The sequence below is a fragment of the Streptomyces lavendofoliae genome, from assembly GCF_014649735.1.
Lineage (GTDB): Bacteria > Actinomycetota > Actinomycetes > Streptomycetales > Streptomycetaceae > Streptomyces > Streptomyces lavendofoliae.
Window position 1 is genome coordinate 1 of the sequence record NZ_BMTP01000012.1, and the last position, 57671, is coordinate 57671.

General features: G+C 74.0%; 44 protein-coding genes and 1 pseudogene (1 of these 45 running past the window's edge). 20 read left to right on the forward strand and 25 right to left on the reverse strand.

Annotation, left to right across the window (positions count from 1 at the left end):
• Positions 1-369: 369 nt before the first annotated feature.
• A complete protein-coding gene (locus IE109_RS21755; protein ID WP_189552707.1) occupies positions 370-819 on the forward strand; it encodes a PTS sugar transporter subunit IIA in 450 nt (149 codons plus the stop codon).
• 83 nt (positions 820-902) lie between these two features.
• Entirely contained in the window at positions 903-2573 is a 1671-nt protein-coding gene (gene ptsP / locus IE109_RS21760) for a phosphoenolpyruvate--protein phosphotransferase (protein WP_189552708.1), read from the forward strand.
• A 70-nt stretch (positions 2574-2643) separates the two neighbouring features.
• Here the strand turns inward: ptsP and IE109_RS21765 are convergent, their stop codons facing one another.
• A complete protein-coding gene (locus tag IE109_RS21765; RefSeq protein WP_189552709.1) occupies positions 2644-3537 on the reverse strand; it encodes a DUF8829 domain-containing protein in 894 nt (297 codons plus the stop codon).
• A gap of 215 nt (positions 3538-3752) precedes the next feature.
• Between IE109_RS21765 and IE109_RS33300 the strand changes: the two genes are divergently transcribed.
• Positions 3753-4109: a hypothetical protein gene (locus IE109_RS33300; protein ID WP_229891414.1), complete on the forward strand. Its 357-nt coding sequence runs from the start codon at positions 3753-3755 to the stop codon at positions 4107-4109.
• Position 4110: 1 nt separating this feature from the next.
• Here IE109_RS33300 and IE109_RS21775 read toward each other — a convergent pair whose 3' ends face one another.
• Positions 4111-4683 carry a GNAT family N-acetyltransferase gene (locus tag IE109_RS21775; RefSeq protein ID WP_189552710.1) on the reverse strand — a complete coding sequence of 191 codons (573 nt, stop codon included), beginning with the start codon at positions 4681-4683 and terminating at the stop codon, positions 4111-4113.
• Complete coding sequence (locus tag IE109_RS21780) at positions 4680-6665, reverse strand: acetoacetate--CoA ligase (protein WP_189552711.1); 1986 nt, start codon at positions 6663-6665, stop codon at positions 4680-4682. The genes IE109_RS21775 and IE109_RS21780 overlap by 4 nt, the downstream gene beginning before the upstream one ends.
• A gap of 223 nt (positions 6666-6888) precedes the next feature.
• Between IE109_RS21780 and IE109_RS21785 the strand changes: the two genes are divergently transcribed.
• On the forward strand, positions 6889-9258 hold the full coding sequence (locus IE109_RS21785; protein ID WP_189552712.1) for a glycoside hydrolase family 31 protein: 2370 nt from the start codon (positions 6889-6891) through the stop codon (positions 9256-9258).
• 243 nt (positions 9259-9501) lie between these two features.
• Here IE109_RS21785 and IE109_RS21790 read toward each other — a convergent pair whose 3' ends face one another.
• Positions 9502-10050, reverse strand: a complete 549-nt coding sequence (locus tag IE109_RS21790; RefSeq protein ID WP_189552713.1) for an NUDIX domain-containing protein — start codon at positions 10048-10050, stop codon at positions 9502-9504.
• Here IE109_RS21790 and IE109_RS21795 point away from each other — a divergent pair.
• Complete coding sequence (locus IE109_RS21795; RefSeq protein ID WP_189552714.1) at positions 10049-10936, forward strand: M15 family metallopeptidase; 888 nt, start codon at positions 10049-10051, stop codon at positions 10934-10936. The genes IE109_RS21790 and IE109_RS21795 overlap by 2 nt on opposite strands.
• 122 nt (positions 10937-11058) lie before the next feature.
• On the opposite strand, the gene IE109_RS21800 is transcribed toward IE109_RS21795, so the two are convergent.
• Genes IE109_RS21800 through IE109_RS21815 form a run of 4 tightly spaced genes read right to left on the reverse strand, consistent with a single transcriptional unit; the run spans position 11059 to position 15229 of the window.
• The gene (locus IE109_RS21800) at positions 11059-11670 is read right to left on the reverse strand and encodes a GTP-binding protein (protein ID WP_189552715.1); all 612 of its coding nucleotides are present in this window, start codon (positions 11668-11670) and stop codon (positions 11059-11061) included.
• On the reverse strand, positions 11651-12070 hold the full coding sequence (locus IE109_RS21805) for a DUF742 domain-containing protein (RefSeq protein ID WP_189552716.1): 420 nt from the start codon (positions 12068-12070) through the stop codon (positions 11651-11653). Before IE109_RS21805 ends, IE109_RS21800 begins: the two co-directional genes overlap by 20 nt.
• Positions 12071-12080: 10 nt before the next feature.
• Entirely contained in the window at positions 12081-12530 is a 450-nt protein-coding gene (locus tag IE109_RS21810; protein ID WP_189552717.1) for a roadblock/LC7 domain-containing protein, read from the reverse strand.
• Positions 12527-15229, reverse strand: coding sequence for a nitrate- and nitrite sensing domain-containing protein (locus IE109_RS21815; protein ID WP_189552718.1), 2703 nt, complete (start codon positions 15227-15229; stop codon positions 12527-12529). Before IE109_RS21815 ends, IE109_RS21810 begins: the two co-directional genes overlap by 4 nt.
• 372 nt (positions 15230-15601) lie before the next feature.
• On the opposite strand from IE109_RS21815, the gene IE109_RS21820 reads away from it, so the two are divergent.
• Positions 15602-16099, forward strand: a complete 498-nt coding sequence (locus IE109_RS21820) for a hypothetical protein (protein ID WP_229891417.1) — start codon at positions 15602-15604, stop codon at positions 16097-16099.
• 238 nt (positions 16100-16337) lie between these two features.
• Here IE109_RS21820 and IE109_RS21825 read toward each other — a convergent pair whose 3' ends face one another.
• The 4 genes from IE109_RS21825 to IE109_RS21840 all read right to left on the reverse strand — a co-directional run bounded on the left by IE109_RS21825 (position 16338) and on the right by IE109_RS21840 (position 24716).
• Entirely contained in the window at positions 16338-21050 is a 4713-nt protein-coding gene (locus IE109_RS21825; protein ID WP_189552719.1) for a coiled-coil domain-containing protein, read from the reverse strand.
• Positions 21051-21130: 80 nt separating this feature from the next.
• Positions 21131-22057: a hypothetical protein gene (locus IE109_RS21830; protein ID WP_189552720.1), complete on the reverse strand. Its 927-nt coding sequence runs from the start codon at positions 22055-22057 to the stop codon at positions 21131-21133.
• A 307-nt stretch (positions 22058-22364) separates the two neighbouring features.
• On the reverse strand, positions 22365-23891 hold the full coding sequence (locus IE109_RS21835) for a hypothetical protein (protein ID WP_189552721.1): 1527 nt from the start codon (positions 23889-23891) through the stop codon (positions 22365-22367).
• Between the two features lie 105 nt (positions 23892-23996).
• Positions 23997-24716 carry a GntR family transcriptional regulator gene (locus tag IE109_RS21840; protein WP_229891419.1) on the reverse strand — a complete coding sequence of 240 codons (720 nt, stop codon included), beginning with the start codon at positions 24714-24716 and terminating at the stop codon, positions 23997-23999.
• 229 nt (positions 24717-24945) lie between these two features.
• Between IE109_RS21840 and IE109_RS21845 the strand changes: the two genes are divergently transcribed.
• Genes IE109_RS21845 through IE109_RS21860 form a run of 4 tightly spaced genes read left to right on the forward strand, consistent with a single transcriptional unit; the run spans position 24946 to position 28497 of the window.
• Positions 24946-26226, forward strand: a complete 1281-nt coding sequence (locus IE109_RS21845; RefSeq protein WP_189552723.1) for an MFS transporter — start codon at positions 24946-24948, stop codon at positions 26224-26226.
• Between the two features lie 23 nt (positions 26227-26249).
• Positions 26250-27014, forward strand: a complete 765-nt coding sequence (locus IE109_RS21850) for a LamB/YcsF family protein (RefSeq protein ID WP_189552724.1) — start codon at positions 26250-26252, stop codon at positions 27012-27014.
• Positions 27011-27637 (forward strand): 5-oxoprolinase subunit B family protein, encoded by a 627-nt coding sequence (locus IE109_RS21855; protein WP_189552725.1) that lies wholly within the window; start codon positions 27011-27013, stop codon positions 27635-27637. The genes IE109_RS21850 and IE109_RS21855 overlap by 4 nt, the downstream gene beginning before the upstream one ends.
• Positions 27634-28497: a 5-oxoprolinase subunit C family protein gene (locus IE109_RS21860; RefSeq protein ID WP_189552726.1), complete on the forward strand. Its 864-nt coding sequence runs from the start codon at positions 27634-27636 to the stop codon at positions 28495-28497. The genes IE109_RS21855 and IE109_RS21860 overlap by 4 nt, the downstream gene beginning before the upstream one ends.
• Here the strand turns inward: IE109_RS21860 and IE109_RS21865 are convergent.
• The 3 genes from IE109_RS21865 to IE109_RS21875 all read right to left on the reverse strand — a co-directional run bounded on the left by IE109_RS21865 (position 28481) and on the right by IE109_RS21875 (position 34349).
• Positions 28481-32143 (reverse strand): hydantoinase B/oxoprolinase family protein, encoded by a 3663-nt coding sequence (locus IE109_RS21865; RefSeq protein ID WP_189552727.1) that lies wholly within the window; start codon positions 32141-32143, stop codon positions 28481-28483. The genes IE109_RS21860 and IE109_RS21865 overlap by 17 nt on opposite strands.
• Positions 32144-32288: 145 nt before the next feature.
• A complete protein-coding gene (locus tag IE109_RS21870) occupies positions 32289-33707 on the reverse strand; it encodes a HEAT repeat domain-containing protein (RefSeq protein WP_189552728.1) in 1419 nt (472 codons plus the stop codon).
• Positions 33708-33956: 249 nt separating this feature from the next.
• Entirely contained in the window at positions 33957-34349 is a 393-nt protein-coding gene (locus IE109_RS21875) for an ankyrin repeat domain-containing protein (RefSeq protein ID WP_189552729.1), read from the reverse strand.
• Between the two features lie 338 nt (positions 34350-34687).
• On the opposite strand from IE109_RS21875, the gene IE109_RS21880 reads away from it, so the two are divergent.
• Positions 34688-34882: a hypothetical protein gene (locus IE109_RS21880; RefSeq protein ID WP_017949565.1), complete on the forward strand. Its 195-nt coding sequence runs from the start codon at positions 34688-34690 to the stop codon at positions 34880-34882.
• Between the two features lie 42 nt (positions 34883-34924).
• Positions 34925-36733, forward strand: a complete 1809-nt coding sequence (locus IE109_RS21885; RefSeq protein ID WP_373297750.1) for an ATP-binding protein — start codon at positions 34925-34927, stop codon at positions 36731-36733.
• A gap of 64 nt (positions 36734-36797) precedes the next feature.
• On the opposite strand, the gene IE109_RS21890 is transcribed toward IE109_RS21885, so the two are convergent.
• Positions 36798-38300 carry an SCO1417 family PLP biosynthesis transcription factor gene (locus IE109_RS21890; RefSeq protein ID WP_189552730.1) on the reverse strand — a complete coding sequence of 501 codons (1503 nt, stop codon included), beginning with the start codon at positions 38298-38300 and terminating at the stop codon, positions 36798-36800.
• Between the two features lie 104 nt (positions 38301-38404).
• Between IE109_RS21890 and yczE the strand changes: the two genes are divergently transcribed.
• The 4 genes from yczE (at position 38405) to IE109_RS21910 (ending at position 41947) form a co-directional block, all read left to right on the forward strand.
• Positions 38405-39148: a membrane protein YczE gene (yczE, locus tag IE109_RS21895; RefSeq protein ID WP_229891421.1), complete on the forward strand. Its 744-nt coding sequence runs from the start codon at positions 38405-38407 to the stop codon at positions 39146-39148.
• Positions 39145-39912: a glycerophosphodiester phosphodiesterase family protein gene (locus IE109_RS21900; RefSeq protein ID WP_189552731.1), complete on the forward strand. Its 768-nt coding sequence runs from the start codon at positions 39145-39147 to the stop codon at positions 39910-39912. The genes yczE and IE109_RS21900 overlap by 4 nt, the downstream gene beginning before the upstream one ends.
• Positions 39913-39958: 46 nt before the next feature.
• Positions 39959-41317, forward strand: a complete 1359-nt coding sequence (locus IE109_RS21905; protein ID WP_189552732.1) for an MFS transporter — start codon at positions 39959-39961, stop codon at positions 41315-41317.
• 255 nt (positions 41318-41572) lie between these two features.
• The gene (locus IE109_RS21910; protein WP_026278069.1) at positions 41573-41947 is read left to right on the forward strand and encodes an RNA polymerase-binding protein RbpA; all 375 of its coding nucleotides are present in this window, start codon (positions 41573-41575) and stop codon (positions 41945-41947) included.
• Between the two features lie 134 nt (positions 41948-42081).
• Here IE109_RS21910 and fxsA read toward each other — a convergent pair whose 3' ends face one another.
• From fxsA to IE109_RS21930, 4 genes and pseudogenes are all read right to left on the reverse strand, one after another.
• Positions 42082-42678: an FxsA family membrane protein gene (gene fxsA / locus IE109_RS21915; protein WP_189552733.1), complete on the reverse strand. Its 597-nt coding sequence runs from the start codon at positions 42676-42678 to the stop codon at positions 42082-42084.
• Positions 42679-43199: 521 nt separating this feature from the next.
• Positions 43200-43964: pseudogene (locus IE109_RS21920) on the reverse strand (polyprenol monophosphomannose synthase); the annotation flags it as partial.
• A 673-nt stretch (positions 43965-44637) separates the two neighbouring features.
• On the reverse strand, positions 44638-46263 hold the full coding sequence (locus tag IE109_RS21925; protein WP_189552734.1) for an amidohydrolase: 1626 nt from the start codon (positions 46261-46263) through the stop codon (positions 44638-44640).
• A gap of 22 nt (positions 46264-46285) precedes the next feature.
• Positions 46286-46726 (reverse strand): Lrp/AsnC family transcriptional regulator, encoded by a 441-nt coding sequence (locus tag IE109_RS21930; RefSeq protein WP_189552735.1) that lies wholly within the window; start codon positions 46724-46726, stop codon positions 46286-46288.
• A 204-nt stretch (positions 46727-46930) separates the two neighbouring features.
• On the opposite strand from IE109_RS21930, the gene IE109_RS21935 reads away from it, so the two are divergent.
• Entirely contained in the window at positions 46931-47329 is a 399-nt protein-coding gene (locus IE109_RS21935; RefSeq protein WP_189552736.1) for a hypothetical protein, read from the forward strand.
• 301 nt (positions 47330-47630) lie between these two features.
• On the opposite strand, the gene IE109_RS21940 is transcribed toward IE109_RS21935, so the two are convergent.
• Entirely contained in the window at positions 47631-48803 is a 1173-nt protein-coding gene (locus tag IE109_RS21940; protein ID WP_189552737.1) for an acyl-CoA dehydrogenase family protein, read from the reverse strand.
• A gap of 324 nt (positions 48804-49127) precedes the next feature.
• Between IE109_RS21940 and IE109_RS21945 the strand changes: the two genes are divergently transcribed.
• On the forward strand, positions 49128-50411 hold the full coding sequence (locus IE109_RS21945) for a glycoside hydrolase family 18 protein (RefSeq protein WP_229891424.1): 1284 nt from the start codon (positions 49128-49130) through the stop codon (positions 50409-50411).
• A 61-nt stretch (positions 50412-50472) separates the two neighbouring features.
• On the opposite strand, the gene IE109_RS21950 is transcribed toward IE109_RS21945, so the two are convergent.
• Positions 50473-50619 (reverse strand): SCO1431 family membrane protein, encoded by a 147-nt coding sequence (locus IE109_RS21950; RefSeq protein ID WP_189552739.1) that lies wholly within the window; start codon positions 50617-50619, stop codon positions 50473-50475.
• Positions 50620-50734: 115 nt separating this feature from the next.
• A complete protein-coding gene (locus tag IE109_RS21955; protein WP_189552740.1) occupies positions 50735-52153 on the reverse strand; it encodes a C39 family peptidase in 1419 nt (472 codons plus the stop codon).
• Positions 52154-52313: 160 nt separating this feature from the next.
• Between IE109_RS21955 and IE109_RS21960 the strand changes: the two genes are divergently transcribed.
• Positions 52314-52955: a uridine kinase family protein gene (locus IE109_RS21960; RefSeq protein WP_189552741.1), complete on the forward strand. Its 642-nt coding sequence runs from the start codon at positions 52314-52316 to the stop codon at positions 52953-52955.
• Positions 52956-53327: 372 nt separating this feature from the next.
• Positions 53328-55289, forward strand: coding sequence for an AAA family ATPase (locus IE109_RS21965; RefSeq protein ID WP_189552742.1), 1962 nt, complete (start codon positions 53328-53330; stop codon positions 55287-55289).
• Positions 55290-55352: 63 nt separating this feature from the next.
• Here the strand turns inward: IE109_RS21965 and IE109_RS21970 are convergent, their stop codons facing one another.
• Positions 55353-56567, reverse strand: coding sequence for a hemolysin family protein (locus IE109_RS21970; RefSeq protein ID WP_229891426.1), 1215 nt, complete (start codon positions 56565-56567; stop codon positions 55353-55355).
• Positions 56564-57671: the 3' portion of a hemolysin family protein gene (locus IE109_RS21975; protein ID WP_189552743.1), read on the reverse strand. The gene runs 329 nt beyond the window's last position; only the last 1108 of its 1437 coding nucleotides appear in the window; its start codon lies off the right edge, out of view; the stop codon is at positions 56564-56566. Before IE109_RS21975 ends, IE109_RS21970 begins: the two co-directional genes overlap by 4 nt.

Below are 57671 nucleotides of genomic sequence, written 5' to 3' on the forward strand. Positions count from 1 at the left end.
GCCACCCGCTGGAGCGGGCTGCCGGGCCGTTCTTCGCTTTCGCGCTTTCCCTTTCCGGCGGCTCCGACTCTATCAGCCTTTTTCCGACCCCCTGACCACCTCACGGACACACAGAGGTGTAGACCAGTTAGGATCCGGCTTGAGAGTCACTGCCGGCCTCCGACTCAGAGTTGCGTCGTGGCCAAGCAGGGGTACGACCCTACCGCCCGTTGGCAGTTGAGGCAAATCGCTTCCGGCGGTCCCTAGGCCCGCCAACCTGGACCTATCGGGCGGAACCCGGACTTCTCATGACATACGCTTCGGATCAGTACGCCGTCCAGGACAGGCAGTGACGGCGCCACAGAATCTCCACCCCCTGGGAGGCCCCCCATGACCACCGTGACGTCGCCGCTCGAGGGCCGCGCCATCGGACTCGCCGCCGTGCCCGACCCGGTCTTCTCCGGGGCCATGGTCGGCCCGGGCACCGCCATCGACCCCGTGCGTGAGCCGTCCACGGCGGTGGCGCCCGTGGACGGCATCGTCGTGTCCCTTCACCCGCACGCCTTCGTGGTCGTGGACGGCGAGGGGCACGGGGTGCTCACGCACCTGGGCATCGACACCGTGCAGCTCAACGGCGAGGGCTTCGAGCTGCTCGTGAACAAGGGGGACACCGTGACGCGCGGGCAGGCCGTCGTGCGCTGGAACCCCGCCGCCGTAGAAGCGGCCGGCAAGTCGCCGATCTGCCCGATCGTGGCCCTGGAGGCCACCGCCGACTCCCTGAGCGACGTCGTCGACACGGGCGACGTGAAGGACGGCGACTCCCTCTTCTCCTGGCAGTGATGCCACGGCCGTCGTGACGGGCGGCAGCGGGTCGGGACATTCAACGTGGCGGTCCGGCCGCCACTCAATCGGAGACAGGTGTAATGGAGACAACGCTGCGGGGCGTCGGCGTGAGCCACGGTGTGGCGATCGGCGAGGTCCGCCACATGGGCACGGCGGTTCTCGAGCCGCCGGCGAAGCAGATCCCGGCCGAGGAGGCGGAGCGCGAACAGGGGCGTGCCCGCCAGGCCGTCGAGGCCGTGGCGGCCGACCTGGTCGCGCGCGGCAATCTGGCCGGTGGCGAGGCCCAGGCCGTGCTCGAGGCGCAGGCCATGATGGCCCAGGACCCCGAACTGATGGCCGACGTCGAGCGTCGAATCGCCGTGGGGAGCACGGCCGAGCGGGCCGTGTACGACGCGTTCGCCGCCTATCGGGCCCTGCTGGCCGGTGCCGGGGAGTACCTGGCGGGGCGGGTCGCCGACCTGGACGACGTGCGGAACCGGATCGTGGCGCGGCTGCTGGGTGTGCCGATGCCGGGTGTTCCGGACAGTGACGAGCCTTACGTGCTGATCGCTCGGGATCTGGCTCCGGCCGACACGGCGCTGCTGGACCCGGCGCTGGTGCTCGGTTTCGTGACCGAGGAGGGCGGGCCGACCAGCCACAGCGCGATCCTGGCGCGGGCGCTGGGGGTGCCCGCGGTGGTGGCGCTGCCGGGGGCCGGTGAGCTGGCCGAGGGCACGGTGATCGCGGTCGACGGCAGCACGGGCGAGATCTTCGTGGAGCCGGGCGACGAGAAGCGGGCGGAGCTGGAGCGGGCGGCCGCGGCGCGCAAGGCCGCGCTGTCGGCGGCGACCGGTCCGGGTGCCACGTCGGACGGGCACAAGGTGCCGCTGCTGGCGAACGTCGGCGGGCCGGGCGACGTGGCGGCGGCCGTGGAGGCCGGGGCCGAGGGTGTGGGTCTGTTCCGGACCGAGTTCCTGTTCCTGGACGACAGCAAGCAGGCGCCGTCGGAGGCCAAGCAGGTCGAGGCGTACCGCAAGGTGCTGGAGGCGTTCCCCGAGGGCCGGGTCGTCGTGCGGGTGCTGGACGCGGGTGCGGACAAGCCGCTGGACTTCCTGACGCCGGCGGACGAGCCGAATCCGGCACTGGGTGTGCGAGGTCTGCGGACGCTGCTGGACCACCCGGAGGTCTTGCGGACGCAGTTGTCGGCGCTGGCCAAGGCGGCCGAGGGGCTGCCGGTGTATCTCGAGGTCATGGCGCCGATGGTGGCGGACCGCGCGGACGCCAGGGCTTTCGCGGACGCCTGTCGCCGGGCGGGGCTCCAGGCGAAGTTCGGTGCGATGGTGGAGATCCCTTCGGCGGCGCTGCGGGCGCGTTCGATCCTCCAGGAGGTGGAGTTCCTGTCGCTGGGTACGAACGATCTGGCGCAGTACACCTTCGCCGCCGATCGGCAGGTGGGCGCGGTGTCCCGGTTGCAGGACCCGTGGCAGCCGGCGCTGCTCGACCTGGTGGCGCTCGCGGCCGAGGCGGCCAGGGCCGAGGGCAAGAGCTGTGGTGTGTGCGGTGAGGCCGCCGCGGATCCGCTGCTCGCGTGTGTGCTGACGGGACTGGGGGTCACCTCCCTGTCGATGGGTGCCGCGTCGATTCCGTATGTGCGGGCGACACTGGCCAAGTACACGCTGGCGCAGTGCGAGCGGGCGGCGGCGGCCGCGCGGGCGACGGACTCGGCGGAGGAGGCGCGGCTCGCGGCGCAGGCGGTGCTGTCCGGGGAGTAGTTCCCGGGTGCGAGGTCGTGGAGGGGCTTTCCCGCCGGTGGGCGGGGAAGCCCCTTCTCGTCGTCCGGGGTCAGTGGTGGGTGGGCCAGGGGTCGTCGGGGGTGATGTCGAAGCCGGCGCGGTAGTCGACGCCGGGTTCGGGCGGGAGGGGTTCTCCGGTGTCGGCGTCGGTGCAGTAGGCGTTGAACACCTCGGCCTCGGTGAGCGGGACGAGCCGGCCTCGGTCGAGGCGCCAGCCGTGCACGCGGTCGGGTGTGGCGGGGGTGGTGGTGCGCAGGACGAGGCCCCCGGGGCTTTCGAGGGCGATTCCCGCCGCGAGGACGGTGACGAACTCGGCCGCTTCGGTGGTGTCGAGCACGGCGGGGCCGGTGGGGGGCCGGTCGGTGTGGAGGACTGCGAGGAGCTGTTCGTCGGCGGGGATGCTGCAAACGAGGTGGTGGGTACCGGGTCCGGCTGCGTCGAGCAGCCGGGTCAGTGTGTGGGTGGCATGGTCGAAGGCGGCGCGGCCGATGTCCTGGCCGCAGTCGGCGCACTCGCCGATGTCGGTGAGGAGCATGGTGGCGTATTCCCAGGTGGCCTGCCGGACCGCGCGGTGGACGAGGGTCGGGACGAGCCGGTCGATGGGCTGGCCGGTGTAGGCGACGCAGGCGCCGGTGGCGGCGATCTCGGCGGTGTAGCGGCTGCGGCTGGCCGGGGTGTCGGGGTCGAGTCCCGTCTCGGCGCAGTAGACGGCGTAGTCCTCGGGGTCGAAGAGGGCGACGGTGGTGTGGCCGCCTTCGCCGACGAGGGCCTTGAGGAGCTCTTCCACCTGGTGGAGGTAGGTCTCGTGGTCGTCGAAGGTGAAGCTGCGGTAGCGGCGGCGCATCGCGGTGAAGTCCTGGTCGTCGGCGAGGATGCCGACGGTGCTCGGCACTTCTCGGCGCAGTGCGCGCCGCATGGTCGCCGCGGTCCTGTCGTGTGCCATGAATCCCCCTTGTTCATCGGTGCTCACTCACAGTAATCGGAGGCACTGACAGCGGGGTGATGGTCTGCCCGTGGGCGGACCAGGCGGTGCTGCGTGCGGAGGGTGCGGGCGAAGGTGGCGCCAGGGCGTCCGGCCGAGGAGGCCCGCGGTGGTGACGGCGGTGCCCAGCTGACACAGGAGCGGGCGGGTGTCCAAGCACGTGGCATCGACCTGTGGTGGGGGCTGCGGAAGACGCGACGACGCCGGCCCGGCACGACGTGACGCGGCGGCGTGGGGAGCTGATCGCGGAGCCGGCGCGCCACGGCATCCCGGAGCCCGGGGAGAGCGGGCCGAACGTGTGGGTGCCGGTGCGCGACGGGTCGGCGGTGGTGAACGGACTGCGGTCGGCCGGCTGGTGGTTGGCGGCCGGGGGCCGGTTCCGGATCGCGGCGCCCACGGGCGTACGGATCACCGGGGCACCGCCGGCCGACGCGGCGGAGCCGGCCGACGGGGCGGAGCCGGCCGACGGGGCGGAGCCGGCCTCGGACTCCGGCGCCGCGCCGGGCGGGTCCGAGGCCGTGTACGGCGGGTGAGTCAGAGGCTTTCGAAGGGATGCGCCCGGGCGAACTCCGGGGCGGTCATCCCCAGGAGCACCAGGTCGTGGTGGCGGCCCGCGAAGTACTCGTGGTCACGCAGCCTGCCCTCCTCGACGAAGCCGAGCCCCCGGTGCAGGGCGAGCGAGGCGTCGTTGAACGCGTAGATGCCCGCCTCGCACTTGTGGTAGCGCCGCTCGCCGAACATGAAGCGCAGCAGCAGGATCACCGCGTCGGTGGCGTAACCGCGCCGCTGGTGCTCGTGGCCGATGCCGACGCCGTAGCGGAAGCGGCCGGCGCGGGGGTCGGTCGCGTGGGTGGAGAGGGATCCGACCGGCTCGCCGGTGTCCAGGGCCTCGATGGCGAGCCGGAAGTCGTCGCCGGCCGGCGGGGCCACGGACTGCTCGGCCGCCCACGCGTGGTACTGCTCGGCGGAGCGTGGCGGGTGGAGGACGTCGAGGGAGCGCTGGTGCCGGCTGTGGGCGTCGAAGTCCATGAACGCCTGCCAGTCCTCCGGCTCGATGCCTCTGAGCCGTACCCGCCTGCCGGTCCAGAAGGAGCCGGGGGCGCTCATCGGATCTTCCGGGCCCGCTCGTGGGCGAGGCGCTCGTAGAACCGGAGCAGGTCGAGGTTGTCGACGGAGCCCGGGTTGACGGCCTTGGACAGGTCGGTGCCCTGGAGCAGGCGTTTGACCGGGACCTCGATGCGCTTGCCGGTGAGGGTGTGCGGGACGCCGGGGACCTCGATGATCTCGTCCGGGACGTGGCGGGGGGAGAGCTCCTCCCGGATGGTCCGCTTGATGCGGGCGACCAGGTCGTCGTCCAGGGCGGCGCCTTCGGCGAGGTGCACGAAGAGCGGCATCCAGTAGCCGCCGTCCGGCTCCTCCAGGCCGATGACCAGGGATTCGCGGATCTCCGGGAGCCGTTCGACCGCCTCGTAGATGTCGGCGCTCCCCATACGGACGCCCTGCCGGTTCAGGGTGGAGTCGGAGCGGCCGTGGATGACGACGGAGCCCCGGTCGGTGAGGGTGATCCAGTCGCCGTGGCGCCATACGCCCGGGTACATGTCGAAGTAGCTGTCGTGGTACCGGCTGCCGTCGGGGTCGTTCCAGAACCGGACCGGCATGGAGGGCATGGGGTTGGTGACGACCAGCTCCCCGACCTCTCCGGTGACGGGCTCGCCCTGCGGGTCCCAGGCCTGGAGGTCGGTGCCCAGGCAGGGGGCCTGGAGTTCGCCGATGTGCACGGGGAGGGTGGGCACGGCGCCGGCGAAGCAGCTGCACACGTCCGTGCCGCCGCTGACGGAGGCGATCCACAGGTCGTCGCGGACCTCGTCGTGGAGCCAGCGGAAGCCGTCCGGCGGGAGCGGTGAGCCGGTGGTGGCGACGCAGGTGATCCGGGACAGGTCGTGGTCGCGGGAGGGGTGGACCCCGGCCTTGCGGCAGGCCATGACGTACGCGGCGGAGGTGCCGTACAGGGTGGCGCCGGTGATCTCGGCGACGCGCCACTGGGCGCCGGTGTCGGGGTGGCCGGGGCTGCCGTCGTACACCACCACCGTGGTGCCGGTGAGCAGGCCGGAGACGAGGAAGTTCCACATCATCCAGCCGGTGGAGGTGTACCAGAAGAAGCGGTCCTCGGGGCCCAGGTCGCAGTGGAGTCCCAGTTGCTTGAAGTGCTCCAGGAGGATGCCGCCCTGGGACTGGACGATCGCCTTGGGCAGGCCGGTCGTACCGGAGGAGTACAGGACCCACAGGGGGTGGTCGAAGCGGACGGGCTCGAAGACCGGTTCGGTGTCCCCGGCGGTGAGGTCGGACCATTCGAGGGAGCCTTCCGGCGCCTCGGTGCCGAGGAGCGGGATGTGCACGACCGCCCGCAGGGAGGGCAGTTCGCGGCGGAGTTCGGCGACGGTGTCGCGGCGGTCGTGCTCCTTGCCGCCGTAGCGGTAGCCGTCGACGGTGAACAGCACGACCGGCTCGACCTGCTGGAACCGGTCGAGGACGCTGCGGGCGCCGAAGTCGGGGGCGCAGGAGGTCCACACGGCGCCCACGGCGGCGGTGGCGAGGAGCGCGGTGACGGCCTGCGGGATGTTCGGCAGGTAGCCGCTGACGCGGTCGCCGGGGCGTACGCCGAGGGCGCGCAGCTCGGCGGCGAGGGCGCCCACCTGGCGGCGCAGCTCGGCCCAGCTGACGGGCGTCACCTCCTGCGTCTCGTCCACGTGCAGCAGGGCGGGCGCGTCGGGCCGGTCGGCGGCGGCGCGCAGCGCGTGCTCGGCGTAGTTGAGGGTGGCCCCGGGGAACCACTGGGCGCCCGGCATGGAGCGGTCGCCGAGGACGCGCTCGTACGGCGTGGAGAACCGGATGTCGAACCACTCGGCGACCGCCTGCCAGAAGGTGTCGAGGTGGTCGACCGACCAGCGGTGCAGTGCGGCGTAGCCGCCGTCGGCGGGCGCGCCGTGCCGCTCGGCCGCCCAGGACTGGAAGCGGGTCACCCCCGCCGAGTCGATGCGGTCCTGGCCGGGCTGCCAGAGCGGCTCGGAGTGGGCGTGCTCTGTGGTCATGGGGCTGCTCCCTGGCTGTACGTCCCTGTACGCGGGTCTGCGTGGGTCGCGCGCACGTGCGGGGGTGTGCGCGTGACGCGGCTGACAGGACGATGCCATGTGATCGTTGTTCGCACCAGGGTCCCCCGCCCATGGTCGGCGGGATGAATATGTGGTCCCACCACGGGTGAACGGCAGTTGAACGGGGCCTGGGGGCCATGACGCGGGTGGCAGGGTGAGCGGCATGGACGGTCGTGATCTGGTGCGCTCGGTGAGGATCTTCAGCACGGTGCGCGGGCTGCGGGCGGCGCGGTCGGCGTGGCGGCAGCGGCGGGCGGACGCCGTCGGGCTGCGGCCGCGGGGGACGGAGCGGGCCCGGGTGCCGGGGCCCGCGGAGGGGGCCGAGCCGTTGCCGGGGGGCGGCGTCGTCCGCTTCGCCCGGGCGCGGTTGCGGGTGTGCGTGGGCAGCGGCGGCACGGTGTTCTGGGGGTGGGACGGAGCGGAGCCGCTGCCGTCGTACGCGCTGGCGGGCCGGCCGCCGGAGCCGGATCCTCGGGCGGAGCTGGAGCCCGACAAGGGCGGCGGCTGGCGGGTGGTGTCGGAGCGGGTGACGATCGCCGTGTCGCGCAACGGCGCCGTGGAGGTGCGTACGCCCGGCGGGGTGGTGCTGCGGCGGGATCTGCCGCCCCGCTGGTGGGAGCCGGTCACCGGGGGGCCCGCGCGGTGGGTGCAGCGGACGGAGGTGCCGGCCGACGCGCGGTTCTTCGGGCTGGGTGGACGGGCGGCCGGCCCTCGGCTGCGCGGCGGTACCTACCGGCTGTGGAACACCGACCCGCGCGGCGGCTTCGCCCCCGGCGACGACCCGCTCTACATCACCATGCCGGTCCAGCTGGTGGTCTCCGACGCGGGGACGCACCTGGCTTTCCACGACAACACGTGGGACGGCCTGGTGACGCTGCGCGAGGGCGAGGAGGGCGCGGGCTCGGGGCACGACCGGCCGGGCGCGAGCGAGGTGCGGATGAGCGGCGGGCCACTGCGCTGCTGGGTGGTCGTCGGCAGCCCCGCGCGCGTGCTGCACGGCTGGACGGTGCTGACCGGCGCGCCCGCGCTCCCGCCGTCGTGGGCGCTGGGGCCGCAGCACGCCCGGTGGGGGTTCGGCAGCGAGGCGGAGGTGCGGCGGGTGGTGGCCGGGTACCGGGAGCGGGACCTGCCGCTTTCGGCACTGCACCTGGACATCGACCACTACGACCGCCACCAGGTGTTCACCGTGGACCGGGAGCGGTTCCCGGACCTGCCCGGGCTCGCGCGGGACCTGCGCGAGGAGGGGGTGCGGCTGGTGTCGATCGTCGATCCGGGGGTGAAGGCGGAGCGGGGGAACGGGGTGTACGACGGCGGCGCCGCCGTCGGGCCCTCCGGGGCGTACGTGCGTGACGCGCGGGGCGCCGAGGTGCGCGGCGTGGTGTGGCCGGGCGAGTGCGTGTACCCGGACTTCACGGACCCGGCTGTACGGGAGTGGTGGGGCGGGTTGTACGAGGAGCGGCTCGCGCAGGGGTTCTCCGGGGTGTGGCACGACATGAACGAGCCGGTGTCCTTCACGCCGTTCGGCGACATGACGCTGCCGCGTTCGGCACGGCACGCGCTGGAGGGCCGGGGCGGTGACCACCGGGAGGCCCACAACGTGTACGGGCTGGCGATGGCACGGGCCGGGTACGAGGGGCTGCGCCGGCTGCGTCCGGACGAGCGGCCCTTCCTGTTCTCGCGCTCCGGGTGGGCCGGGATGCAGCGGTACGGCGGCACCTGGTCGGGCGACCTCTCCACCGGGTGGCCGGGGCTGCGGGCCTCGCTGTCGCTGGTGCTGGGGCTGGGGCTGTGCGGGGTGCCGTACTCCGGGCCGGACGTGGGCGGGTTCGACGGGAGCCCGTCACCGGAACTGTTCCTGCGGTGGTTCCAGCTGGGTGCGTGGCTGCCGCTGTTCCGCACGCACGCGGCGATCGACGCGGGGCGCCGCGAGCCGTGGGAGTTCGGCCCGGAGGTGCTGGAGTACGCCCGGGCGGCGCTGGCGGAGCGGGAGCGGCTGCGGCCCTACTTCATGACGCTCGCGCGTTTGGCGCGGCTCACGGGCGCCCCCTACGCACGGCCGGTGTGGTGGGGCTGTCCGGAGGAGCGGGCGCTGCGCGACTGCGAGGACGCCTTCCTGCTGGGGGACGCGCTGCTGGTGGCGCCCGTGCTGGAGCGCGGGACGGACCGGCGGGCGGTGCGGCTGCCGCGCGGGCGCTGGTACGACACGGCGACGGGGCAGGTGTACGAGGGACCCGGGCAGGTCCTGGTGGACGCGCCGCTGTCGCGGATCCCGGTGCTCGCCCGCGCGGGTGCGGTGCTCCCGGTGCGGGGCGCGGACGGCGCGGACGAGCTGGAGGTGTGGGCCCCGGCCGTGGGGCGCACCGGTGGCGGGCTGGTGGTGCGGGACGCCGGGGACGGCTGGGCGGAGGCGGGGGTCGAGCGGTACGCGTCCCGGCGGGTGGACGGCCGGGTCGTGGTGGAGCGGGTCACGGAGGACGGCGCGGTGGAGGTCGTGGAGCGGGTGCGGGTGCGGGGGGCGGCGGGTCAGGTGTAGCGGGTGGGTGAGTGAGTGGCGCCCCGTGCGGTGAGGTGGGGTGGGGTGCATGAGGTCGGTGCGGTGGGCGGGGCCGGTGCGGTGGGATGGGGTGGATGCGGTGGGCGGGGCCGGTGCGGTGGGATGGGCGCAGGCACGGTTGGAGCGGTTGCCTACGCGGTGGGGAGGGAGCGGCGGGGTCGGGGGTTCGCCGCCGGCGAGGTCGGTCAGTGGGCTGCCGGCACGGTCGGTGGTAGCGGGTCGTCAGGTGTAGCGGCCCGCGAACCAGTTGGCGACGGCCGTCGTGTGGAGGGGGAAGGCCAGCTCCGCCGGGGCGCGCAGCAGGTGGTACCCGGCCGTCTCGTCGGTGGCGGCGGAGGGCGGGAGGCCGGCCGCGGGGCGTTCGGGCAGGAGGCCGAAGACCAGCAGGTGCCCGGCGGGCGAGCTCATCGCGTCGGCCAGGGCCACGTCGGCGGCGGCGGCCTCGATGCCGGTCTCCTCCCCGAGCTCGCGGACCACCGCGTACCGCCAGTCCTCGGCGTGGTCGATGAAGCCGCCGGGCAGGGCGACGCCGCCGCGCTGCGGTTCGATGGTGCGGGTGATGACGACGAGGCCCGTGCCGTGTGCGTCGGTCACGGGAAGCAGTGCCACGGCGACGGGCAGCGGGTTGCGGTGGGCGACGGCGCCGCAGGCCGGGCAGACGCGGGGCCAGCCGGAACCGGCCGGGTGAGGAGCGCCGCATCTCGTGCAATGGGTGGCCTTCACGGGGAGGGACTGTACCGGCTCGGTCCGCACCTGGTAGACGGTGTGCATGACAGGACGTGCATCCGTGCTCTTTGTGGCCCCCGTGGGTTTCGCGGCCACTGTTTCCCGGGCCCTGGTGGCGGCCGCCACCGCGTTCCTCCTCGTGTCGGCGGCCCCGGCGCCTGCCGCCGCGCGGGCCACGCCCGAGCCGAAGGCCCCGAAGGAGTTCGTGGCCCTCCGCTCCGTCGACCCGACGATCATCCAGGAGATGCGCTACACGACGGAGCACAACTTCGTCGGCCGGCCGGTGGACGGCTACCGGCAGCCGGTGTGCCTCCTGACCCGGCCGGCCGCGCTGGCGTTGCACCGGGCGCAGGTGAAGCTGTCGCGGCGGGGCTATTCGCTGAAGGTGTACGACTGTTACCGGCCGCAGCGGGCCGTGGACCACTTCGTGCGGTGGGCGAAGGACCTGCGGGACGAGAGGATGAAGGCGGAGTTCTATCCGCTGGTGGCCAAGTCCCGGCTCTTCGAGGACGGATACATCGCCGAGAGGTCGGGGCACAGCCGGGGCTCCACGGTGGACGTGACGGTCGTCAGGCTTCCGGCGACACCGACCCGTCCCTATGAGCCGGGTGAGCGGCTGGTGCCCTGCTACGCCCCGCAGGGCGAGCGCTTCCCCGACAACTCCGTGGACATGGGGACGGGTTTCGACTGCTTCGACACCCTCTCTCACACGGACGACCCGCGTGTGCGGGGGGTGCGGCGGGCGAACCGGCAACTGCTGAAGGGCGCGCTCGGCGGGGAGGGGTTCGTCAACCTCCCCGAGGAGTGGTGGCACTTCACGTACAAGCCGGAGCTGTTTCCCGACACGTACTTCGATTTCCCGGTCTCCAGGCGGTCGGTGGCCGGGCACGAGGGGATGTACCCCGGATGCCGGGGACGCGGTGGCTCGTGACCGCCCAGGGAGCGGGATGGCGCGCCGCGTACGTGGTGTCGGTCCGCGGGCTCGGACGTCACGGGCCGGCCCGGTACGTCGCAAGGGCGCACCTCGCCCGGTGGGGAGCGGGCCGGGGCGGATCAGGTGGTGACGGGTTCGCGGGTGCGGGCGGCGAGGGTCAGCGCGTGTTCGACCACGGCGACGAGCACCGCCTTGACCGACTCCCGTTCCCGCGCGTCGCACAGCATCAGCGGCACCTCCGGGTCGAGGTCCAGTGCCGTCCTCACCGTCTCGGCGGGGAAGCGTGCCGTCCCCTCGAAGCAGTTGACGGCCACGGCGAAGGGGATACCCCGTCGCTCGAAGTAGTCGATCGCGGCGAAACTGTCCTCCAGGCGGCGGGTGTCGCACAGCACCACCGCCCCCAGGGCGCCCTGCGCCAGCTCGTCCCACAGGAACCAGAAGCGGTCCTGGCCCGGCGTACCGAACAGGTACAGCACCAGGTCCTCGCGGACCGTGATGCGTCCGAAGTCCATGGCGACGGTGGTGGTGGACTTGGTCTCGATGCCGTGCAGGTCGTCGACCGGCCGGCCGGCCTCGGTGAGGGTCTCCTCGGTGCGCAGCGGCCGGATCTCGCTGACCGCGCCCACCAGGGTGGTCTTGCCCACTCCGAAGCCGCCCGCGACCAGGATCTTCAGCGTCACCGGCTCGACCGGTCGCTTCCTGCGGCCGGTGCTAGAGCGCCCGAAGACCATTGATCACCTCACGGAGGATGCTGACGTCCGGCAGCTCGGCCGGCGGTACGGGACGGGTTACGTGGACGAGTTCGTCCTCGACGAGGTCGCCGACCAGGACGCGGACCACCCCGACGGGGAGGTCCAGTCCGGAGGCCAGTTCGGCGATCGACCGGGGTAGGTCGCTGCACCTTTCGACGATCTCGACGTGTTCGGGCGACAGGGTCTGGTCGCGGCCGGGGTCGTCCGCCGCGGGTTCGGGGACGACCACCGCGATCAGGTCGAGGCGGTGGCGGGTGGCGCTGCTGGTGCGGCCGCGTGTCATGGCGTACGGGCGGACCACCGGGCCCGCGTCGTCGTCGAACCAGTGGTGCGGCTCATGGCGGTCCCGGCGTCTGTGCGGCCCTGCTGCGTCACTCATCGCATCCCCCTCACCCTCCGGAGTGCAGTCCGGTCCGAGGTGCCGTCGCGAGGTGGACCCCGACCCGCTTGACCATCAGCGTCATCTCGTACGCGACGAGCCCGACGTCCGAGTCGGCGTCCGCGAGCACGGCGAGGCAGCTGCCGTCACCAGCGGCCGTGACGAAGAGGAAGGCGTCCTCGAGCTCGACCACGGTCTGGCGCACCCGGCCGGCGTCGAAGTGGCGGCCGACGCCCTTCGCCAGGCTGTGGAACCCGGAGGCCACGGCCGCCATGTGCTCGCTGTCCTCGCGACTGAGGTCCTTGGAGGCCCCGGTGGCGAGGCCGTCGCTGGAGAGCACCAGTGCCTTGCGGATCGAGCCGACCCGGTCGACCAACTCGTCCAGGAGCCAGTTGAGTTCGCCGGTCGAACCGGTCGAACCGGTCGAGTCGGGTGCTGCTGCGGCGTTCGGTGCGGTCATCGACCGTCTCCCTCGGGTGTCGTTCCTCGTGCTGTATCGCCGTGGCCGGCGGGCGGATGGCTCTCGGCGTTGTGCCTGCGCCCTCGCTGCCAGCCTCGTTGCATCGCCGCCATACGGCTGCGTACTTCTTCCGCTTCGCGTTCGGTGGCGCCTTCCGAGTCGCGACCGGTGTCCTTGTCCTCCGTGGAGGCGCGCCGGGCGGCCTCCCTGAGCTGGGGCGCGAGGCTCGCCTGGCGTACGCGCCGGGGGAGACCGCGGAGCAGCAGGGTGGCGTCGTCGCCGGAGGTGGTGTTCTCGCCCCGCGTCCGGGGCGCGGTCTGCCCGGGTGCGGGCCGCGTGGGAACCGCTTCGGCGGGGGCGCCGGGCGCAGGGTGCGAGCGGCCCCGCTCGTCCAGGCGCCGGCCGCGGTGTGCGACGAGGGTGGGTGGCTTGCGGCGCGGGAGCGGGACGAGACCGTCCGTCGTTCCCTCGGGACCGGTCTGGTCGGTGGCCTGCTGGTGCTGCTCGTGGTCGGCGTGGCCGCCGGCCACGGGGCGCAGCGGCGGACGGGCGCGGAACAGCCCGCCGCCCTCGCCCTCCGTCGCCTCCAGGTCGCCGAGCCGGTCGTCGAGGTCGGTGAGGCCGGCGAGCCGGTCATCGAGTCCGAGCGCCCCCACCGGGGCCTCCAGCTCGACCGGCCCGTCGAGAACGGACGGGCCGGTGGCGGAGGACGGGCCGGAGGACCTCTTGGAGAGCGCCGCACGCCGGTGCGGGGCGTCCTTGCCGCCCTTGCGGTCGAGACGGAATCCGGCGCCCTGCGTCTCGGGCGCGTCGGTGAGCAGCGCGGCCGGCAGGAACACGACCGCGGTGGTCCCTCCGTACGGGGAGGGCTGGAGCGAGACCCGTACGTTCTGGCGCTGGGCGAGGCGGCTGATGACGAAGAGGCCGAGCCGGTCGGTGTCGGAGAGCTCGAACTCGGGGGTCTCGGCGAGCCGCAGGTTCGCGTCGAGCAGGGCTTCGGGGGTCATGCCGAGGCCGCGGTCGTCGATTTCGAGGGTGAAGCCGTTGGCGACCCGCTCGCCGTGGACGTGGACGGCGGTGTGCGGCGGGGAGAACACGGTGGCGTTCTCCAGGAGTTCGGCGATCAGGTGGGTGAGGTCGGCGACCGCCGGGCCGCCGACGCCGATGCGCGGCAGACGCCGTACCTCGATGCGCTCGTAGTCCTCGACCTCCGCGACCGCGGCCCGGACGACGTCCATCAGCTGGACCGGCTTGCGCCACTGCCGGGAGGGCGCGGCGCCGGAGAGGATGACCAGGCCCTCGGCGTGGCGCCGCATGCGGGTGGTCAGGTGGTCCAGGCGGAACAGGTCGGCGAGTTCCTCGGTGTCCTCGGTGCGCCGCTCCATGGTGTCGAGGAGGGTGAGCTGGCGGTGGAGGAGCACCTGGTTGCGCCGGGCGAGGTTGACGAACACCTCGGAGACGCCGCGCCGCATGTCCGCCTGTTTGACGGCGGCCTCCACGGCGGCCCGCTGGAGGGTGTTGAGGGCCTGGCCGACCTGGCCGACCTCGTCCTTCTCGTACTCCAGGTGGGGCACTTCGGTTTCGACGTCGACGTGTTCACCTGCGGCGAGGCGGCGCATCACGCTGGGCAGCCGTACGCCGGAGACCTCCTGGGCCTCCTTGCGCAGCCGCCGCAGGTCGCGGACGAGGCCCCGTCCGACGCGTACGGAGACCACGACCGAGACCAGCAGGGCGAGGAAGCCGAGCACGCCGGCGACGCCCGCCTTGAGCAGGACGCTGTGGGCGACGGGCTCGACGCGGTCCTGGTAGCGGTTGCCGGCTTCGGTGTTCTCACGGGCCAGTTCGTCGAGGACCGGGGTCGCCAGTCCCTCCCAGCGCGCGGCCTCGATCGTGCGGGGCCCTTCGGTGACGCCGGCGGTGAGCAGCGCGTCCTCGGCGTCGCGCAGCGGTTCGGTCTCGGGGCCGCGCCAGTACGCCTGGAAGATCTCCCGTTCGGAGCTGGGCAGCAGCTCCAGGTTGACCTCGTACAGCAGCTCGCGGTGGGCGGCGAGGTCGGAGATGGCGCGGAGTTCCTGGGTGGTGATCCTGTTGCTGATGAGTGAGGAGACGACCAGGGCGTCCTCGCGGGACAGCATCTCGCGGGCGCGTACGACGCCGGTCAGGGCGCGGCCCTGCTTGTCCATCTCCACGTTCTCCACGGCGTGGAGGTTGGTGAGGAAGCTGTAGCAGGGGTCCACGAGGCGGTTGTAGAAGCCCAAGGCCTGGAGGCGGCCCACGGCGCGACTGTCGACGGAGCGGCGCAGTGCGGTGAGGTCGTCGAGCGCTTCGAGGAGCGAGTCGAGCCTGCCTGACGCCTGCGTGCTCAGGGCGTCGACGACCCCGGGGTCCTTGGCGCTGGCGCGGATCCGGGAGATGGCCCGGTCGGTCGCGGTGCGGTCGCGGCGGAGCACGGGAAGGGCCTCGGCGGAGCGCGGGTCGGCGAGGTAGATCAGCGTCTGGCGGCGTTCCCGCTGGATGACGTTGATGGTCTCCTCAAGGGGGTGCGCGACCCGCTCGACTATGTGGCCGACGTCGAGGAGTTGGCCGGCCTCGCGACCCGTGATGTAGGTGGCGAATCCCCAGAGGCCGGTGAGGGACAGGAGCGGCACCAGGAGCAACGCCACGATCTTCCTGCGGATCGACTTCCCGCGAAAGCGCATGGCCTCCCCCACTCGCACCCGCCTGTCGTCCGGCGTGGGTGTACACATCAACGCAGCAATAAACGGCGTGAGCCTACTACTGCATCACGGACAACTCGAAGGGACGTCCGGGCGATTTTCAGCCGCAGCTTGTCGCGCAGATCATGAGTTGTCCTGCTATTCGACGCGTTGACGATCGGTGCTGTGGTGGATGACACCTGGCTGGGCGTCACTTCTGTTTCATGGGCGGATGGCTGGAATTGTGTGTTCCGGGGGAATCTTCCCCGGCCACCGATCGTCCTTTCGTACGGGGAGGCGCGTTCCGTCTGCGTAAAGCGGCTCAAGGCGGGCAGCCACCCAAGAGACGGTCGGGCGTGGGGAGTGGCGGTTCGGATGGAGACGGCGGCACGGAGCGAATTGTGGGTGGAGGAGCCGGTGGGGAGGCGGCGGCTTCCCGATCCGGTGCGTACGGCGGCGGTGCGTGCGGTGCTGATCACGGCGTTGACGCTGATCCAGGCGGTGATCGCGTTCTTCTGCACGCTGACGGCTTCCTGGCTGGCCTTCCCGATGGTGCTCAGCAGCGTGGCCAGTACGGTGGTCGCGACCTGGTCGGTCCTGGACGTCTGGGTGACCCGCCAGGTGTGGAACCAGCGCCACGGCGTGGTGTCGACGCCCAGCAGTACGGCGCGCCGACTGCGCCGGGAACGCCGCCGGGCCGAGCGGGCCGCGCGTGCGCAGGCCCGTGAGGCGACGCGTGCGCAGACCCGGGGGACGCGCCGCGGGGAGAGCCGTGGGACGGCGCGCATACCGGGGCCGCAGGGCGGGCGAGAACCGGCTGTCGCGGGCCTGATCCGGCACGTCCCGGACCGGCGGCGGCCCGGGACGGCCTGATCCGGCACGTCCCGGACCGGCGACGGCCCGGGACGGCCTGGCTCCGGCGCGGGCCGGTACTGGTGCGGGTCGGTCCCGAACGGGGGTCGACTTCCGTGCGGGCCGGCCACCGTTCGGGCCGGCCACCGTTCGGGCCGGTCCCGACACGCGCCCGGCCGGTGCGGGCCGGTTCCGACACGCGCCCGGCCGGTGCGGGCCGGTCCGGTACCGGTTCGGCGCGGGCCGGTTCCGCTGCGGGTCAGTCGCTCATCGCCGGTTCCGGGGCCGGGCCGTGCTTGAACATGCGGGTGGCGGTGATCTCCCCGTGCACGGCCGTCTCCCCCTCGGCGGCCGGCTGCGGCAGGCCGGGGCGCAGGTGCTCCTCCACGCTGATGTACTTCAGGCCCGCCCGGAGGTCCGCGTCGTTGCGCAGGCGGATGACCAAGGGGAACTCGGCGAGAGCGGTCGTGTCGAACAGGCCCGTGGTGTAGAGCAGCTGGACGCCGAGCGCGTCGGACACCGCGCGCTGCAGCTCCAGCAGGTACGTGGCGTTGGCGCGGCCGATCGGGTTGTCGAGGAACAGCGTGCCGGCGTGCCGGTGCTTGTCGCGGCCCCGGTCGTTGCTCCGCAGGGCGGCCATCGTGCAGTACAGGGCGATGGCGGCGGTGAGCAGCTGGCCGCCGGAGAAGACGTCGCCCATCTGCCCGACCGGAACCCGCTCGGCCCGCAGCACCGCGTCGGGCTTGAGGATCTCCACCGCCACGCCCTTGGGCTCCAGGGCGGCCTGGACACCGTGCAGCAGCAGGGACATGCCGTCCCGGCGCATGTCGGAGTTCTTCTTGACGGCCGCCCGGGTGGCCTCGTCGATCACCTCGCCGAGCCGCTCGACCAGCGTCGCCTGGTCGGGCTCCTCGAACCGGATCCGGAGGAACTCCTGTCCGGACCACTCGCCGAGGCCCTCGGGGAGCCGGGACAGCCGCTGCGCCGAACGGAGCGTGGCGAGCGCGGACTCCACGAGCCCGCGCAGCCGGTCGACGATCGAGTCGCGGTTGCGCTCCAGCTGGGCCAGCTCGTCGGTGAGGACCCGCAGGCGGGGCGCGAAGGCATCGGCCCACTTGGCGGCGTGCTCGGGCAGGGCCGAGGCCGGCAGTTCCCGGATCTGCTGCCGGGCGGGGGTGCGGACCTGTTCGTAGCGGGTGGAGTTGGCGTGCCGGACGAGGACGTCGCAGGTCTCGCGCACGGCGGCGTCGGCCGCCGACAGGTCGGCGGCGCAGCCGCGCAGGGAGCGCCGGGCCTCGGCGGCGGACCGGCGTGCCTCCTCCAGGCCGTCCGGGTACGGCTCGGGGCTCTCCTGGTCCTCGTCGGCCTGCTCCCGGAGCAGGTCGCGCAGCAGGGCGGCCGTCTCGTCGAACCCGCTCGCGGCGTCCTCGGCGGCCCGGTGGGCCTGGAGGAGCCGGGCGTGGGTGGCGCGGGCGGTCTCCAGCGCGTCGGTGCGGACGGCCAGTTCGGTCGTGGCGGTACGGAGGAGGGACTGGGCGTGGTCGGCGTCGGTGGGCACCAGGTCCTCGGGCAGCACGGTGTGCGCCTCGCCATCGGCGGGGGCCAGGCGCTCGGCCTCGCCGCGCAGCCGGCCGAGCTTCTCGCTGGCCTCCGACGCCCGGGTCTCGAGCATCTGGACCAGTGCCTCGGCACGGGCGGCGGCGGCCAGGCGCGACGGGCCGTCGGCGCCGTCCGGGCTCTCCAGCAGCTGGGCGGCCCGGGTGCGGACCTTGTTGGTGAGGCGGTCCAGCTCGGCGAGGGCGGCGCTCTCGTCGCTCTCGGCACGGGCCTGTTCGGCGCGCAGGTCGGCACCGACGCCGACCTTCTCGTACAGCTGGGAGGCCGCGCGGTACGCCTCGCGGAGGGCCGCCAGCGGTACCCGGGGAGCGTCGGCGTCCTCTTCCGGGAGGTGCTCCGGGGCGCCGGCGATCTCGGCGCGTTCGGCCCGCAGGGCGCGGGCGGTGCGGTGGGCGTCGTCGGCGGCGCGCTGGGCCGCGCGGCGGTCCTCGTCGGCGGCGCGGGCCCGCTCCAGGCAGGTCTGGGCGCGGGCCTCGTACTCGGCGGCCTCGTCGGCCAGTTCCCGGAGCCGGGTCTGCCAGCCGGCCCGTTCGCGCAGCCGGTACGCGAGGCCGGCGAGGGCGTCGGCGACCCGGCGGGCCCGCTGCGCGGCCTCCTGCCGCTCGTCGCGTACGCGGGCGGTGTCGGCGGCGGCCTCGTCGGCCTCCGCCCGCGCGGTGCGGGCCTCGGCGAGTGCCGCCTCGGCGGCTTCGGCGGCCACACGCGCGGCGCCGGCGGCTTCCGCGAGTTCGGTGAGCATGCCGGGCGGGCAGTCGGCGCGCCACGAGCCGATGCGGGCGGCCAGCGAGCGGTCGCCGGTGAGGCGCGCGGCGAGGGCGCGGATCTCCTCGTCGCGGGCGGCGGCGCGGGCGCGCAGTGCCTGGCGTTCCTCGTCGGCGGCGTTCTCGTCGTGCATGGCCGGGTTCGGCGGGACGAGGAAGACGTCGGTGTCCGTGTCCGTGCCGGCCGGAGCCGGTACGGGTGCGAGGAGCGCGGCGGCGGTGCCCACGGCCACGGCCGAGCGGGGCAGCAGGGCGGCGCCGGCCAGGGCCTCGCGGGCCCGGGCGTACGAGACGGGGTCGGTGATCACTACACCGTCGACCAGCTCCGGCCGGGCGGCCAGCACGGCGGCGTGGTCGGCGGGGTCGACCGCCTGCGCGAGATAGCGCCAGCCGGGGAGGGCGGGGATGCCCTGCTCGCCGAGGTACTCGACGGTGGCGAGGACGTCGGGGCCGGGCGGCAGCAGGCCGCCGTCACCGAGGGCGCCGAGGATGCGGGAGTCGTCGGCCGCGGCGGTGCGCAGCTCGAAGAGTTTGCGCTCGGCGGAGGCGATGCCCTGGTCGAGGAGGTCGCGCAGGTCGTCGGCGTACCGGTCGAACTCCTCCACCGTGAGGGGGCCGGAGCCGGTACGTGAGGGGGCCGGCGCGGAGCCGGTGCCGGTGTCGGTGCCCTGGCGGGGCCCGGGAACCACCGGCCCGGCCGCGGCTCCCGGCCCGGTGGCGGAGGGTTCCGCGGTGGAGGGCCCGTTGGTGGAGGGCAGGCTCAGCAGCTCGGCGAGGCGTTCCTCGGCCGCGATGGACTCGGCGGCGCGGTGCTCGGCCCGGTAGGCGTTCTCCGCGGCCCGGGCGGCGTCCGCGGCGCGCGCGGCGGCCAGTTCGGCGCGGGACTCCGAGGCGGCGGCCTCGCGGGCGCGGTCGGCCGCGGCGCGGGCGGCGTCACGGGCCGTGTCCCAGGCGGCGACGGTGGTCTTCTCGGCGTCGCTGGCGGCGAGCGCGGCGCGGGCGGGGTCGGCGTCCGGGGCGGTGTCGTCGAGCCATCCGGCCCGTACGGCTTCGGCGGTCTCCTGCTCCACCTCGGCGAGGCGCTGCCGGAGGTGGCCGGCCTCGCTGCGGGCGCGCTGGGCCTCGGTGGCGGCGGCGGTGGCGTCGCGGTGGGCGGTCTCGCCCGCTTCCTGGAGGGCGGCCGAACGCTCCTCCTCCTCATTGGCGTGCCGCTCGCCCTTCTCGGCGGCGGCGTGCAGGGCGCGTACGAGGTCGGCGGCGGCCTTGGCGCGGGCGGCGAGCGCCGGGGCGGCGTCCCGCTCGGCCTCGCGGATGGCGGCGGCCACGCGCGCGGAGCGGTCGGCGGCGGCGCGGTGCCTCAGGACCGCTTCGGCGGCCTGCCAGGCGGCGTGGAGCGTGCGGGCGTCGGTCAGTTCGCGGCGCTGGGCCGCGGCGCCCTTCTCGGCGGCGGTGAGGGCCAGGGAGGCGTGGCGGTAGGCCAGTTCGGCGGCGATCAGGGAGGCGCGGGCCCGGGACCGCTCGGCCTCGGTGACCGTGTGGGCGGCGTCGGTGACCTGCTGGGCGAGTGCGGCGGCGCGGCCCCGTTCCGCACCGGCACGGGCGGAGAGCCGGCCGGCGAGCGTGCGGGTGCGGCGCTCGGCTCCCGCGTGCACGTCACGGGCACGCGCGCGGGTTTCGGCCGCTTCGACGATGCGGCCGAGGAGGTCGACCGAGCCGGCGGTGAAGTCCCGCTCGGCGGTGAGTTCGGCGCGGCGGCCGAGCTTGTTGCCGAAGCCGCTGACCAGGTCGGCCAGGCCGTCCGTGTCACGGGTGTCGGTGACCGCGCGCAGCAGCAGGTCGGTGAAGTCGGAGTCCTTCTTGACCGCGAAGAGGCCGGCCGCCTCCCCCTCGTCGGCGTTCATCTCCCGCTGGTAGCGGAACAGTTCGGGGTCCAGGCCGAGGTCGCCGAGGTGCTCGTTCCAGCGGTCGTGGATCTCCTCCCAGTACACCTCCAGGTGCGGGTACGCCTTGCCCGCGTCCGTGAGCGCGTCACGGAAGCCCTTCATGGTGCGGCGGCGGCCCTGGGCACCGGAGACGCCCTCGGCGGGCGGACGCACCGAGGTGGCCTCGGCGACCGGGAGGGAGTCGAGGCCGAGGCCGGGTCCGGGGCGGAAGGAGTACCAGGCCTCGGCGAACTTGCGCGGGTCGTTGGAGACCTGCCGGCCGCGCCACTCACTGACCTTGCCGACGACGACCAGTTCGCCGGTGAGGGTGTGCTGCCACTCCAGGGCCACGTGGCCGCAGTCGTCGGCGAGCAGGAACTTGCGCAGCACGCCGGAGCTCGCGCCGCCGAGGGTGTTGCGGTGGCCCGGCAGCATCACCGAGAAGATCAGCTTCAGCAGGACGGACTTGCCGCCGCCGTTCTCCAGGAAGAGCACGCCCGCGGGCGCGGGGCGGCGCGGCGGACCGACCGGCTCCTCCTGGAAGAACTCCGCCTGCATGGGGGCGGGGTCGGGCACGGGCGCGCCCACTCCGCGCAGGTCCAGCACGGTGTCGGCGTAGCGCGCACCGGCCGGCCCGATGGAGTAGAGGCGGACCCGGGACAACTCGTACATGTCGGCGGACTCTCAGTCGTGTGCTGTCGTGTTGCGCGTGCGAGGCGTGGCGTGGCGGGCGGTTCGGCGTGGCGGGCGTGTCAGGCGTGGAAGGGCAGGCCGGCGTCGGCGGCCAGCTCGAGGTCGTCGCCCTCGGGCGGCGGCAGGAGGGTCGCCGAGCCGTCGCTGACCGGGACGACGCCGAGCTCCAGGAGTTCGGACAGGGCGGCGCTGCCCGCCATGTCGCGGACCTGGAGCTGGTAGCGGGCGGTGGTGCGGTAGGAGCCGCCGCCCTCGTCGCCGGTGCGCTGGAGGAACCCGGATTCGGTGAGGAAGGCGACGGCCTTGCCGATGATGCCGGTGGTGGAACCGGCGAGCCTGCGGGCGTCCTTGGTGGCGCCGGTTGCACTGCGCCGCGCGTAGACGCGCCAGGCGGCCTCCAGACCGGGGGCGTCGGTGGCGGGGTCGGTGTTCTCGCCCTGCTCCTCGGCGCGCTCCTCCAGCCGGCGGCACGCCTGGCGGACGAAGGCGTCGACGCCGTTGACGGTGATGCGGCCGATGTACCCGTCGTCGGCGAGGTCCTCGGGGCGCGGGAACGCCATGGCGGCGACGGCGAGGTGGGCCAGCCCGTGCAGGAAGCGGTCGCCGGAGTCGGTGGAGGCGCGGCGGGCGTAGTCGCCCATGCGGACGGCGAAGACGGAGTCCTCGGCGGCGGTGACGGCCATCCCGGCGCGCGGGGACACCTCCAGGACGATGAGGCCCAGGCCGGTGGCGACGGCGTCGGCGAGCCGCGCGAAGGCGGACTCCTCGCGATAGCGGCGGAGCAGGTCGGCGTACTCGGCGTCGCGGGCGGGGAGCAGCTTGGGCTGGAGCCCGAAGGAGACCAGGCGGGCGGCGTCGGCCGCGTCGGCGGGCGTGACGGCGCTGCCGCCGGCGGGCGTGGCGGTGCCGGACGCGGTGGCGTGGGCCGGCTGGGGGGCGTCCGGCTCGCTCCACGCGTCGGCGTGCTCGGCGTGGTGGTCGCTCACGGCTGGGGCTCCTCGGTACGGGTGGATCGGGTGGGGACGGGCGGGGCCGGGACGGATCGCGTGCGGACCTGCCGGATCGGGACGGAACGTGTGCGGAGAGGCCGGGCCGGGACGGACCAGGTGGAGACGGGCCGGATCGGAAAGGCTCGGGCCTGGGCGGGCCGGGCCGGAACGGAACCGGTGGGGGCCGGTCCGGTCGGCACCGGCCGGACCGAACGGCGCCCGGGAGCGGTGTCGCGCACGGCGCGCGCACTGCGGCCGGACGGGGCGGGGCGGGCCGCGCGGACGCCGGCGGCGGCGATGGCGGTCATGTCGCGTCCGAGCGCCCGGCGGCCATGCCCGCCGTGTCCAGCAGGGCGGTGCCGACGATCAGGTCGGCCCCGCCGAACTCGGGGTCGTCCAGCTCCGCCCCGTCGTCCACGGCGAACAGCAGCCGCTGCTCGCCCTGCCGGTAGGCCGTGCCGACCGGGGGGCTCGCCGCGTGGATGGCCAGCAGCGCCACCAGGTAGGGCAGTTCGGGGTCGCGTCGGCGGGCCTCGGCGAGCAGCCCGGACAGGCGGCGCGGCGCGTCGTGCTCGAGGTCGAGCAGCTCCATGGCCGCCGCCAGCTGCGCCTCGCTGAACCGGCTGTCGTCGGGTGTGGCGATCAGGTCCGGTTCCGGCATCTCGGCGCCCAGGTGTTCCCGCTCCACCGGTGGGGTCAGCAGCAGCTCGACCAGGTCCCCCATCCGGACCGAGCCGGGGGCGCGCAGACCCGTGCCGTGGGTGAAGTACGCGTCGGTGACCTTGAGCGCCCGCTCGACCGGCATCGGCAGGACGGGGGCGACCAGCTGGCCGTACAGGTCGAGGCCGGTACGGGCGGCGGGCCGGCCGAAGGCCTGCCGGTCCTGTTCCGCCCGGAACAGCGGCCCGGCCTCCAGGAGCCGGGACTGCAGCTGGGTGTGGCGGCGGATGCAGTCCTTGACGATGTCGACGAGTTCGGCGGCGCGGCGCTTGTGCTCCTGGTCCTCGGCCTCGTCCCGCGCCTTGCGGATGTTGGTGAGGATGGCGTTCTCGTGGCGGTACCGGTCGGCGACGTGGTCGAGTGCCTCGTCGATCATGTCGGGTACGGCGCTGAGCCAGTCGACGGCCCGGACGTTGCGCCGGGTGGCCTCCAGGGTCTTGCGGAGTGTCTCCGCGTACTGCACGGTGCGGTACCGCGCCTGCTCGGCGGCGAGCTGGGCGTCGGCGAGCCGGCCGCGGCTGATCAGCACCTCGAGCTTCACCTCGGCCGCGATCTGCGCGCTGGTGACATCGGTGTCGAGGGCGCCGACGAGGACGTTGACCGCTTCGTCGGTCGTACGGAGGTAGACGGCGCCGCCGTAGCCGGGGACTTCCTCGATGAGCTTGAAGTCGTAGTCACGGCGGACGTAGACGCCGTCGGTGCCGAACGTGCCGTAGACGGCGCGGAAGCCGCGGTCGACACTGCCGACGTTGATCAGGTTCTCCAGGACCCAGCGGGCCACGCGCTCGTGTTCCGCGGCGGGCCGCCGCGGGGCCTGGGCCGCGACGCGGGGCAGCAGGCGGGCGACGATCTGCTCGTGGTCGGCGCCGGTGTCGAAGTCCATGTTGAGCGTGACGAGGTCGATCGCGGCGAGGGCGATCTCCGCCATGGCGTACGTCGAGTACTCCCCCGCCAGGTTCGCCTTGCGCGCGTCCAGGTCGTGCAGGGGCGCGGTGCACGCGAGCGCGCGCAGCCGCCGCGCGAGCCCTTCGTCGGCGGCCGGGCCCTGTGCGGGCCGCGGCCCCGCGCTGAGCTGGGGCGGAACGAGTTCCGTCGAGGCAGGCGAAGTCACGCTGCACAGATTAGGTCCTCGCACTGACAACGGTCGAAACGGCGCAGATGGCCCCCCGCCCGCTCCCGCCCTCCGGCCGGTGCGCGGCGGTGGGTGGCGGTGCGGTCAGCCGGCGGCCGTCACCGGGTCGTTCCCCGACGAACCGGTGTAAACACGGATCAACTGATCGCGGGAGTCGTCCAGGTACTCCACGAGCAGCCGCTCGGCCTCGGCCCGCTCCCCCGCGCGCAACGCGTCCAGAATCTCCCGGTTCCGGATGAGATACGGCTCGTGCAGCGCGCGCGGGTCGTCCACCAGGTGGAAGACGAGCCGGAGTTCGGCGAGGACACCGCGCATCAGTTCGTCCATGCGGTCGCTGCCCGCGAGGGCGACCAGTTCCCGGTGGAAGTGGATGTTGGCGGTGGAGACGCCCCTCCAGTCGCCCTCGCGCGCGTCGCGCTCGCCCTGGGCGACGGCCCGGACCAGGCCGTCGAGACGGAAGGGCGGCTTTCCCAGGTCGTGCACGACGGCGCGCTCGACGAGCCGACGCGTGCGGTAGATGTCGATGACGTCCCCGACGGCGAGGACGCGCACGAACACCCCCCGGTTGAGTACGTGGACCAGCAGCCGTTCGTGGGTGAGCAGCCGGAACGCCTCGCGCAGGGTGTTGCGGGAGACCCCCAGCGCGCTGCCGATGCTGTCCTCCGACAGGCGCGTCCCGGGCGGGAAGAACCCCTCGGCGATCCGGGTGCGCAGGATGTCCGCGACCCGCTCGGCGGTGCTCGTGCGCCCGAGCAGCGCCCGGTCGTCCGCCAGCCCGCCGCTTCCGGAGCCCGTCTTCCCCACTGCGCCCTCGTCTCGTCCGTGCCGCGCCCGTTCCGGGCCCGTGTCGCACCCGTCCCGGGTCCGTCCGCGGCTTCCGCCGCGCTCGCTCATCGTAGAAGGAACGAGGAAGCCGGGAACGAGAGGACGAACCTCTTGTCGGATCGTTCAACAATCCCTACCGTGAGGGCACTGGACCGACCCGCTCCACCCCCCCACCGCTCAGGCCCGCCTCCCCCTCTGCGAGGTGCAGATGAGTACGACCCGGACCTCTCGGCTCTCCAAGGACGAACTGCCCGCCGACCACGGCGCGTTCGCCTGGCTGCGCGCCCTCGGGCCGCGCGGCCGGCGCGCCTTCGGTGGCGCGTTCGGCGGCTACGCCCTGGACTCCTACGACTTCTTCACGCTGCCGCTGAGCATGGTGGCGATCTCCGCGTACTTCGGCCTGAGCAGCGGCCGGACCGGCCTGCTCACCACCGTCACGCTCGTCGTGTCGGCCGTCGGCGGCGTCCTCGCGGGCATCCTCGCCGACCGGATCGGCCGGGTGAAGGCACTGATGATCACGGTGCTCACCTACGCGCTCTTCACCGTCCTGTGCGGCTTCGCACCCACCTACGAGACGCTGCTGGTCTTCCGCGCCCTCCAGGGCCTCGGGTTCGGCGGCGAGTGGGCGGTCGGCGCGATCCTGGTCGCCGAGTACGCCTCCGCCCAGCACCGCGGCCGCACCCTGGGCGGCGTGCAGAGCGCCTGGGCGGCGGGCTGGGCCCTCGCCGTCATCGTCTACACGCTGGTGTTCCACTTCCTCAGCCCGGACACCGCGTGGCGCGTGATGTTCTGGACGGGCGCCCTGCCGGCCCTGCTGGTGATCTGGGTACGCCGGAACGTCGAGGACGCGCCGCACGCCGTCGCCGTACGCGAGTCGAGCGCCGGACGCGGCTCCTTCAGCGCCATCTTCCGGCCGGACCTGCTGCGCACGACGATGTTCGCCGTGCTGCTGTCCACCGGAGTCCAGGGCGGCTACTACACACTCGCCACCTGGGTGCCGACGTACCTCAAGAGCGATCGCGGGCTGACCGTCGTCGGAACGGGCGGCTATCTGACGTTCCTGATATCCGGAGCCTTCATCGGGTACCTGACGGGTGGCTACCTCACCGACCGGCTCGGCCGCAAGCGCAACATCGTCCTCTTCGCCGTCCTCTCGGCGGCGTGCATCCTCGCGTACACCAACATCCCTTCCGGGGCGAACGGTCTCGTGCTCGTCCTGGGCTTCCCCCTCGGGTTCTGCATGTCGGCCATCTTCAGCGGTTTCGGGTCGTTCCTCGCCGAGCTGTACCCGACGGCGGTACGCGGCACCGGGCAGGGGTTCACGTACAACACCGGCCGCGCGGTGGGGGCCTTCTTCCCCGCCCTCGTCGGCTTCCTCGCCGACAGCTGGGGCGTGGGCGGTGCCCTGGTGTTCGGCGCGGTCGGCTACGGCATCGCCGTACTGGCCCTGCTCGGCCTGCCGGAGACGCGCGGCCGCGAGCTCACCTGACGCAGCAGTAGGGAGACACCACCATGACCTGGGCCTCGATCGACCTCAACGCCGACCTCGGAGAGGGTTTCGGGCGCTGGCGGCTGACCGACGACGAACAGCTCCTGTCGGTCGTCACCAGCGCCAACGTGGCCTGCGGATTCCACGCCGGGGACGCCGTCACCATGCGCCGCGTCTGCGAACTGGCGGCCGGGCGCGGGGTGCGGATCGGCGCCCAGGTCTCCTACCGTGACCTGGCCGGCTTCGGGCGGCGCTCCATGGACGTGCCGTACGACGAGCTGGCCGCCGAAGTGGCCTATCAGATCGGCGCCCTGGAGGTGTTCGCCAGGGCCGCGGGCGCGCGGGTGTCGTACGTGAAGCCGCACGGGGCGCTGTACAACCGCGTGGTGCACGACGAGGGCCAGGCGCAGGCCGTGGTCGACGGCGTGCTGCTCACCGGTGAGCGGCTTCCCCTGCTGGGGCTGCCCGGCTCCCGGCTGCACGAGGTGGCCGAGAAGGCCGGCCTCCCGGTGGTCACCGAGGCGTTCGCCGACCGCGCGTACACCGCCGGGGGCACCCTCGTGCCGCGCGGCGAGGAGGGTGCCGTCATCACCGACCAGGCGGCCGTCGTCGAGCGGTCGGTGTCCATGGCGCGGTTCGGCGTGGTCACCTCCCGGTGCGGGCGCTCGGTGCCCGTCCGCGCCCGGTCGTTGTGCCTGCACGGCGACACGCCCGGCGCGGTGGGAATGGCCCGCCGGGTCCGCACACAGCTGGAGGCCTCCGGTGTCCGGGTGGAGGCGTTCGTATGAGGACCGTCGCGGTCGGCGAGCACGCCCTGCTCGTCGAACTCGGCAGCGGGGAGGAGACCGAGGCCTTCCACTCCGAGTTGCTGCGCCGCCGGGCGGCCGGCACGCTGCCCGCCGTGACCGAGATCGTTCCGGCGGCGCGGACGGTGCTGCTGGACGGGGTGGCGGAACCGGCGCGGCTCGCCGCCCTCATCGCCGGGTGGGAGGTCGAGCCGTCCCACGCGCGCGTGGAGCCGGCCGTCGACATCCCGGTCCGGTACGACGGGCCGGACCTCCCCGATGTCGCGGACCTGTGGGGCGTGACGCCCCGGGAGGTGGCGCGCATCCACTCGGCGACCGCGTTCCGGGTGGCGTTCTGCGGGTTCGCACCCGGGTTCGGCTACCTGACCGGGTTGCCGGCGGCGTACGAGGTCCCCCGGCGGGCCACCCCGCGCACGGCCGTGCCGGCGGGCTCCGTGGCGGTGGCGGGCCGCTACACGGGCGTGTACCCGCGTGCGTCGCCGGGCGGCTGGCAGCTCATCGGCACGACGGACGCGGTCCTGTGGGACCCGGCGCGGGAGCCGGCGGCGCTCCTCGCGCCGGGCACGCGCGTGCGGTTCGTCCCGGTGCGGGTGGGGGGCCGATGACCGACCGGGCCTTCGCCGTCGTACGGGCCGGGGCGCTGACCACCGTGCAGGACCGGGGGCGCCGCGGCCACGCGCACCTGGGAGTACCGCGCTCGGGCGCGCTCGACCCGTACGCGAGCGCCCTGGTCAACCGGCTGGTCGGCAACGGGGCGGACGCGGCGGTGCTGGAGACCACCGTCGACGGCTGCGCGGTGCGGCCGCGCTGCGCGGTGACCGTCGCGGTCGGCGGCGCGCCGTGCGCCGTCACGGTGGACGGCCGGCCGGTGGCGTGGGGCGCCCCCCTGCGCGTCCCCGCGGGCGCCGTGCTGGAGGTGGGGGCCGCCGTGCGGGGCCTGCGCTCGTACGTGGCGTTCGGCGGGGGCGTCGCGGCCGAGCCGGTGCTCGGCAGCCGCTCGACGGACCTGCTCTCGGGGCTCGGCCCCGCGCCCCTGGCCGCCGGTGCCGTCCTCCCGCTCGGGCCGCAGGGCCCTGACGCGCCCGGGTGCGACGTCGTGCCCTGGCCGGCGGCGCCCGAGGAGCTGGTGCTGCGCGTGCGGCCCGGCCCGCGCGACGACTGGTTCACGGACGCGTCGCTGCGGGACTTCGCCACGCGCGCGTACCGGGTGTCCCCGGCGAGCAACCGCATAGGGCTGCGCACCGAGGGACCGCCCCTGGAGCGTGCCGTGGCCGGCGAGCTGCCCAGCGAGGGCATGGTCCTCGGAGCGGTCCAGGTCCCGCCGGACGGGCGTCCGGTGGTGTTCCTCGCGGACCACCCGACGACGGGCGGCTACCCGGTGGTGGCCGTGGTCCGGGAACGGGACCTGGCGGCGGCCGCCCAGTCCGTGCCCGGCACGCCCGTGCGGTTCATCCCGGTCCGGTAGGGCGCCCCGCGCGGCCGGGCGGGCCGAGCCCGGCCGCCCCCGCCTGGTCGTGACCAGCGGGCCCGTAACCGCCACCGCCCGGGGTCGCGACCACCAGGACGTCCCCGGGTGCCACGTCCACCACGTCGACCCCCTCCAGCCGCCGTACGGTGCCGTCGGCGCGCCGCACCGCGTTCTCGCCGAGCCCCCCGGGAGCGCCGCCCGCCATGCCGTACGGCGGGACCCTCCGGTGCCCGGTGAGGAGGGCCACCGTCATCGGCTCCAGGAACCGGATGCGCCGCACCACCCCGTCGCCGCCCCGCCACCGGCCGCGCCCGCCGCTGCCTCGGCGCACCTCGAAGGAGTCCACCCGCACCGGCAGGCGCCACTCCAGGACCTCGGGGTCGGTGAGGCGCGAGTTGGTCATGTGGGTCTGTACGGCGTCGGCGCCGTCGAAGCCGTCCCCGGCGCCCGAGCCGCTGGCCAGCGTCTCGTAGTACTGCACGCGGTCGTTGCCGAAGGTCACGTTGTTCATGGTGCCGGAGCCCTCCGCCTGGACGCCCAGCGCGGCGTACAGGGCCCCGGTGACGGCCTGCGAGGTCTCCACGTTGCCCGCGACGGTCGCCGCCGGGTGGGCGGGCGAGAGCATCGAACCGTCCGGCACGCGGATGTCGAGGGGTTCCAGGCAGCCGCTGTTCAGGGGGATGTCGTCGTCCACCAGGGTCCGGAAGACGTACAGCACGGCGGCCGTGACGACGGACGTGGGGGCGTTGGTGTTCCCCGGCTGCTGCGGTGACGTCCCGGCGAAGTCGAGGACGGCGGCCCGGCGCTCGCGGTCGACGCGGACGGCCACCCGGATGACGGCGCCGCCGTCGGTCTCGTACCGGTAGGAGCCGTCGTGGAGCGTGGCGACGATGCGGCGCACGGACTCCTCGGCGTTGTCCCGGACGTGTCGCATGTACGCGTGGACCGCGTCGAGGCCGAACCGGTCCACCATGCGGCGCAGTTCGTCGATGCCCTTCTCGTTGGCGGCGATCTGGGCGCGCAGGTCGGCGAGGTTGGTGTCGGGGTCCCGGGACGGATAGGGGGCCTCGGTGAGGAGCTTCCTCGTCTCGTCCTCGCGCAGCCGTCCGTCCCGTACGAGCAACCAGTTGTCGAAGAGGACGCCTTCCTCGTGGATGCTGCGGCTGAAGGCCGGCATGGAGCCGGGGGTGATGCCGCCGATCTCGGCGTGGTGGCCGCGCGAGGCGACGAGGAAGCGCAGGTCGCCCAGGGGACCGAAGACCGGCGTCACGACCGTCACGTCGGGCAGGTGGGTGCCGCCGTGGTACGGGTCGTTGATCGCGTACACGTCTCCGGGGCGCAGGGTGCCCTTGTTGCGCCGCAGCACCTCCTTGATGGACTCCCCCATGGAGCCGAGGTGGACCGGGATGTGGGGCGCGTTGGCGATCAGGTTGCCCTCCGCGTCGAAGAGGGCGCAGGAGAAGTCGAGGCGTTCCTTGATGTTGACCGAGTGGGCCGTGTTCTCCAGCCGTACGCCCATCTGTTCGGCGATCGCCATGAAGAGGCTGTTGAACACCTCCAGGAGGACCGGGTCGACGTCCGTACCGACGGCGCCGCGGCCCGGCCGGGGCCGGGCCCGCGTCAGGCGGAGGTGGCCGGTGTCGGTCACGGCGGCCCGCCATCCGTCGTCGACGACGGTGGTGGCGTCCGGCTCGGCGACGACGGCCGGCCCCGGCACCGTGTCGGCGGGGCGCAGGTCCTCCCTGCGGTACAGCGGGGTGTCCCGCCACTCGCCGTCCACGAACATCCTCACCGTGGCGTGCGCCCGCGGCGGTCCGGCCCGGGGCGGCTGTCCGGCGGCGAGGGGATGGTGGGTTTCGGCCCGGCCCACCGCTTCGACCGACACGGCCTCCACCACCAGGGGCTTGTCCATGGTGAAGGCGTACCGCGCCCGGTGCGCCTTCGTGAACGCCTCGGCCATGGCCTCGGCCGAATCGAGGGGTACGGGCAGGCTCGCGTCGGTTCCCGCGTAGCGGAGCAGCACGCGCGCGTGGGTGGTGATCGCGCTGTCGGGCAGGCCGTCGGCGCGCAGCTCGTCCCCGGTGCGCTCGGCGAGCCCCGCGCAGAGGTCTTCCACGCGCGCGTGGCCAGCGGCGTCGAGCTCCGCCTCGACGGACTGCTGGCGCATGGCCGTGGAGTCGGCCAGCCCGATGCCGTACGCGGAGAGCACACCGGCCAGCGGCGGCACCAGGACCGTGCCGGCGCCGAGGGCGTCGGCGACGGCGCACGCGTGCTGGCCGCCGGCCCCGCCGAAGCTGGTCAACGCGTACCGGGTGATGTCGTGACCGCGCTGCACGGAGATCTTCTTCACGGCGTTGGCCATGTTCAGCACGGCGATCTCGAGGAATCCGGCGGCGACCTCCTCCGGTGCGGTTGCCGTCCCGGTCTCGCGCCGCACGTCCTCGGCGAGGCCGGTGAAGCGGGCGCGCACCACCTCGGCGTCGAGGGGCTGGTCCCCGTCCGGCCCGAAGACGGCGGGGAAGTGCTCCGGCTGCACGCGGCCGAGCATCACGTTGGCGTCGGTCACCGTCAGCGGGCCGCCGCGCCGGTAGCAGGCGGGCCCCGGGTCGGCGCCGGCCGAGTCGGGGCCGACCCGGAAGCGCCGGCCGTCGAAGTGGAGGACCGACCCGCCGCCCGCCGCGACGGTGTGAATGCTCATCATGGGCGCGCGCATCCGTACGCCCGCCACCTGTGTGCCCAGCTCCCGTTCGAACTCGCCCGCGTAGTGCGAGACGTCGGTGGACGTGCCGCCCATGTCGAACCCGATCACCCGGGAGTAGCCCGCCCGCTCGGACGTGCGCGCCATCCCCACGACGCCTCCCGCCGGGCCGGACAGGACGGCGTCCTTGCCGCGGAAGTGGGCGGCCTCCCGCAGCCCGCCGCTGGACTGCATGAACAGCAGCCGCACCCCCGCGAGTTCGTCCGCCACCTCGTCGACGTACCGCCGCAGGATCGGCGAGAGGTACGCGTCCACGACCGTGGTGTCGCCGCGCGGCACCAGCCTGATCAGCGGACTGACCTCGTGCGAGCAGCTGACCTGCGGGAAACCGGCCGTACGGGCGGCCTCGGCGACGCGCAGCTCGTGGTCGGGGTGGCGGTAGCCGTGCATGAGGACGACCGCGGCACTCCGCAGGCCGTCGTCGTGGGCCGCCTTCAGCCGCTCCCCCACGAGGGCCGCGTCGAGCGGCCGGACGACCCTCCCGTGGGCGTCGACGCGCTCGGGTACCTCGATGACCCGGTCGTGGAGCGCTTCCGGCAGGAGGATGCGCCGGTCGAAGATCCGCGGCCGGTTCTGGTAGGCGATGCGCAGCGCGTCGCGGAACCCCTCGGTGATGAGCAGGACGGTCGGCTCGCCGCGCCGCTCCAGGAGGGCGTTGGTGGCGACCGTGGTGCCCATCCTGACCGACGCGATCCGGTCCGCCGGTACCGGCTCGCCCGGCGTGAGCCCGAGGAGGAGCCGGATGCCCGCCACGGCGGCGTCGCGGTAGCGCGCCGGATCGTGGGAGAGCAGCTTGCGGGTGACCAGGTGGCCGTCGGGTCTCCGGGCCACGACGTCGGTGAAGGTACCGCCGCGGTCGATCCAGAACTCCCAGCGCCCGGTCACTCCCCCATTGTGGCAAGGAAGCCCCGTACGGGCCCGGGGACGATGGGACAGAACGCCGGCGCGGGCTCCCCGGGGCGGGCGCGCCGGGGCCGGATCGGCGACCGGGGCGCCCTCCCCGCCCGCGAGAAGCCCCTCCCGCGTGGCGTCAGACCTTGGGCAGGTCCGGGCCGATCCTGCTCCGTACCGCGGTCTGCACCTCGTCCTCCTCCGCCGGGTCGGCGGCGAGGCGGCGCAACCGCTCGGCCACGCGTACGTCACCGGTCTCGGCGTGCAGGGCGGCGACCTCCCTGGTGGTCTCCTCGCAGTCCCACAGGCACTCGACGGCGAAGCCGGTCGGGAAGGAGGGGTCCGTGGCGGCGAGGGCGCGCGCGGCGCGGCCCCGCAGCTGGGACGACGCGGTCTCGCGGTAGATGTGGCGCAGTACGGGCGCGGCGCAGGCCACACCGAGCCTGCCCGTGCCGTCGACGAGCGCGTAGAGCGACTGCGCGTCGGGGCCGTCGGACCGTACCGCCTCGCGCAGCGCCCCGAGGACGAGCGTGGCGTCGCGGGCGTCGCCCCGGCAGGCGAGCACGCCCGCCGCGGAGGCGCCCAGCGGGTCCGGCCGGTGCACCCAGCCGCGCGCCCGGTCGACGGCCTCGTCGCCGCACATGCGCTCGAAGGCGGCGACGGCGGCTTCCGCGACGACCCGGGAGTCACCGGCCGCCGCGGTCTCGATGAGGTCGAGCACGACGGGGTCGCGCGCTTCGGCGAGGTAGTGCAGGGCGGCGCAGCGTGCGCCGTCCGGGCCTCCACTGGCCGCCTCGACGATCAGCGGGCGGTCGTCGGGGCCGGCGACGGCGGTGAGGCAGCGGGCGGCCGGTACGTGGAGGGCGGAGCCGCGCTCCAGGCCCTCCTGTGCCCACTCGAAGACGGCCCGGACGCTCCAGCCGGGCCGGGGCCCGGTGGGGCGCATCTGGCGCTGCCAGCGGTCGAAGGAGCCCTGTTCCCTGGCGGCGCGCACGCGGGCGCCGATCGTCTCGCGCCGGTCGTCGGCCCACAACCGCCAGGGGCGGGGCTCGAAGGCGTCCCGTACGGCGGCGGCCAGCTCGGCCTCGCCCTCCGGGGTGGCGGGGAACCTGGCGAGGACGGGGGCGGCGAGGCTCCGCAGTCCGGAGTCGTCGTCGCGCAGGGCCAGCTCGTCGAGGGCCCAGGACCAGTTGGTCCCGGTGGCGGCGTACCGCCGCAGCAGCGCGAGGGCGTCCTCGCGGCCGTACGCGGCGAGGTGGCCGAGTACGGCGAGGGCGAGACCGGTCCGGGACTCCTCGCCGTCGAGGTGGTCCTCGACGCCGAAGAGGTGGGCCTCGATCTCCCCGAGCCCGCCGTGCAGATCCAGGTAGAGGCGTGCGTAGTAGAGGGAGCGGTTCTCGACCTGCCAGTCCTGGCGGGGGTCGTTGAGGACACAGTGGTTGAGGGCCGCGAGGGCTTCCGCCCGTGGCGCGGCCAGCGCGTGCAGCGTGCCGTCGCCGCGACCCCTCTGCAGCAGGCCGAGCAGGGTGCCGCTCGGCGCTATGACTGGATCGAACATGGAAAATGCCTCACATCAAGCTGTCGACGCACCCGGAGGAGACCGGGGACCCCGGGGTGACCCGGGAGCGGTGATTACCTAGGCCGCGCAGCAACATGTGGAGCCGCCCGTCGTCTTCCGCTCGGTGATGACCATCTTCCTCTGCCTCTCGTCGGTGGCCCCGTACGGGCCCGACGCCATGATGACCCAGCCATTTCGCCACCGCGACCACATTTACGGCACCGCTCTCACCTGGGGTTCAGCGCCCGTTCACCGGGAGCCGAACAGCTCCAGGAGGTGCGCCTTCCCAAACATCCTGGCGGTATCCACGGCGGACGGAGTGCCGGCTTCCGGATCGGCGCCCGCCGCCAGGAGGGCACGGACGATGCCGTCCTCGCCCTTGAAGACGGCGCCCGCGATCGGCGTCTGGCCCCGGTCGTTGATGCGGTTGGGGTCGGCGCCGCGCTCCAGCAGGGCCGCCACCGCCTCCTCCTGGCCGTGGTAGGCCGCGAGCATCACCAGGGAGTCGCCCTTGTCGTTCGTGAGGTTCGCGGGCACGCCCGCGTCCACGTAGGCGGCGAGCGCCTCGGCGTCACCCTGCCGTGCCAGATCGAAGACCTTGGACGCCAGCTCGATCACCTCGGGGTCCGGGGTTTCACTCATCGGACGTACCGCCTTCCCTCTCGTTGACGCACCATGACCACCATGGGCGCGCGCGGCCCGGGGGCCGCTTGACCTGCATGGACCCGGCAGTGCCGGTCCGCACGGCGGGAGCGCCGTACGAGTGAATCGACAGGGTACTGCCCGCCTGCTCACATACCCCGGCCCGCCGGTGGCGAAGGATGGGCCGCGGCACGCGGGCGCGTGCCACGTGCCGCGCCCGTCCGCCAGTGAAGTGAAAAGCGCATAAATTCACCCATTTGCATCTTTAATCACATAGATACTTCCTGTGAGGCTGGAAGGACTGAAGGTGACTGTCCCCTCACCCAGGAGATCCCCTCATGATCCTGTCCATCTCAGGCGTGGTTCTGCTCGGCATCATCGTCTTCCTCTTCTTCAAGAAGGACGGGCTCAAGGCCTCCCACGCCCTCGTCTGCGCACTCTTCGGCTTCTACCTCGCGGGCACCGCGATCGCACCCAGCATCACGGCGGGCGGCGCGAGCCTGGCCAGCCTGCTTGGCGGGATCAAGTTCTGACCCGCAGCGGCCCTTCCACGACTTCAGGATCAGGAGTACGACGTGGCCCGGCGCCCCCTTCCGCGCATCCCGAACCTCCCGGGCATCGCGAGCCTTCCGAGCAGCGCCACTGCCCGGATCGCCCGCGGCCGGGAGATCGCACGAACGGCCGCCGACGGCGCCACGGACGTCCTCCATCCGCTGATCACGATCAGCCGGGGCCTGCGGAAGCTGGGCGGAGCCGTACGCGCCAAGTGGGCCGCGACCCCCAAGGACCGGCGCGGTCCCGCGCTGTTCGTGGTCGCGGCCTGCGTGCTGGCCGTCGCGCTCGTCCCGTACGGGCCCCTGCTGGCCCTGGTCTCGTTGATGGGCGCGGCGGCGTGGCAGGGGCGCGAGCGCCCGGTCGTCAGGACCGGGCCGGACGAGGCCGAGACCGAGCGGCTCCGGGCGCTGTACGAGGCGCTGGTGCCGTACTTCTCCGTGCCCGAGGACCCGAGTCCGCTGTTCGCCCACGGCGGTGACTGGTCCAAGGCGTTCAGCGACTTCGCCTTCGACGGCGACGGGCGGCCGTCCCGGCTGCGCGTCACCTACCCGGCGTACTTCACCGACGGCGAGGCCGCGTCCCGGGCGAGGATCGAGCAACTGCTGCACGCCAAGTCCGGGCGGGGCCGCGAGTACCTCTTCGACTGGGACGAAGAGGGAAACCAGCTCCTCATGCGGGTGCTTCCGGCGCTGTCCACGTCGGTGGCCGCCCAGCGCTTCGTCACCGTGCCGGGCGAGACCGTGCTGGGCTTCACGGACCCCGAGGCGGTCCAGCGGACCATTCCCGTACGGGACGGCGACGACACCCGGTACGCCCCTCCCGTGGTGTGGCGTACCGGTCCGCGCTCCACCGAACCGCACCTGCTCGTCGTGGGGCAGCCCGGCACCGGCACGACGACCCTGCTGCGGTCGCTGGCCCTCCAGGCCCTCCAGCACGGCGACGTCCTCGTCGTCGAGGGCAGTGGGACCGGCGAGTACGCCTGCCTCGCCGGGCGTACGGGGGTCCTGGCGGTCGAATGCGGGCTGGGCGGCGCCCTGGCGAGCCTGGAATGGGCGGCGCACGAGACCGAGCGGCGCCTGATCGCGGCGAACCGGGCGCGGCAGGCCGGCTACCCGGCACCCGAGGACACGAGGCGGCCGCTGTGGATCCTGGTGGACCGGCCGAGCGTGTTCGGCCACCTGGCCGCGGCCGACGGCCGGGTGGACCCGCAGACGTTGCTCCAGATCCCGCTGCGGCACGGCCGGGCGGCCCACGTGACGGTGGTGGTGGCCGAACAGTTCGACGGCCTGGACACGCTCAGCGAGGCGGTCCTGAGCCACACCCGGGCCCGGGTCGTCCTGGGGCCCGCCGCCCCGGAGCAGCTGGGGTACGTCCTGGGCGCCGCCCCGCACACCACTCCGGTCCCGCACGTCCCGCCCGGGCGCGGGTACGCCCGGCTCGGAACCGGACCGGTGCTCAGGCTCCAGGTCCCGGCGACGCCCGACCCGTACGACGACGCCACCACCGAGGCGCACCGGCAGGCCGTCCTGGACCTGCTTCCCGAGCGCCGGCCCGCCCCGCCGCCGCCCGCACCCGCACCCGCCCCGCCCCAGGCTCCGCCCCCTGCCGCTCCCACCCCGGCTCCCGCCCCGGCCCAGGACCCGGCCCCGGCGGCGCCGGTGGGGGTCCCGGTAGCGGCGGTCGCTCCCGCCCCGGCCACGACCCACGCCCCGGTGCCCATGGCTCCCCCGGCCCCGGCTCAGGCCCCCGCGCCGCCGGCACCGGCCGCACAGCCCGCGCCGCCCGCACCGGCCCCCGCTCCCCCGGCCGGTCCGGGCGTGCCCGGCTGACCCCCCTCAGGGCGCCGGGCCGCCGGGCCCGCCCACGCCCCCTCACGCCTCACGCCTGGACGCCTCACGCCACGAACGTCCGCAGCGACTCGCCGGAACCGGCGCTCGCACCCGCCCTCACCAGCCTCGCCGCCGCGGCGAGCCGCACGGCGGCCTCGTCGGCGACGGGACCGGCGACGGTGAACGGCAGCCTGACGTACCCCTCGAAGGCGCCGTCCACGCCGAAGCGGGGCCCCGAGGGCACCCGCACACCGACCCGTTCGCCCACTTCGGCCAGCCGGGAGCCCGACAGGCCTCCGGTGCGCACCCACAGGGTCAGGCCGCCGCGCGGCACCTCGAACTCCCAGTCCGGCAGCTCCCGGCGTACCGCCGTCACCAGCGCGTCCCGGTTCTCCAGCGCCTGGGTGCGCCGCAGCGCGACGGCCTCCTCCCAGCCGCCGGTGCGCATCAGCCAGTTGACGCCGAGCTGCTCCAGGACGGGGGTGCCGAGGTCGGCGTACGCGCGCGCGGCCACCAGGGAGCGGATCACATCGGGCGCGGCGCGCACCCATCCGATGCGCATGCCCGCCCAGAAGGCCTTGCTCGCCGAACCGACGGTGAGCACCGTGCTCCCGGCCGGGTCGAAGGCGCACACGGGCCGGGGCATGTCGAGCCCCTCCTCCAGGTACAGCTCGGTCATGGTCTCGTCGACGACGAGGACCGTCCCGGCCGAGCGGGACGCGTCGACCATCGCGCGCCGCCGGTCCTCGTCGGCGAGCGCTCCGGTGGGGTTGTGGAAGTCCGCCACGACGTAGGCGAGCCGGGGCGCGGCGTCCCTCAGCACCTGGCGCCAGCGCGGCAGGTCCCAGCCCTCCAGCCCCTCGGACATCGCGACGGGCACCAGGCGGGCGCCCGCCTCCCGCATCAGCTGGAGGATGTTGGCGTACGACGGCGATTCCACGGCGATGCGCTCACCGCGGCCGGCGAAGAGGTGGCAGATGGCGTCGATGGCGCCCATGGCGCCCGTCGTGACCATGATCTGCTCGGGCATGGTCGGGATGCCCCGCTCGGTGTACCGGTCGGCGAGCATCTGCCGCAGCGCGGGCAGGCCGGCCGGGTAGTCCCCGTGCGTGTGGGCGTAGGGCGGCAGCTCCTCCAGGGCGCCCTGGAAGCCACGGGTGAGCCACGGCTCGGGTGCCGGCAGGGAGGCGCAGCCGAGGTCGATCATGGAGCCGAGCGACTCCGGCGGCAGGGGTTCGAGCCCCCGGGCGGGCAGCGGGTTCCCGGCGGGCACGGCCGTCCAGCTCCCGGCGCCGCGCCGCGACTCCAGGAACCCCTCGGCGCGCAGCGCCTCGTACGCGGCGGCGACCGTGGTACGGCTGACGGACAGCGCGAGGGCCAGTTCCCGCTCGGCGGGAAGCCGGGCGGCGACCGGGACGCGCCCTTCCAGCACCAGCAGCCGGATGCCGTCGGCGAGCGCCCGGTAGGCGGGCGGCTTGCGGGTTCCGGGGCCGGCCGGCCGGGGCTGCTGCGCGTTGAGTTGCCGGGCCAGCTGAGCGGGGCCCACCGCCGAAGTCCATTCAGCCATGGAATTCAGTCCACCTTCCTCGAATTGGACCTGGTTGGCGTCCAAAGCCCTGCCACAGGGTGGCATGAGTCAGTCCACCACCATCACCACGGGGGGCACAACCCATGCCGACGACGTCCAGCACACCGCCGGATACCGCATCGGATCCCGGCCCGGATTCCGCATCGGACCCCGCACCGCGTCCCGGGAGCGCGCCGCGGCACGTCGTCCGCCGGCTGCTCCAGCTGTACGCCGGCCTGGCCCTGTACGGCGCCAGCTCGGCACTGCTCGTGCGCAGCGGCCTCGGCCTGGAGCCGTGGAACGTGCTGCACCAGGGGCTGGCCGAGCGGACCGGCCTGAGCATGGGCGTCGTCCTGACCGTCGTCGGGGCCGGCGTCCTCCTCCTGTGGATCCCGCTGCGGCAGAAGCCCGGCCTGGGCACCGTGTCGAACGTCCTGGTCATCGGTGCCGCGATGGACGGCACCCTGTGGTTCGTGCCCGACGTGCACGGCCTGTTCGCCCAGGTCCCGCTGATGGCCGGCGGAATCGTGCTCAACGGCGTGGCCACCGGCCTCTACATCGCCGCCCGCTTCGGCCCCGGCCCGCGCGACGGACTGATGACGGGCCTGCACCGGGTCACCGGCCGTTCCCTGCGCCTGATCCGCACGACGATCGAGGTCACGGTCGTCGTGACCGGGTTCCTCCTGGGCGGCTCCCTGGGGATCGGGACGGTGCTGTACGCCCTGGCGATCGGCCCGCTCGCCCAGTTCTTCCTGCGCGTCTTCACCGTCCCGTCCCCCGCGGGAACACGTTCCGGCAGCACCGTGGTCGCCTCGGGGACAACCCGGCAGGCCATACTTCGGCGGTGACTCGCGTACGCCACCCCTACCTGGACCACCCTTCTCCCCTCATACCCTTCGCCCACCGGGGCGGTGCGGCGGACGGGCTGGAGAACACGGCGACCGCCTTCCGCCGCGCGGCGGCGGCCGGTTACCGCTACTTCGAGACGGACGTCCACACCACCGCCGACGGCCGGCTGGTCGCCTTCCACGACGCGACGCTGGACCGGGTGACGGACGCCCGGGGCCGGATCCGGGACCTGCGGTGGAACGAGGTGCGCCACGCGCGCGTGGCGGGCAGGGAACCGCTGCCGCTCTTCGAGGAGTTGCTGGAGGAGTTCCCGGACGCCCGCTGGAACGTGGACGTCAAGGCGGAGTCCGCCCTGGAGCCGCTGCTCGCGGTCGTCCGCGGGGCGGGCGCCTGGGACCGGGTGTGCGTGGGCTCGTTCGACGAGGGCCGGGTGGCCCGGGCGCAGCGCCTCGCCGGCCCCCGGCTGGCCACCTCCTACGGCGTGCGGGGCGTGCTGGGCCTGCGGTTGCGGTCGTTCGGGATCCCGGCCGCGCTGCGCGCGGGCGCGGTGGCCGCGCAGGTGCCGGAGGTCCAGGGCGGGGTCAGGGTCGTGGACCGGCGGTTCGTACGGGCGGCGCACGAGCGGGGTCTCCAGGTGCACGTCTGGACGGTCAACGATCCCGGCCGGATGGCCGCGCTTCTCGACCTCGGGGTGGATGGCATCATGACCGATCATCTGGAGACGCTGCGCACGGTGCTGACCGACCGGGGGGTCTGGGTCTGAGCGTGCCTCCCGTCTCCCGCCAAGGGGACGAACGAGGGGGACGGGCGTGAGCGACGCCGAGACCGCCGACCGGGCCGCCGGTGCGGCAGAGCCGTCCGACCGCCGCCGCGAGCGACGTGGCTGGTACTTCTACGACTTCGCGTGCTCCGTCTACTCCACGAGCGTGCTGACGGTGTTCGTCGGCCCGTACCTGACGTCGGTCGCCAAGGCCGCCGCGGACGCGGACGGCTTCGTCCACCCGCTGGGAATCCCGCTGCGCGCGGGGTCGGTCTTCGCGTACGCCGTGTCCGCCTCCGTGGTCCTGGCGGTCCTGGTGATGCCCCTGGCGGGCGCGGCGGCGGACCGTACGGGGCGCAAGAAGCCGCTGCTGGCGGTGGCCGCCTACCTGGGGGCGGCCGCCACGGCGGGACTGTTCTTCCTGGAGGGCGACCGCTACCTCCTGGGCGCCCTCCTTCTCATCGTCGCGAACGCCTCGCTCACGGTGTCGATGGCGCTCTACAACGCCTATCTGCCGCAGATCGCCGCACCCGAGGAGCGGGACGCCGTCTCCTCGCGCGGCTGGGCGTTCGGCTACACGTCGGGCGCGCTGGTGCTGGTCCTGGACCTGGTGCTGTACACGGGCCACGCGTCGTTCGGGCTCTCGGAGTCGGAGGCGGTGCGGATCTGCCTGGCCTCGGCCGGTCTGTGGTGGGGCGCCTTCACCCTCGTACCGCTGCGGCGGTTGCGCGACCGGAGGGTGGCGCCCGGTGGCGAGGGGGCGGTCGGTTCGGGGTGGCGGCAGTTGCGGGCGACGCTCCGCGACATGCGGCGGCATCCGCTGACGCTCTCCTTCCTCCTGGCGTACCTCGTCTACAACGACGGCGTCCAGACGGTGATCTCGCAGGCGTCCGTCTACGGTTCCGAGGAGCTGGGCCTGGAGCAGACGACGCTCATCACGGCCGTGCTCCTGGTCCAGGTCCTGGCCGTCGCCGGTGCGCTGGGCATGGGGCGGCTGGCGCGCGCGTACGGAGCGCAGCGCACGATCCTCGGTTCGCTCGCCGTGTGGGCCCTGATCCTGGCGGCCGGATATTTCCTGCCGGCGGGGGCGCCGGTGTGGTTCTACGCGCTGGCCGCGGCGATCGGGCTGGTCCTGGGCGGCAGCCAGGCGCTGTCCCGGTCGCTCTTCTCCCACCTGGTGCCGCCCGGCAAGGAGGCCGAGTACTTCGCGGCGTACGAGATGAGCGACCGAGGTCTCAGCTGGCTGGGGCCCCTGGTGTTCGGGCTCGCGTACCAGGTGACCGGCAGCTACCGTGATGCGATCATCTCGCTGGTGATCTTCTTCGCACTGGGATTCGTCCTGCTCGCGCGGGTACCCGTACGCAAGGCGGTGGCCGAGGCGGGCAACCCCGTCCCGGACCGGATTTAGACGCGGAAGTGAAAGGCCGGTAGTGTACGCCTTTGGCCTGCCAGGCGGACCGTTACTGCGTGCTCTTACAGCAAAGACGCTGGGTGACATCTGCTGCCAGATGTGACAAACCGGGCACTGGTGGGTACAACAAGGGGCGGCACGACGGGCGACGCATGACCCGCAACGGGAATCTTTACCGCCGACCGGACGTTGACCGGATGACGACGACAGCGACACCTGTCCTGTGGGCGACAAGCCCGGGAGGCACGATTCATGAGTGAGCGAGCTCTTCGCGGCACGCGCCTCGTGGTGACCAGCTACGAGACCGACCGCGGCATCGATCTGGCCCCGCGCCAGGCGGTGGAGTACGCATGCGAGAAGGGGCATCGTTTCGAGATGCCGTTCTCGGTCGAGGCGGAGATTCCGCCGGAGTGGGAGTGCAAGGTCTGCGGAAGCCAGGCACTCCTCGTTGACGGGGACGGCCCCGAGGAGAAGAAGGGCAAGCCGGCGCGTACGCACTGGGACATGCTCATGGAGCGGCGCACCCGCGAGGAGCTCGAGGAAGTGCTGGCCGAAAGGCTGGCGGTCCTGCGCTCCGGCGCCATGAACATCGCCGTGCATCCGCGCGACAGCCGGAAGTCCGCGTAACCGGCACAAAAGCGAGAGCGCACAGCGAGCGGCGTACGCGCCGTGGAGCGACAGCCGCGGGGCGGCGGTACATCAGGTGTACCGCCGCCCCGCGGCTCTGTGCTGCGCGCCCGCCTCCCGGCGGGCCGGTGTTCTCAGCGGTTCAGCGGCGGCCGGGGGCCCTCGTCGCCGTACGCGCCCGACCGCGGGGGCGCGTCGTCCCGGACGACCTCACCCTGCACGACCTTGCCGTCGGGACGGTGAATGCGGGCCTGCTGGAAGGCGTCGCCCAGGGAGCCGTAACCGGACACGGCCGCCCGCATCCGGCGCTCCAGCGTCCGCTCCGCGTACCGCCCGGCCGCCGCGCGCACGGGCGGCAGCAGGAGCAGCAGCCCCGCCACGTCGGAGACCAGGCCCGGGATCATCAGCAGAAGCCCCCCGAGCATCAGGAACCCGTTGCCGGTGCTCGCCCGGTCCGGGCCCTCACCGGGAGCGGGCGTGGTCCCCTGCTGCCGCTGCAACGTCTCGGTGAGCGTACGGAAGGCCCGCCGTCCGGCGCGCTTGATCACCGCGGCGCCGAGCACTCCACCGGCCACGAGCAGGACCAGCACGGCGAGGCCGCCGGCAGCGCCCGCCACCAGGGACAGCAGCCAGATCTCCAGGACCAGCCAGGCGGCGACGCCGACCGGAACGAGGGTACGGGCGCGGGAGCGCGGTGTGCGGGCGTCAGGGGGCGGTGAACCGGTCATCATGCCCCCAGTGTGCCCGGAGGCCCGCCAGGGCGGCGTAAAGGCCCCCCGCGCCTGCCGCTGCCGGCCTGCCGCCGCCCGCAGACCGGTGGGGGCCGAGGACCGGCCTTCCGGGCCGGACGTCAGGCCGGGGTCGCTCCGGGCTCGCCGGACCGGGTGGCGGCCGACCCGGCGGGGCCGGAGGTGTCCGAGGGGGTGGAGGTACCGGAGGTCTCGGAGGTACCGGGCGTCCCGGAGGCGCCGGAGGTACCGGCCGTCCCGGAGGTACCGGCCGTCCCGGAGGTACCGGAGGCGCCGGAGGTACCGGCCGTCCCGGAGGCGCCGGACGTCTCGGACGCGGCCGAGGGCTGGGCGGGCTCGGCAGCGCCGGACGGGCCCGAGGCACCGGAGGAACCGGACGAACCCGAGGCCGGAGCGGTGGGCGCCGTGCCGTCGGCCGGGCCGGACGGCTCCGCACCCCGCCCGCCGGACGCGTCCGGCGACTCCGGGTCCCGCCCGCCGGGCGCGCGCGGCGTCACCGGGGCGGACGGCTTGCGGCCGAGGAGGCGGTCGGCGCGGGAGCCGAGGCCCCAGGCCGTGACCCGCCACAGCGCCTCCACCACGATGTCCCGGCTCATCTTGGAGTCGCCGAGCTCCCGCTCGACGAAGGTGATCGGCACCTCGACGACGTGGTACCCGGCCGCGACCGCGCGACGGGCGAGGTCGACCTGGAAGCAGTACCCCTGGGACGCCACCTCGTCGAGCCCGAGGCCCTCCAGGGTCTCCTTGCGGAAGGCGCGGAACCCGCCGGTGACGTCCCGGATGGGGACGTCCAGGAGGAGACGCGAGTAGGTGCTGCCACCGCGGGAGAGGAACTCGCGCGACTTGGGCCAGTTCACCACCCGGCCGCCGGGCACCCAGCGGGAGCCCAGGACGAGGTCGGCGCCCTTGAGGGCGGTCAGCAGGCGCGGAAGCTCCTCCGGCTGGTGGGAGCCGTCGGCGTCCATCTCGACGAGCACGCCGTAGCCGTGCTCGATGCCCCAGCGGAAGCCCGCCAGGTACGCGGCCCCGAGCCCTTCCTTGCCCTTGCGGTGCAGGACGTGGACGTGGTCGTCCTGGGCGGCCAGTTCGGCGGCCAGTTTGCCGGTGCCGTCCGGGCTGTTGTCGTCGGCGACCAGGACGTCGACGTCCGGCACGGCGGCGCGCACCCGGGACACGATCGGCTTGATGTTCTCGGCCTCGTTGTAGGTCGGGATGATCACCAAGGCTCTGCCGAGCGGGCCGTAGCGCCTCTGGCCACCGTCGTTCACTGCTGCCCCTTACGTCCGTACACGGATCACCACCATAGCGAGCCCGGGGCGGCGGGCGTCGCGGCGGCGGTGGGGAAAGCGGCGGGACCGGCCGGAACGGCGCCCGGAACGTCCCCGGAGCAGCACGCCGGAGGGCCGGCGGAAGGACCGCGGAGGGACGGCGACCGGCCGGGGACGACGGGTGGACGACCGGCGCGAGCACGGCGGACGGCCGCCGGGAGAGCGGCCGCCGGACGGAGGCGCGAGTGGGGGCCCGACGTCCTTCGGGCCGACCTGGGGCCCGCTGGCTGCGGGTCGACCGAGAGCCGTTGTCTACTGAACATCCGGGCCCCACCCGGGTCGCACCTCCCCCGGGCTCCTGGGGAGCAGGGGGGACCTCCGGCCGGCAAAAACCTTCCCTCGCCCCCGAGGACGCGGGCACTGAACCTGGCTCCCAGTGGTGGTGCGCCGGTGCGGCACACCACCCCATGACCCAGCGGCGTTCGACGACTGCGTGAAGGTCGGCCGGTCGGACGTCCTGTGGTGGACCCGCCGAACCTACCCGCCGCCGACCGCTCGCTGTCAACAGTCGTTCGACCTGCGGCGATCGACGGAAACAGCAGGTCAGAGGGGAAGATCCGCAGGTCGCGGGCAAGAGCCGGGAACCCGTGCGTGAACCCGGAATGCCCTTACGTCACTCGTTCGGTCGTACGAAGACCGTGCGCCCGGAGACAACGGTCCGCAGGCAGACGGGGAGGTCGACGCCGGGGGTGAGATCGGGCAGGCCGGGCGTCCCGGAGCGCGGGTCGGTGGACCAGCGGGCGACGCGGTCGTCGGGTGCCTGGACGACCAGTTCCTCGGCGCGCCAGACCGCGTAGTCGGCCGGTGCGCCCGGCACGAGGACTCCGGCGTCGTCCCGGCCGGTGGCCCGCCAGCCGCCCCGGGTGTGGGCGGTGAAGCCCGCCCGGACCGAGATGCGGTGCTCCGGCGTGCGGTGGAACGCGGCGGCCCGGACGGTGCCCCACGGGTCCAGCGGAGTGACCGGGCTGTCGGAGCCGAACGCCAGCGGCACGCCGGCGCGCAGCATCGCGGCGAAGGGGTTGAGGGTGCGCGCCCGGTCGGCGCCCAGGCGCTCGGCGTACATGCCGTCCGCACCGCCCCAGGCGGCGTCGAAGGCGGGCTGTACGGAGGCGGTGAGGCCCAGCTCGGCGAACGCGGCCACGGTCTCGGGGGTGAGCATCTCGGCGTGCTCGACGCGGTGGCGGGCGGCACGCACGCGTGCCAGGCCGACCGTCTCGGCGGCGGCCCGTACACCCTCGACGACGGCGCCGACGGCGGCGTCCCCGATGGCGTGGAAGCCGGCCTGGAGCCCGGCCTCGGTGCAGGCCGTGACGTGGGCGGCGATGGCGGCCGCGTCCAGGTGGGCGGTGCCGGTGTGGGCGGCGTCGGCGTACGGCTCGTGCAGACAGGCGGTGTGGGAGCCGAGGGAACCGTCGACGAAGAGGTCCCCTGCCGCGCCGATCGCGCCGAGTTCGCGGACGCGCCGGGCGTCCTTCTCGCCGGACACGGCCTCGGCCCAGTAACCGACGACCCGGGGGCCGGGCTCCTCGGCGGCGAGCGCCAGCAGCGCGGTGAAGTCCTCCTCGTCGGAGATCTCGGGACCGGCGCACTCGTGCACGGTGCCGATGCCGAGGGCGGCCGCGCGGCGCCGCGCGGCCCGCTGGGCCTCGGCGCGCCGGGCGGGGGTCACGGCGGCGTGGGCGGCGGCGCGTACGGCGTGGTGCGCGGCGGCGGTGAGCGGCCGGTCCGGGTGGTATCCGGGCAGGCCGGTGACGCCGGGGACGAGGTCCAGGAGGGCGGTGGTCACGACCGCGGAGTGGACGTCGACACGGGGCAGGTAGAGCGGGCGTCCGCCGGTGGCCTCGTCGAGTTCCGCACGGGACGGCGGGCGCCGCTCGGGCCAGCGGGCGGCGTCCCAGCCGTGGCCGAGGAGGACGGTGTCCGCGGGCCGGGCGGCGCTGTACGCCCGTACGCGCTCCAGGGCGTCGGCGAGCGAGTGGGCGCCCGACAGGTCGAGGCCGGTGAGGGCGAGCCCGGTGGCGGTGGTGTGGACGTGCGCGTCGGTGAAGGCGGGGGTCACCAGGGCGCCTTCGAGGTCGATCACCTCGTCCACGCCGGAGGCGAAGGCGTCGGCCGCGCCCTCGGATCCCACCCAGGCGACATGGCCGCGTTCGACGACCATCGCGGTGGCGAAGGGGTCGGCGGGGCTGTGGACGTCTCCACCGCGCAGCAGCACGGTGCGGTGTTCGCTCTCGGTCATGGTGACCAGCCTAGATACGCGGTCACACGCGCGGTGGCCGGGCCTCGTACGGAGTGGACAGCACGACTGTCGTACGAGTGGAGACACCGGACTGCGAGCGGATCCGGGTGAGCAGGTGCTCCAGTTCCAGGGGGGTGGCCACCCGCACCTTGAGGATGTAGTTCTCGTCGCCGGCGACGCTGTGGCAGGCCTCGATCTCGGCGATGTCGGCGAGCCGCTCCGCGATGTCGTCGGGGGCGCTGGGGTCGAACGGTTTGACCGAGATGAACGCGGTCAGCGGCAGGCCGACCGCCTCCGGGTCGACGACGGCGGCGTAGCCGCGGATGACTCCGCGCTGCTCGAGGCGCCGGACGCGCTGATGCACCGCCGAGGTGGACAGGCCGGTGGCCTTGCCCAGGTCGGTGTAGCTCATGCGCCCGTCCTTGACGAGCAACTCGACGATCTGACGATCCAGCTCCTCCATGCGGTCAACCTATTGCCCCGGGCGCCCCGCGGCACAGCCGGAAGTGCCGTGGAAGGGCACCTGCGGGCGTCATGTGACGAAGGCCACAGGCTTCAGGCAGTGTCCTTTCGTGACCGGATGGTTATTCGCGCGAGCGGATGGGAATTGCTTGCTGTGGTCGAGGCCGCAAGAGCCTGGTCGGCCCACCCGAGGGGGAGATTCTCCATGCAGGAGCCTGTTGATTCGGTCGTATCCCATGAGGACGACGAACTCGACGCGTACGACACTTTCGAGATGGTCCGGGTGATCTGCCCGGACTGTTCCCAGCCCATCGCGCTGCTGGCGGACGAGGACGTGCTCCCGGAGCACGCCCTGTGCCCGACACCGTGGAACCCGTTCGTGCTGACGGTGTGCACCGGCACCGGACGGGCGGCCACCGACGCGCGCGCCGCCGACGAGACACTGGAGCTCCAGGAGCAGGACACCGCCCTGCTCCTGACCCTCCCCCAGGGGCTCGACTGGCGCACCCAGCCCTTCTCGCACGTGGGCGGGCCGGGCTCGCGTCCCATCAAGGTGCCGGGCCCGGCGCAGCGCCAGATGCCGCGGTTGCGGCGCGCGGCCTGAGCCGGCCGGACGGCCCCGGCGCGGGGCCCCAGGCCCCGCGCGCTCCCGTCCCTGACCCGTGACGGTCCCGCACCACGTCCCGCGCGGAGCGTGGGGCGTGGTGCGGGACCGTGCCGTCCGGCGCGGGACGGCGCCGGGCGGGGCCGCCGGCAGTCACGACCCGGCGCACCACGGGCACCCGAGCCGCGGCACCCCATCGACGGCACGCCGGCCGCTCCGGCCGACGGACCGTACCGGGCCGCCGTGACCTGGAGTGGACCGGGCGCACGGCAGCACCGGGGTGGCGCGCTTCCCGGGGAGGTCAGCGGCTCTCGGGGCCCACGACGTGACGGGCGATCACCATGCGCTGGATCTGGTTGGTGCCTTCGACGATCTGCAGCACCTTGGCCTCGCGCATGTAACGCTCGACCGGGAAGTCGGCGGTGTAGCCGTAGCCGCCCAGCACCTGGACCGCGTCGGTGGTCACCTTCATCGCCGCGTCCGTGCAGAACAGCTTCGCCATGGCGGCCTCCCGCGAGAAGGGCAGGCCCGCGTCGCGCAGCCGGGCGGCGGCCAGGTACAGGGACCGCCCCGCCTCGATCTGCGTGGCCATGTCGGCCAGCAGGAAGCGCAGGCCCTGGAAGTCCGCGACCGGGCGGCCGAACTGCTGCCGGCCGGTCGCGTAGGTGACCGCCTCGTCCAGGGCGGCCTGGGCGACACCGATGGCACAGGCGGCGATCCCGAGACGCCCGGAGTCCAGGGCGGAGAGCGCGATGGCGAAGCCCTGGCCCTCGTCCCCGATGCGGCGGGCGTCGGGGACGCGTACGCCGTCGAAGTGCAGCTGCGCGGTGGGCGAGCCCTTCATGCCCATCTTCTTCTCGGGCGTGGCGGCCGAGAGTCCCTCGGCGTCGCCGGGGACCAGGAAGGCGGTGATGCCCCGCGGCCCCTCGACGCCCGTGCGGGCCAGCACCGTGTAGAAGTCGGCGACGCCGCCGTGGGTGATCCACGCCTTGGTGCCGGTGATGATCCAGTCGTCGCCCTCGCGGACCGCCTTCGTGCGCAGCGAGGCCGCGTCGGAACCGGACGAGGGCTCCGACAGGCAGTACGCCCCGAGGAGTCCGCCGCCGAGCATGGCCGGCAGGTGCTCGGTCCGCTGCTCCTTGGTGCCGTAGCCGGCCAGGGCGTGGCAGGCGAGGGAGTGGACGCTGACGCCCAGGCCCACGGTCAGGCGGGCGGCGGCGAGCTCTTCCAGGACCTGGAGGTAGACCTCGTAGGGCTGGTCGCCTCCGCCGAAGCCGGAGTCGTACGGCAGGCCGAGCAGCCCGGAGTCGGAGAGCAGCGAGAAGACCTCGCGCGGGAAGCGCCCGGCGTCCTCCTCCTCCGCCGCGCGCGGAGCGATCTCCCGCTGGACGATGTCACGCACCAGGGCGATCAGATCCCTGGCTTCCTCGGTGGGCAGCTGTCGGTCCACCGGCTGCGGGGCGCGGTCGGGCATGGGGGCGCTCTCCTCCCTGTCGGGCGCTGCGGCGGGCGCGCGCGAAGGGTTGGGCGGCGCCGCCGGGTCTCACTGCTTCGCCGATGCTGCCTTCCCGGATCACGGAACCGGCTGACCAGCGGCTGTGGCGGGTCGAGTATGCCCGATCGAGGGACTTCCGTCACTGGGCAGTTGTTGATCGTTCGGCCGCCCCCCACCCCTCGCTCACCTTGGTACGCACCATTGACCGTAATGGTCTAGTCCTTCTACCGTGCGGGGCAACGCCATGCCGCGTTCATGACATCGAGGCACCGCCCGCTCTCCCTCCCGTACGAGGAGACCCGCATGCTCGGACAGACCCCCCGCCGCACCCGTTTCCGGACACTGGTCGCCGCCGCGTGCAGCGCCGTCCTCGGAGCCGGTCTGCTCGCCACCGCCGCCACCCCCACCGCCGCCACACCCTCCGCCGTAGGCGCCGGCGCCACCAGCCCCGGCCATCGGCCGGCCCCGGCCGCGCACACGCGCGCCGCGCCCAAGGTCGTCGGGTACTTCACCAACTGGGGCGTCTACGGGCGCGATTACCACGTGAAGAACATCCGCACGTCCGGCTCGGCCGCGCGGCTGACCCACATCAACTACGCCTTCGGCAACGTGCAGGACGGCAAGTGCACCCTCGGCGACGCCTTCGCCGACCACGAGCGGGCCTACACCGCCGACCAGTCCGTCGACGGCCGGGCCGACACCGCCGACCAGCCGCTGCGCGGCAACTTCAACCAGTTGCGGAAGCTCAAGAAGCTGCACCCGCGCATCAAGGTCCTGTGGTCCTTCGGCGGCTGGAGCTGGTCCGGCGGCTTCACCGAGGCCGCGAATGACCCGGCCGCCTTCGCCGAGTCCTGCCACCGGCTGGTCGAGGACCCCCGGTGGGCCGATGTCTTCGACGGCATCGACATCGACTGGGAGTACCCGAACGCCTGCGGCCTGACCTGCGACACCAGCGGCCGCGACGCCTTCACCGGCCTGATGTCGGCGGTCCGCGCCAGGTTCGGCGGCCGGGACCTGGTCACCGCCGCGATCCCCGCGGACGCCACACCGGGAGGGAAGATCGACGCCGCCGACTACGCGGGCGCGGCGCGGTACGTCGACTGGTACAACCCGATGACGTACGACTTCTTCGGCGCCTGGGCCGCCCAGGGTCCCACCGCGCCCCACTCGCCGCTGACCGGCTACCGCGGGATCCCCCAGCCGGGGTACCACTCCGACGCGACGATCCAGAAGCTCAAGGCCCTCGGCGTCCCCGCCCGCAAGCTGCTGCTCGGCATCGGCTTCTACGGGCGCGGCTGGGCCGGCGTCACGCAGAAGGCGCCCGGCGGCACCGCCACCGGCCCGGCCCCGGGGACCTATGAGCAGGGCATCGAGGACTACAAGGTGCTCAAGGACCGGTGCCCGGCCAACGGCAGGGTCGGCGGCACGGCGTACGCGCACTGCGGCGACCAGTGGTGGAGCTACGACACGCCCGCCACCATCGCCGGGAAGATGGCCTACAGGAACCGGCAGGGGCTCGGCGGCACGTTCTTCTGGGAGCTCAGCGGGGACACCGCGGACGGAGAGCTGATCCGGGCGATCCGGTAGCGGTCCGCCGGCGTGCTCCGGCCCGGCCGGGCCGGAGCGGGCCGGGTCGGAGCACGCCGGGTCAGAGCAGGCCGACCTGCGTGACCAGCATGGCGAGGACGACGACGAGCACCCAGCCCAGGGCGTGCTCCAGGAGCTGGGGCCCGTCGTCCTGCGGCCCTCCGGTACGGGTGCGGGGAGCGGCGACGGCGGCGGCGTTCGTGGTCATGGGTACTCGCTCTTTCGGCCGGTACGGGATGTCCCCACAGTGCCAGCGCGGACGGCCCCACCGGTAGAGACGTTCATCACGGCCCGGCGGTCGGCCGCTCCCGGCCGGCCGCCGCTCAGTGGACGCCGACCGCGGCCAGCGCCCGGCGTTGCGCGGTCGTGGGGTGGGCCGGCCAGTACAGGTAGCAGACGCCGCCTGTGCCCGACACCACTTTCCCGGTCGAGTTGTAGCGCTTGGTCCGCAACCAGATGTTCTCCCACTCGCGGCGCCGGTAGACCCGGCGCACGGCCTCGTTGCTCGGGGATGCCGGGTCGTTGGCGATCACGTCGCCCTCGGCGGTGAACCCGATCACCGTCATCAGGTGGCCCGCCGTGCCGTAGCCCGCCCCGGTGAGCTCCTCCGCCCGGAACGACTGGGACGTTATGGCCGGGATCCCCGCGCGGATCAGGGTCTCCAGCTCGGTCAGCGACCGCAGCCGGGTGACGACCGCGCTCATGTCGTCGTACGTGGCGGCGTAGGCGGCGTTGAAGGGCCAGTTCCCGCAGCCGTCGTACTGGTAATCGAACGTGTACCGGGCCGCGTGGCAGACCTGGGGGTCGGCGTATTGGGGGTTCACCCAGGCCAGATCCTGGGCGGTCGGCCGGCGGCCCCAGTACTCGATGATCATCTGGGAGGAGGTGGGGCTGCACCACGCCTCGCCGCCGTTGTCGTACTCCGGGTACTGGCCGATGTGGATGTTCTGCGAGTAGCGCGGGACCACCAGCTCGCGGGCGAGGCCCGGCTCGGAAGCGGGCACCGTGAAGCGGTCCGGGACGTCGGACGCCATCGCGCCGACCCGCCACACGGTCGGCGTGAGCCGGGTGCCGGGCCTGCGGTGGAGCGTGAGCCGCAGGCGGTACGACGCCAGGCGCAGCCCGCTCGCGGCGTCGTCGATCGCGAAGGTGTCCGTCCAGACGGTGCTCCGGCCGTCCTTCTGGCCGTCGACCGAGGTGCGCCGGATCTCCTCGTCGCCGGACGCCCAGCGGCCCATGACGTACCAGGGGGTCTCGGAGCCGTCCGAGTAACGGCCCCTGAGCTCGACCGCGATCCAGGTGCCGGGCGGGGTGTCGGCGTTCCACGAGGGGACGACCTCGGTGGCCGGCACGGTGGAGCGGTGCTCGGGCGAGGTCCAGGTGGCGTACTCCCAGGTGGCCGTCGTCCCGGTGTGCGGGTCGGTGTAGTCGGTGCGCCCGGCGGGGGTGCCGATCACCAGCCCGGGCCGGCGGGCGAGGACGGCGCGGGTGCCGGCGCCGGTGCCGGAGCACCAGTCGGTGTACGACGTCCAGAAGCGGTTGTCCACGACGTCGCCGGCGAGGCCGGACGGCGCCCGGCGGTCGCGGCCGTTGCCGGTGGCCAGGGCGGTGGCGGGCGCCGACGACGCCGCGGCGGTGCCGACGGCGGCGAGCGCCGCCGCCAGGACGGTTCTGCGGGCGGCGGACGACGGTCCGCGGGGCGCTCCGGACGGCGGTTCGGACGGCGGCGGGGAACTGGTCATGGCGAGACCCCCGGTCGGTCGGGATGCACGGGAGGTGTGCACGACGTGGGTACGGCGGATGCGCCCACTATCCCGGTTCGGGTGGCGCCCCGGCCAGCGATGCGGCACGCGTCGCCCCACCAATATTGGTCTCCACCTGTGGCTTTGTAGGGTGGTCGGCATGGACGACCTCGACCGGCCCGCCGCCGCCCTGCGCGCGCTGCCGCCCTCCTGCGGCCCCGTCCGGCTGATCGCGGTCGACGGCCACGCGGGTTCGGGCAAGTCCACGTTCGCCGCCCGGCTGGCGGCGGCGCTCGGCGGCGCCCCGGTGCTCCACCTCGACGACATCGCCACGCACGACGAGCTCTTCGCGTGGACCGGCCGCCTGCGGGTCCAGGTGCTCGAGCCCCTGGCCCGCGGCGAGGACGCGCGCATTCACCCGTACGACTGGAATCGGCGGTGCTTCGGCCCCACACGGCCGCTCCCCGCGGCGCCCGTCGTGCTCATCGAGGGGGTGGGTGCCGGGCGCCGCGCCCTGCGGCCCCACCTGGCCTCGCTGCTGTGGATGGAGCGGGGGGCCGAGGAGTCGTGGGAACGGGGCCGGCACCGGGACGGACCTGCGCAGGACGCCTTCTGGGCCGGGTGGACGGCGGCCGAGACGCGCCACTTCGCCGCGGACCCCTCCCGGCCGTTCGCCGATGTGCTGGTGCAGGAGTGCGCACAGGGGTACGAGTGGCTGCCGGGGCCTGCTGCGACAGCAGGCGCGGACCAAATCGTCACCGAGAGTGACCGGTTTGCGCACCCCTCCCGCCCGCCGTACTGAGCAGTCGGAAATCAGCCTCCAGAGTGCCCCAACTTCGCTTGACCGACGGGGCGTACAGGTCTTACGTTTCCCATGTGCGGCTTTCCGGAGCCGTCGCAGACGCGAAGCCCCCGGTTGTTCCCCCGTGATCGGGGGCTTCGTTCTGCCCTCACCACCCCCCTTTCCGCGCCGCTCGAGCACCCGACGCTCACCGTCGGTCACCATCACGTGAAGGCTCGCGTCGCCCTTTCGCGCCCTTAAGCGCACACCCTCCGTACAGGTACGATGCCCCTCGGTGCGGTCAATTCCCGTTCTTGAGAGGGCGATTGGGAACGCCTCCGCCGGGCGGCCGCCCGGCGGAGAGGTACGGGGACACGGTTTGTGGGGGACCCGATGGACATCGGCACACAGCGGACGCACGCCCCGGCCGACCTCGCCTGGCTGCGGGGGGTGGACGCCTACACCATGGGGGCGTACCCGCAGGCGGAGGAGGAGTTCCGGGCGGCGGTGCGGATGGACCCCGGAATGGCCGACGGCTGGCTCGGGCTGCACGCCTTACGCGTGGACACCACCACCGCCCTGCTGCGGATGTACCGCCACCGGGACCGCTTCGGCGAGCAGCGCACCCGCTACCGCCGGACGCTGAACTCCTGGTACTGGCTCGGCTGGTGGGTCCAGCCGGTACTGGAGTCCCCGCGCGACCTGCTGCTGGCCCACGCCTCGCACTGGCTGGACGGCCGCCACGTACCGGAGCTCGACCGGGCGCTGGCCGGGCTGCCGCCCGTCGACGCCGACCCGCAGGTGCGCTTCCTGCACGCCTGCCGGGCCTACCTGGTCAAGGACTGGGACCAGCTCGTACGCCACACCGAACCGCTCGTGAACGATCCGCTGCTCGGCATCGAGGCCGGCCTCTTCGGGGGCATGGCGCGGGTCCGCCTCGAGATGTACGGGCAGGCCGAGCCCCTGCTGTCCGCCGCCCTGATGCGCTGCCGCAGCGAGCAGCCGCAGCGCAAGGAGCTGCGCTACTGGCTGGCCCGCGCCCACGAGGGCACCGGCCGCAGCGCCGCCGCGCTCCCCCTGTACCGGGCGGTGCACCGCATCGACCCCGCCTTCATGGACACCGCCGCCCGGCTCGACGCGATCACCGAGTACGACGGGTTCGACGGCACCGACGACCCGGCCGCCGACCTGGCGTCGGTGTCGCTCGCCGGGGTGGGCCAGGACGCCGCCGACCTGCCCGACACCTCGGACGCCGCGCCCGGCGACGTCCTGCGGCGCGGCGGCGAGCCGCAGCAGCCGCAGTCGTCCCCCGACCGGTCCCCCGGCCAGCCGCCGGGCCGGTCCCCCGCCCAGCCGCCGGGTCCCGCCCACGGTGTACGGGAGCAGCAGCCCGCCCCCGGACGGCCGAGGACGGCGACGTTCCCCGCCGGGCCGACCGACGCGGGTCTGCTGGCCGAGGCGCTCGCCGAGCTGGAGCGCATGGTGGGCCTGGAGCCGGTCAAGCGGCAGGTCAAGGCGTTGTCGGCGCAGTTGGAGATGGCGCGGCTGCGGGCCGGGCAGGGCCTGCCGGTGCAGCCGCCGAAACGTCACTTTGTCTTCTCCGGGCCCTCCGGGACCGGCAAGACCACGGTCGCCAGGATCCTCGGCCGGGTCTTCTACGCCCTGGGGCTGCTCGGCGGCGACCACTTGGTGGAGGCCCAGCGGTCCGACCTGGTGGGCGAGTTCCTCGGCCAGACCGCCGTCAAGGCCAACGAGCTGATCGACTCGGCCCTCGGCGGGGTGCTGTTCGTCGACGAGGCGTACTCCCTGTCGAACTCCGGGTACAGCAAGGGCGACGCGTACGGCGACGAGGCGCTCCAGGTGCTGCTCAAGCGCGCCGAGGACAACCGCGACCACCTGGTGGTCATCCTCGCCGGCTACCCCGAGGGCATGGACCGGCTGCTCGCCACCAACCCCGGCCTGTCGTCCCGCTTCACCACGCGGGTGGACTTCCCCTCGTACCGGCCGCTCGAACTGACCGCCATCGGCGAGGTGCTCGCCGCGGCCAACGGCGACGTCTGGGACGAGGACGCCCTGGACGAGCTGCGCTCCATCAGCGGCCATGTCGTCGAGCAGGGCTGGATCGACGAACTGGGCAACGGCCGGTTCCTGCGCACCCTGTACGAGAAGTCGTGCGCGTACCGGGATCTGCGGCTGTCCGGCTACGCCGTGACGCCCACCCGCGAGGACCTGGCGACACTGCGCCTGCCGGACCTGATGCAGGCGTACGGCGAGGTCCTCTCGGGACGCGGTCCCTCGCGCCGGGGCCCCCAGGAACCGGGCGGGCCCGGCTCCCCGGGCCCGACCGGCTACTGACGGCCGGGCGCCGGGGCGCCGTCCCGCCGGACCGGCGGGCCGGGGCCGGACACGGGCGCCGGGTCAGGCCGTGAGGACGCCCTGCGCCGGGCCGGTGCCCGGACCGGACGCGGGACCGGCCCCGGGACCGGCGGTCCCGCCCCCCGGCTCGGGCCGCGGATCACGCCCCGGCCCGGCGGCGGCTCCGGCCCGCCGTCCCGCCGGGGCGGCCGGCGTACCGGGGTGGACGACCGGCACCAGCGGTGTGGCCGAGCGGTGCGCCGGGTCGCGGACCTCGCCCACCAGCATCTCCAGCACGTCCTCCAACGCGACCAGGCCCAGGACGCGGCCCGACGCGTCGGCGACCTGCGCCAGGTGCGTGGCGGCGCGGCGCATCACGGTGAGGGCGTCGTCGAGCGGCAGCTCGGCCCGCAGCGTGGCCATCGGGCGCCAGACGTGCTGGGGGACGGCCCGGTCGGCGTCCTCAAGGTCCAGGACGTCCTTGACGTGCACGAAGCCCATGAAGACGCCGCCGCCCTCCGCGCACACCGGGAACCGGGAGTAGCCGGTGCGGACGGTCAGTTCCTCGACCTCGGCCGGGGTGACCGACGGGGTGACCGTCACCAGGGACGTACGCGGGATGAGGACGTCGGACACCGGGCGGCTGCCCAGCTCCAGGGCGTCCTCCAGCCGTTCCTGCTCGGCGGGGTCGAGCAGCCCCGCCTGGCCCGCGTCCTCGACGAGCCGGCCGAGCTGGGCGCTGGTGAACACCGCCTCCACCTCGTCCTTCGGCTCGACCCGGAACGCCTTGAGCACCAGCCGGGAGCAGGCGCCGAGCGCCGCGGTCACGGGGCGGCACAACCGGGCGAAGCCGACCAGGCCGGGGCTGAGCCACAGCGCCGTCCTCTCGGGTGCCGCCATGGCGAGGTTCTTCGGGAGCATCTCGCCGATGACCAGGTGGAGGAAGACCACCACGGCCAGCGCGATCACATAGCCCAGCGGGTGGATCAGCCCCTCGGGCAGGCGCACGGCGTGGAAGACGGGTTCCAGCAGGTGCGCGACGGTCGGTTCGGCGACCGCGCCGAGGGTCAGGGAGCAGACGGTGATGCCGAACTGCGCGGCGGCCATCATGCGCGGCAGGTTCTCCAGGCCGTACAGGACCTGACGGGCCCGCTTGGAGCCGGGGCCGAGCGGCTCGATCTGGCTGCGGCGCACCGAGACGAGGGCGAACTCGGCGCCCACGAAGAAGCCGTTGGCGAGCACGAGCAGGCCCGCGAACAGGAGTTGGAGGACGCTCATCGCGCGGCCTCCGCGTACTCCGCCGCGTCCGCGTACGCCGCGGTGTCCGCGAGTCCCGCCGCTTCCGCGAACTCCGGGGCCACCGCGAACTCCGTCGTCTCACCGAACTCCGGGGCCGCCGCGCCCGCGGTGCGGACCAGCCGGACGCGCTCGGCGCGGTACCGGTCCACCTGGCGCACGGAGAGGCGCCAACCGGGCAGTTCGGCCCGGTCACCGGGGGCCGGGATGCGGCCGAGCAGGTCGGCGACGAGCCCGGCGACCGTCTCGTACGGCCCGTCGGGGACGTCGAGGCCTATCCGCTTGAGGGTGTGGACGCGGCAGCTGCCGTCGGCCTCCCAGGCGGGGTGGCCGTCCTCGGCGGGGGCCGCGGCCAGCTCGGGCAGGTCGTCGCCCTCGGCGTCGTGCTCGTCGCGGACCTCGCCGACGAGTTCCTCGACGATGTCCTCGAGGGTGACGACCCCGGCCGTGCCGCCGTACTCGTCCACGACGACGGCTATCGGCTGCTCGCTGCGCAGCCGCTCCAGGAGCGTCTGGGCGGGCAGTGTCTCGGGGACGAGCAGCGGCGGGACGGCGACCCGGCCCACCGGGGTGCGCAGCCGCTCCGCCGCGGGTACGGCGAGCGCGTCCTTGAGGTGGACCATGCCGACGATCTCGTCGATGCGGTCCCGGTAGACCGGGAAGCGGGAGAGGCCGGTGGCCCGGGTGAGGTTGACGACGTCCGCCGCGGTGGCGTCGGTGCGCAGCGCGTTGACCTTCACGCGCGGGGTCATCACGTGCTGCGCGGTGAGCCCGCCCAGCGACAGGGTCCGGACGAAGAGGTCGGCCGTGTCCTGTTCGAGGGCGCCGGCCCGCGCCGAGTGCCGGGCGAGCGAGACCAGCTCGCCGGGCGTACGGGCGGAGGCGAGCTCCTCGGTGGGCTCGACGCCCAGCAGCCGCACGAGCCGGTTGGCGGCGGCGTTGAGCGCGGTGATGACCGGCCGGAGGGCGGACGAGAACAGCGTCTGCGGCCCGGCGACGAACCGGGCGACCTGGAGGGGCCGGGATACGGCCCAGTTCTTCGGGACCAGCTCGCCGATCACCATCTGGACGGCGGACGCGCCCAGC

Bases quoted from the DNA above. Each gene is read 5' to 3' on its own strand.
- IE109_RS21755 (WP_189552707.1), top strand. From the start codon at position 370: ATGACCACCGTGACGTCGCCGCTCGAGGGCCGCGCCATCGGACTCGCC.
- ptsP (WP_189552708.1), top strand. From the start codon at position 903: ATGGAGACAACGCTGCGGGGCGTCGGCGTGAGCCACGGTGTGGCGATC.
- IE109_RS21765 (WP_189552709.1), bottom strand. From the start codon at position 3,537: ATGGCACACGACAGGACCGCGGCGACCATGCGGCGCGCACTGCGCCGA.
- IE109_RS21775 (WP_189552710.1), bottom strand. From the start codon at position 4,683: ATGAGCGCCCCCGGCTCCTTCTGGACCGGCAGGCGGGTACGGCTCAGA.
- IE109_RS21780 (WP_189552711.1), bottom strand. From the start codon at position 6,665: ATGACCACAGAGCACGCCCACTCCGAGCCGCTCTGGCAGCCCGGCCAG.
- IE109_RS21785 (WP_189552712.1), top strand. From the start codon at position 6,889: ATGGACGGTCGTGATCTGGTGCGCTCGGTGAGGATCTTCAGCACGGTG.
- IE109_RS21795 (WP_189552714.1), top strand. From the start codon at position 10,049: ATGACAGGACGTGCATCCGTGCTCTTTGTGGCCCCCGTGGGTTTCGCG.
- IE109_RS21790 (WP_189552713.1), bottom strand. From the start codon at position 10,050: ATGCACACCGTCTACCAGGTGCGGACCGAGCCGGTACAGTCCCTCCCC.
- IE109_RS21800 (WP_189552715.1), bottom strand. From the start codon at position 11,670: ATGGTCTTCGGGCGCTCTAGCACCGGCCGCAGGAAGCGACCGGTCGAG.
- IE109_RS21805 (WP_189552716.1), bottom strand. From the start codon at position 12,070: ATGAGTGACGCAGCAGGGCCGCACAGACGCCGGGACCGCCATGAGCCG.
- IE109_RS21810 (WP_189552717.1), bottom strand. From the start codon at position 12,530: ATGACCGCACCGAACGCCGCAGCAGCACCCGACTCGACCGGTTCGACC.
- IE109_RS21815 (WP_189552718.1), bottom strand. From the start codon at position 15,229: ATGCGCTTTCGCGGGAAGTCGATCCGCAGGAAGATCGTGGCGTTGCTC.
- IE109_RS21820 (WP_229891417.1), top strand. From the start codon at position 15,602: ATGGAGACGGCGGCACGGAGCGAATTGTGGGTGGAGGAGCCGGTGGGG.
- IE109_RS21825 (WP_189552719.1), bottom strand. From the start codon at position 21,050: ATGTACGAGTTGTCCCGGGTCCGCCTCTACTCCATCGGGCCGGCCGGT.
- IE109_RS21845 (WP_189552723.1), top strand. From the start codon at position 24,946: ATGAGTACGACCCGGACCTCTCGGCTCTCCAAGGACGAACTGCCCGCC.
- IE109_RS21850 (WP_189552724.1), top strand. From the start codon at position 26,250: ATGACCTGGGCCTCGATCGACCTCAACGCCGACCTCGGAGAGGGTTTC.
- IE109_RS21855 (WP_189552725.1), top strand. From the start codon at position 27,011: ATGAGGACCGTCGCGGTCGGCGAGCACGCCCTGCTCGTCGAACTCGGC.
- IE109_RS21860 (WP_189552726.1), top strand. From the start codon at position 27,634: ATGACCGACCGGGCCTTCGCCGTCGTACGGGCCGGGGCGCTGACCACC.
- IE109_RS21870 (WP_189552728.1), bottom strand. From the start codon at position 33,707: ATGTTCGATCCAGTCATAGCGCCGAGCGGCACCCTGCTCGGCCTGCTG.
- IE109_RS21875 (WP_189552729.1), bottom strand. From the start codon at position 34,349: ATGAGTGAAACCCCGGACCCCGAGGTGATCGAGCTGGCGTCCAAGGTC.
- IE109_RS21880 (WP_017949565.1), top strand. From the start codon at position 34,688: ATGATCCTGTCCATCTCAGGCGTGGTTCTGCTCGGCATCATCGTCTTC.
- IE109_RS21890 (WP_189552730.1), bottom strand. From the start codon at position 38,300: ATGGCTGAATGGACTTCGGCGGTGGGCCCCGCTCAGCTGGCCCGGCAA.
- yczE (WP_229891421.1), top strand. From the start codon at position 38,405: ATGCCGACGACGTCCAGCACACCGCCGGATACCGCATCGGATCCCGGC.
- IE109_RS21910 (WP_026278069.1), top strand. From the start codon at position 41,573: ATGAGTGAGCGAGCTCTTCGCGGCACGCGCCTCGTGGTGACCAGCTAC.
- fxsA (WP_189552733.1), bottom strand. From the start codon at position 42,678: ATGATGACCGGTTCACCGCCCCCTGACGCCCGCACACCGCGCTCCCGC.
- IE109_RS21925 (WP_189552734.1), bottom strand. From the start codon at position 46,263: ATGACCGAGAGCGAACACCGCACCGTGCTGCTGCGCGGTGGAGACGTC.
- IE109_RS21930 (WP_189552735.1), bottom strand. From the start codon at position 46,726: ATGGAGGAGCTGGATCGTCAGATCGTCGAGTTGCTCGTCAAGGACGGG.
- IE109_RS21935 (WP_189552736.1), top strand. From the start codon at position 46,931: ATGCAGGAGCCTGTTGATTCGGTCGTATCCCATGAGGACGACGAACTC.
- IE109_RS21940 (WP_189552737.1), bottom strand. From the start codon at position 48,803: ATGCCCGACCGCGCCCCGCAGCCGGTGGACCGACAGCTGCCCACCGAG.
- IE109_RS21945 (WP_229891424.1), top strand. From the start codon at position 49,128: ATGCTCGGACAGACCCCCCGCCGCACCCGTTTCCGGACACTGGTCGCC.
- IE109_RS21950 (WP_189552739.1), bottom strand. From the start codon at position 50,619: ATGACCACGAACGCCGCCGCCGTCGCCGCTCCCCGCACCCGTACCGGA.
- IE109_RS21955 (WP_189552740.1), bottom strand. From the start codon at position 52,153: ATGACCAGTTCCCCGCCGCCGTCCGAACCGCCGTCCGGAGCGCCCCGC.
- IE109_RS21960 (WP_189552741.1), top strand. From the start codon at position 52,314: ATGGACGACCTCGACCGGCCCGCCGCCGCCCTGCGCGCGCTGCCGCCC.
- IE109_RS21965 (WP_189552742.1), top strand. From the start codon at position 53,328: ATGGACATCGGCACACAGCGGACGCACGCCCCGGCCGACCTCGCCTGG.
- IE109_RS21970 (WP_229891426.1), bottom strand. From the start codon at position 56,567: ATGAGCGTCCTCCAACTCCTGTTCGCGGGCCTGCTCGTGCTCGCCAAC.